The sequence below is a fragment of the Microbacterium sp. ZW T6_19 genome (genome assembly GCF_044987465.1).
Classification (GTDB): domain Bacteria; phylum Actinomycetota; class Actinomycetes; order Actinomycetales; family Microbacteriaceae; genus Microbacterium; species Microbacterium natoriense_A.
This window is the reverse complement of record NZ_JBJDRH010000014.1, coordinates 1-57,671: the sequence shown is the minus strand read 5'-3', so window position 1 is coordinate 57,671 and position 57,671 is coordinate 1. Positions and strand designations below refer to the sequence as shown.

General features: G+C 68.1%; 46 protein-coding genes and 1 pseudogene (1 of these 47 running past the window's edge). 18 read left to right on the top strand and 29 right to left on the bottom strand.

The annotated features are described in order from the left end of the window. The 3 genes in view from ACI3KT_RS17195 to ACI3KT_RS17185 are tightly spaced (at most 44 nt apart) and all read left to right on the top strand, a layout consistent with a single transcriptional unit that may run on beyond the window. Positions 1-1,094, top strand: the 3' portion of a protein-coding gene (locus ACI3KT_RS17195; protein ID WP_307294351.1) for a sugar transferase. Its footprint begins 439 nt before the window's first position; 1,094 of the gene's 1,533 nt are visible here — the last part of the coding sequence; its start codon lies beyond the left edge, outside the window; the stop codon is at positions 1,092-1,094. 5 nt (positions 1,095-1,099) lie between these two features. Then, the gene (locus tag ACI3KT_RS17190) at positions 1,100-2,266 is read left to right on the top strand and encodes a glycosyltransferase (RefSeq protein ID WP_404905700.1); all 1,167 of its coding nucleotides are present in this window, start codon (positions 1,100-1,102) and stop codon (positions 2,264-2,266) included. Positions 2,267-2,310: 44 nt separating this feature from the next. Then, positions 2,311-3,417: a glycosyltransferase family 4 protein gene (locus ACI3KT_RS17185; RefSeq protein WP_404905699.1), complete on the top strand. Its 1,107-nt coding sequence runs from the start codon at positions 2,311-2,313 to the stop codon at positions 3,415-3,417. Between the two features lie 50 nt (positions 3,418-3,467). Here the strand turns inward: ACI3KT_RS17185 and ACI3KT_RS17180 are convergent, their stop codons facing one another. Further along, entirely contained in the window at positions 3,468-4,088 is a 621-nt protein-coding gene (locus tag ACI3KT_RS17180) for a hypothetical protein (protein WP_404905698.1), read from the bottom strand. 74 nt (positions 4,089-4,162) lie between these two features. Here ACI3KT_RS17180 and ACI3KT_RS17175 point away from each other — a divergent pair, with 74 nt between their 5' ends. The 4 genes from ACI3KT_RS17175 (at position 4,163) to ACI3KT_RS17160 (ending at position 10,638) form a co-directional block, all read left to right on the top strand. After that, positions 4,163-5,578, top strand: a complete 1,416-nt coding sequence (locus ACI3KT_RS17175) for a polysaccharide biosynthesis tyrosine autokinase (RefSeq protein ID WP_404905697.1) — start codon at positions 4,163-4,165, stop codon at positions 5,576-5,578. A gap of 121 nt (positions 5,579-5,699) precedes the next feature. Beyond that, entirely contained in the window at positions 5,700-8,183 is a 2,484-nt protein-coding gene (locus ACI3KT_RS17170) for a right-handed parallel beta-helix repeat-containing protein (protein ID WP_404905696.1), read from the top strand. Positions 8,184-8,311: 128 nt separating this feature from the next. Continuing rightward, positions 8,312-9,628: a hypothetical protein gene (locus ACI3KT_RS17165; protein WP_404905695.1), complete on the top strand. Its 1,317-nt coding sequence runs from the start codon at positions 8,312-8,314 to the stop codon at positions 9,626-9,628. Then, positions 9,625-10,638, top strand: a complete 1,014-nt coding sequence (locus ACI3KT_RS17160; RefSeq protein WP_404905694.1) for an acyltransferase family protein — start codon at positions 9,625-9,627, stop codon at positions 10,636-10,638. Before ACI3KT_RS17165 ends, ACI3KT_RS17160 begins: the two co-directional genes overlap by 4 nt. A gap of 35 nt (positions 10,639-10,673) precedes the next feature. Here ACI3KT_RS17160 and ACI3KT_RS17155 read toward each other — a convergent pair whose 3' ends face one another. The 7 genes from ACI3KT_RS17155 to ACI3KT_RS17125 all read right to left on the bottom strand — a co-directional run bounded on the left by ACI3KT_RS17155 (position 10,674) and on the right by ACI3KT_RS17125 (position 20,330). Then, positions 10,674-12,026 carry a lipopolysaccharide biosynthesis protein gene (locus ACI3KT_RS17155; protein ID WP_404905693.1) on the bottom strand — a complete coding sequence of 451 codons (1,353 nt, stop codon included), beginning with the start codon at positions 12,024-12,026 and terminating at the stop codon, positions 10,674-10,676. Then, complete coding sequence (locus tag ACI3KT_RS17150) at positions 11,996-13,066, bottom strand: glycosyltransferase (protein ID WP_404905692.1); 1,071 nt, start codon at positions 13,064-13,066, stop codon at positions 11,996-11,998. Before ACI3KT_RS17150 ends, ACI3KT_RS17155 begins: the two co-directional genes overlap by 31 nt. 44 nt (positions 13,067-13,110) lie before the next feature. Continuing rightward, positions 13,111-16,770: a PKD domain-containing protein gene (locus tag ACI3KT_RS17145; protein WP_404905691.1), complete on the bottom strand. Its 3,660-nt coding sequence runs from the start codon at positions 16,768-16,770 to the stop codon at positions 13,111-13,113. Positions 16,771-16,921: 151 nt separating this feature from the next. Then, positions 16,922-17,575, bottom strand: a complete 654-nt coding sequence (locus tag ACI3KT_RS17140; protein ID WP_404905690.1) for a hypothetical protein — start codon at positions 17,573-17,575, stop codon at positions 16,922-16,924. Next, on the bottom strand, positions 17,572-18,561 hold the full coding sequence (locus tag ACI3KT_RS17135; protein ID WP_404905689.1) for a glycosyltransferase family 2 protein: 990 nt from the start codon (positions 18,559-18,561) through the stop codon (positions 17,572-17,574). The genes ACI3KT_RS17140 and ACI3KT_RS17135 overlap by 4 nt, the downstream gene beginning before the upstream one ends. Positions 18,562-18,563: 2 nt before the next feature. Further along, a complete protein-coding gene (locus tag ACI3KT_RS17130; protein ID WP_404905721.1) occupies positions 18,564-19,292 on the bottom strand; it encodes a CDP-alcohol phosphatidyltransferase family protein in 729 nt (242 codons plus the stop codon). Between the two features lie 60 nt (positions 19,293-19,352). Beyond that, entirely contained in the window at positions 19,353-20,330 is a 978-nt protein-coding gene (locus ACI3KT_RS17125; RefSeq protein WP_404905688.1) for a glycosyltransferase family 2 protein, read from the bottom strand. A 134-nt stretch (positions 20,331-20,464) separates the two neighbouring features. Here ACI3KT_RS17125 and ACI3KT_RS17120 point away from each other — a divergent pair, with 134 nt between their 5' ends. The 3 genes from ACI3KT_RS17120 to ACI3KT_RS17110 are packed head-to-tail and all read left to right on the top strand — an operon-like array spanning position 20,465 to position 24,086. Continuing rightward, the gene (locus tag ACI3KT_RS17120) at positions 20,465-21,676 is read left to right on the top strand and encodes a glycosyltransferase (protein WP_404905687.1); all 1,212 of its coding nucleotides are present in this window, start codon (positions 20,465-20,467) and stop codon (positions 21,674-21,676) included. Further along, on the top strand, positions 21,676-22,725 hold the full coding sequence (locus ACI3KT_RS17115) for a glycosyltransferase (RefSeq protein WP_404905686.1): 1,050 nt from the start codon (positions 21,676-21,678) through the stop codon (positions 22,723-22,725). The genes ACI3KT_RS17120 and ACI3KT_RS17115 overlap by 1 nt, the downstream gene beginning before the upstream one ends. A 50-nt stretch (positions 22,726-22,775) precedes the next feature. Beyond that, complete coding sequence (locus ACI3KT_RS17110; RefSeq protein ID WP_404905685.1) at positions 22,776-24,086, top strand: UDP-glucose dehydrogenase family protein; 1,311 nt, start codon at positions 22,776-22,778, stop codon at positions 24,084-24,086. A gap of 4 nt (positions 24,087-24,090) precedes the next feature. On the opposite strand, the gene ACI3KT_RS17105 is transcribed toward ACI3KT_RS17110, so the two are convergent. Beyond that, positions 24,091-25,257, bottom strand: a complete 1,167-nt coding sequence (locus ACI3KT_RS17105; RefSeq protein WP_292907949.1) for a glycosyltransferase — start codon at positions 25,255-25,257, stop codon at positions 24,091-24,093. A 208-nt stretch (positions 25,258-25,465) separates the two neighbouring features. Here ACI3KT_RS17105 and ACI3KT_RS17100 point away from each other — a divergent pair, with 208 nt between their 5' ends. From ACI3KT_RS17100 to ACI3KT_RS17085, 4 genes are all read left to right on the top strand, one after another. After that, the gene (locus ACI3KT_RS17100) at positions 25,466-25,918 is read left to right on the top strand and encodes an adenylyltransferase/cytidyltransferase family protein (protein ID WP_292907951.1); all 453 of its coding nucleotides are present in this window, start codon (positions 25,466-25,468) and stop codon (positions 25,916-25,918) included. 142 nt (positions 25,919-26,060) lie between these two features. Then, complete coding sequence (locus ACI3KT_RS17095; protein WP_404905684.1) at positions 26,061-26,324, top strand: glutaredoxin family protein; 264 nt, start codon at positions 26,061-26,063, stop codon at positions 26,322-26,324. Positions 26,325-26,352: 28 nt separating this feature from the next. Then, on the top strand, positions 26,353-27,729 hold the full coding sequence (locus tag ACI3KT_RS17090; RefSeq protein ID WP_404905683.1) for an MFS transporter: 1,377 nt from the start codon (positions 26,353-26,355) through the stop codon (positions 27,727-27,729). 83 nt (positions 27,730-27,812) lie between these two features. Then, on the top strand, positions 27,813-29,582 hold the full coding sequence (locus ACI3KT_RS17085; protein WP_404905682.1) for an aldehyde dehydrogenase family protein: 1,770 nt from the start codon (positions 27,813-27,815) through the stop codon (positions 29,580-29,582). A 236-nt stretch (positions 29,583-29,818) separates the two neighbouring features. Here the strand turns inward: ACI3KT_RS17085 and pip are convergent, their stop codons facing one another. Both pip and ACI3KT_RS17075 read right to left on the bottom strand, forming a co-directional pair. Continuing rightward, positions 29,819-30,790 (bottom strand): prolyl aminopeptidase, encoded by a 972-nt coding sequence (gene pip / locus ACI3KT_RS17080; protein ID WP_307294315.1) that lies wholly within the window; start codon positions 30,788-30,790, stop codon positions 29,819-29,821. Between the two features lie 33 nt (positions 30,791-30,823). Beyond that, positions 30,824-31,726: a neutral zinc metallopeptidase gene (locus ACI3KT_RS17075; protein WP_404905681.1), complete on the bottom strand. Its 903-nt coding sequence runs from the start codon at positions 31,724-31,726 to the stop codon at positions 30,824-30,826. 44 nt (positions 31,727-31,770) lie between these two features. Here ACI3KT_RS17075 and ACI3KT_RS17070 point away from each other — a divergent pair, with 44 nt between their 5' ends. Together ACI3KT_RS17070 and ACI3KT_RS17065 are read left to right on the top strand one after the other, a co-directional pair. Next, positions 31,771-32,760 carry a malate dehydrogenase gene (locus ACI3KT_RS17070; RefSeq protein WP_307294313.1) on the top strand — a complete coding sequence of 330 codons (990 nt, stop codon included), beginning with the start codon at positions 31,771-31,773 and terminating at the stop codon, positions 32,758-32,760. An 80-nt stretch (positions 32,761-32,840) separates the two neighbouring features. After that, positions 32,841-33,311, top strand: coding sequence for a recombinase family protein (locus ACI3KT_RS17065; protein WP_292907965.1), 471 nt, complete (start codon positions 32,841-32,843; stop codon positions 33,309-33,311). 88 nt (positions 33,312-33,399) lie between these two features. On the opposite strand, the gene ACI3KT_RS17060 is transcribed toward ACI3KT_RS17065, so the two are convergent. The 3 genes from ACI3KT_RS17060 to eccCa all read right to left on the bottom strand — a co-directional run bounded on the left by ACI3KT_RS17060 (position 33,400) and on the right by eccCa (position 38,172). Continuing rightward, a complete protein-coding gene (locus ACI3KT_RS17060; protein WP_292907967.1) occupies positions 33,400-33,690 on the bottom strand; it encodes a WXG100 family type VII secretion target in 291 nt (96 codons plus the stop codon). 20 nt (positions 33,691-33,710) lie between these two features. Continuing rightward, the gene (locus ACI3KT_RS17055) at positions 33,711-34,022 is read right to left on the bottom strand and encodes a WXG100 family type VII secretion target (RefSeq protein WP_292907969.1); all 312 of its coding nucleotides are present in this window, start codon (positions 34,020-34,022) and stop codon (positions 33,711-33,713) included. 157 nt (positions 34,023-34,179) lie between these two features. After that, positions 34,180-38,172, bottom strand: coding sequence for a type VII secretion protein EccCa (gene eccCa, locus ACI3KT_RS17050; protein WP_404905680.1), 3,993 nt, complete (start codon positions 38,170-38,172; stop codon positions 34,180-34,182). An 85-nt stretch (positions 38,173-38,257) separates the two neighbouring features. Between eccCa and ACI3KT_RS17045 the strand changes: the two genes are divergently transcribed. Both ACI3KT_RS17045 and ACI3KT_RS17040 read left to right on the top strand, forming a co-directional pair. Continuing rightward, the gene (locus ACI3KT_RS17045; RefSeq protein WP_404905679.1) at positions 38,258-39,586 is read left to right on the top strand and encodes a hypothetical protein; all 1,329 of its coding nucleotides are present in this window, start codon (positions 38,258-38,260) and stop codon (positions 39,584-39,586) included. Then, complete coding sequence (locus ACI3KT_RS17040; protein ID WP_404905678.1) at positions 39,583-41,085, top strand: FHA domain-containing protein; 1,503 nt, start codon at positions 39,583-39,585, stop codon at positions 41,083-41,085. The genes ACI3KT_RS17045 and ACI3KT_RS17040 overlap by 4 nt, the downstream gene beginning before the upstream one ends. Positions 41,086-41,172: 87 nt before the next feature. On the opposite strand, the gene ACI3KT_RS17035 is transcribed toward ACI3KT_RS17040, so the two are convergent. From ACI3KT_RS17035 to ACI3KT_RS16965, 15 genes and pseudogenes are all read right to left on the bottom strand, one after another. Continuing rightward, positions 41,173-42,465: a hypothetical protein gene (locus ACI3KT_RS17035; RefSeq protein ID WP_404905677.1), complete on the bottom strand. Its 1,293-nt coding sequence runs from the start codon at positions 42,463-42,465 to the stop codon at positions 41,173-41,175. 10 nt (positions 42,466-42,475) lie between these two features. Next, positions 42,476-42,838, bottom strand: a complete 363-nt coding sequence (locus tag ACI3KT_RS17030; RefSeq protein ID WP_292907979.1) for a hypothetical protein — start codon at positions 42,836-42,838, stop codon at positions 42,476-42,478. Positions 42,839-42,951: 113 nt separating this feature from the next. Beyond that, on the bottom strand, positions 42,952-43,662 hold the full coding sequence (locus tag ACI3KT_RS17025; protein ID WP_404905676.1) for a DUF2510 domain-containing protein: 711 nt from the start codon (positions 43,660-43,662) through the stop codon (positions 42,952-42,954). Positions 43,663-43,762: 100 nt separating this feature from the next. Continuing rightward, a complete protein-coding gene (locus tag ACI3KT_RS17020; RefSeq protein WP_292907983.1) occupies positions 43,763-44,545 on the bottom strand; it encodes a hypothetical protein in 783 nt (260 codons plus the stop codon). After that, positions 44,521-45,342: a hypothetical protein gene (locus tag ACI3KT_RS17015; protein WP_307294292.1), complete on the bottom strand. Its 822-nt coding sequence runs from the start codon at positions 45,340-45,342 to the stop codon at positions 44,521-44,523. Before ACI3KT_RS17015 ends, ACI3KT_RS17020 begins: the two co-directional genes overlap by 25 nt. A gap of 33 nt (positions 45,343-45,375) precedes the next feature. Next, positions 45,376-47,043 (bottom strand): hypothetical protein, encoded by a 1,668-nt coding sequence (locus ACI3KT_RS17010; RefSeq protein ID WP_404905675.1) that lies wholly within the window; start codon positions 47,041-47,043, stop codon positions 45,376-45,378. A gap of 16 nt (positions 47,044-47,059) precedes the next feature. Next, on the bottom strand, positions 47,060-47,806 hold the full coding sequence (locus ACI3KT_RS17005; protein WP_292907988.1) for a hypothetical protein: 747 nt from the start codon (positions 47,804-47,806) through the stop codon (positions 47,060-47,062). Positions 47,807-47,889: 83 nt separating this feature from the next. Continuing rightward, the gene (locus ACI3KT_RS17000; protein ID WP_404905674.1) at positions 47,890-49,173 is read right to left on the bottom strand and encodes a S8 family serine peptidase; all 1,284 of its coding nucleotides are present in this window, start codon (positions 49,171-49,173) and stop codon (positions 47,890-47,892) included. Then, on the bottom strand, positions 49,173-50,489 hold the full coding sequence (locus ACI3KT_RS16995; RefSeq protein ID WP_292907992.1) for a type VII secretion protein EccB: 1,317 nt from the start codon (positions 50,487-50,489) through the stop codon (positions 49,173-49,175). The genes ACI3KT_RS17000 and ACI3KT_RS16995 overlap by 1 nt, the downstream gene beginning before the upstream one ends. A gap of 3 nt (positions 50,490-50,492) precedes the next feature. After that, positions 50,493-51,845 (bottom strand): type VII secretion integral membrane protein EccD, encoded by a 1,353-nt coding sequence (gene eccD, locus ACI3KT_RS16990; protein ID WP_292907994.1) that lies wholly within the window; start codon positions 51,843-51,845, stop codon positions 50,493-50,495. 81 nt (positions 51,846-51,926) lie between these two features. Further along, entirely contained in the window at positions 51,927-52,646 is a 720-nt protein-coding gene (locus ACI3KT_RS16985) for a hypothetical protein (protein WP_292908006.1), read from the bottom strand. Continuing rightward, the gene (locus ACI3KT_RS16980) at positions 52,643-54,265 is read right to left on the bottom strand and encodes a serine/threonine-protein kinase (RefSeq protein WP_292907996.1); all 1,623 of its coding nucleotides are present in this window, start codon (positions 54,263-54,265) and stop codon (positions 52,643-52,645) included. The genes ACI3KT_RS16985 and ACI3KT_RS16980 overlap by 4 nt, the downstream gene beginning before the upstream one ends. Further along, the gene (locus ACI3KT_RS16975; protein ID WP_404905673.1) at positions 54,262-55,947 is read right to left on the bottom strand and encodes an FHA domain-containing protein; all 1,686 of its coding nucleotides are present in this window, start codon (positions 55,945-55,947) and stop codon (positions 54,262-54,264) included. Before ACI3KT_RS16975 ends, ACI3KT_RS16980 begins: the two co-directional genes overlap by 4 nt. Further along, positions 55,947-56,756, bottom strand: a complete 810-nt coding sequence (locus tag ACI3KT_RS16970; RefSeq protein WP_292908000.1) for a PP2C family serine/threonine-protein phosphatase — start codon at positions 56,754-56,756, stop codon at positions 55,947-55,949. Before ACI3KT_RS16970 ends, ACI3KT_RS16975 begins: the two co-directional genes overlap by 1 nt. Beyond that, a pseudogene (locus ACI3KT_RS16965) lies at positions 56,753-57,671 on the bottom strand (hypothetical protein); the annotation flags it as partial. The gene ACI3KT_RS16970 and the pseudogene ACI3KT_RS16965, both read right to left, overlap by 4 nt.

Sequence of the window (57,671 nt, the reverse complement as noted above, 5' to 3'; positions counted from 1 at the left end):
TGCTGCTCGTCGGCATGCCCGTCGGCCTGCTCGCGCTGCTGATCACGCGGTGGGCGTGGCGCAACTGGCTGGGTGCGCAGCGCGTGCACGGTCGATTCACGTCGCGCACGCTCGTCGTCGGCAACCGCGACGACGTCGAGTACGTGGTCCGCACGCTGCACCCGATCGGCGCCTCGGGCTACCAGGTCGTCGGCGCCACGCTCCTCGACGGGAACGCCCGTGACGTCGAGATCGACGGCACGCACTTCCCCGTGCTGGGCAACGTCAACACGGTCGCCGCGATCGCCGCCGAGCGGGGGGCCGACACGATCATCGTGGCGAGCCGGCCCGACGGCGATCCGGAGTTCATCAAGAAGCTGAGCTGGCAGCTGGAGGGCACGGCATCCGAGCTCGTGCTCTCCAGTCGCCTGACCGACGTCGCGGGTCCCCGGATCTCCTTCGCCCCGGTCGAGGGCCTGCCCCTGATCCAGGTGCAGATTCCGACTTACGAAGGCGGTCGTCACGTGCTCAAGCGGGCTCTCGACGTCGTCGTGGCGACGATCGCGCTGATCCCGATCGCCCTGGCGACGCCGTTCATCGCTCTGTTCGTGAAGCTCGACTCGCCGGGCCCGCTGTTCTTCTTCCAGGAGCGGGTCGGCCGCGACGGTCGTACGTTCAAGATGGTGAAGTTCCGCTCCATGAAGACGGATGCCGAGCAGCAGCTGTCTGCACTCAAGGCGCAGAACGAGGGCGCCGGACTCCTGTTCAAGATGAAGGACGACCCCCGGGTCACGCGTGTCGGCAGGATCCTGCGCAAGCTCTCGCTCGACGAGCTGCCGCAGTTCTGGAACGTGCTGACGGGTGACATGAGCGTGGTCGGTCCCCGCCCGCCGCTGCCCAGCGAGGTCACGGCCTACGACGGAACCGTGTTCCGTCGCTTGTACATCAAACCCGGCATCACCGGCCTCTGGCAGGTCTCCGGACGCAGCGACCTGTCGTGGGACGAGAGCGTCCGCCTCGACCTCCGTTACGTCGAGAACTGGTCTGTCATGAACGATCTGCAGATCATGTGGCGCACCGCCAAGGTCATGGTGCAGCCGAGCGGGGCATACTGAGACGCATGAGCAAGGGGAACGTCCTCACCATCGCGATGGTGGGGACCCGAGGGGTGCCTGCGGCATACGGCGGATTCGAGACGGCAGTCGAAGAGGTGGGCAAGCGCTTGGCCGAGCGCGGCCATGACGTCGTCGTGTACACACGCGGTTCCGAGAGCCGTGACAAGGAGTATCTCGGGATGCGGGTGGTGCATCTGCCCGCCATGCCCGTGAAGCAGATCGAGACCCTCAGCCACACCGGCCTCTCGGCGCTGCATCTGATGGCCCGACGTCGCCCGGATGCCGCGTTCGTCTTCAACGCGGCGAACTCGCCGTTCCTGCCATTGCTGCGCGCCCGCGGCATTCCGACCGCACTGCACATGGACGGCCTCGAGTGGAGGCGCTCCAAGTGGGGGCCGCGGGGAAAGGCGTACTACCGCTGGGCGGAGCAGTTCGGCGTCCGCACCGGCGACGCGCTGATCGCCGACGCACCCGGCATCGCCGACTACTACGCGCATCAGTTCCAGGTTCCCACCGAGATGATCCGCTACGGGGCCCCGATCCTCGACGAGGTCGACGAGGGACGCATCGACGAGCTCGGTCTCACCGCCGAGGGGTATCACCTCGTCGTCGCCCGTTTCGAACCCGAGAACCACGTGCTCGAGATCGTCGACGGCTACAGACGCAGCACCGCCGCTCTTCCGCTCGTGGTCGCGGGCTCCGCTCCCTACAGCAGCGAGTACACCCAGCGGATCCAGCAGGCCGCAGCCGGAGACGAGCGCATCCGCCTGGTCGGCGGCGTCTACGATCAGGCGCTGCTCGACGCCCTCTACTTCCACGCCCTCACGTACGATCACGGCCACTCCGTCGGAGGCACGAACCCGTCCCTGCTGCGGGCGATGGGCGCCGGCGCCGCCGTGATCGCCTTCGACGTGCCGTTCAACCGGGAGGTGCTCGACGGCGACGGGTGGTTCTTCACGCGTCCCGACGACGTTGCGACCGCCTTCGAAGCGGCCGAGGCGGATGCCGCGGTCACGCGGGCGAGGGGCGAACGCGCGAAGGATCGCGCTCGGGCGGCGTTCCGCTGGAACGACGTCACCGACGCGTATGAGAATCTGGCCAGACGCCTGGCCGCGGGCGAAAGCGTGCATCGCGTCGCGCGGAAGGCACGGCGACAGGCTGCCGAATGGTGATGCCTCGACAGCGAACCGTACTGGTCGCACACCCGGGTGCGGAGATGTTCGGTTCCGACCGCATGCTGCTGGAGAGCGTGATCGGCTTCATCGAATCGGGCGCCCGCACAGTCGTCGCTCTGCCCGGCCGCGGGCTTCTCGACATCGCGCTGCGCGAGGCAGGTGCGGAAGTGGTCATCATCCCGATGCTCGTGCTGCGCAAAGTGCTGCTGACCCCGGAGGGACTTCCCCATCTCTTCCGGGACATGTTCCGGGGATTGGGCGCCGCATGGCGTCTCATCCGGCGGCTCCGCCCCGACGCCGTGTACGTGTCGACGATCATCATCCCGCAGTGGCCGGTCATCGCTCGCCTGCACCGTATCCGGACGGTAAGTCATGTGCACGAGGCGGAGGCTTCCGGCAACCGCCTCGTCAACCGCGTGCTCTACCTTCCGCACCTTGCTTCGACGCGGACGCTTGTCAACAGCAGGTTCAGCCTTGAGACCATAAGAGCCGCGCTGCCGAGCCTCGCACGACGCGCCGAGGTGGTGTACAACGGCGTCAGCTCGCCGGCCCGGCCGGAGCCGGCCCGTCCGACGCTCGACGGTCCACTGCGCGTGCTCTACATCGGCAGGCTGTCGCCCCGAAAGGGCCCGGACCTCGTCGTCGACGCGGCATCCGTGTTGAAGAGCCGCGGGGTGGAGGTATCCGTCACCCTGCTCGGCGCGGTGTTCGAGGGTTACGAGTGGTACGAGCAGCAGTTGCGCGACCAGGCGGAGACCGCAGGACTCGACGTCGAGTTCGCCGGTTTCCATCCAGACGTATGGCCGTTCCTGGCGTCCGCTGACGTTCTCATCGTGCCGTCGCGCGTCGACGAGCCCTTCGGCAACACGGCCGTCGAAGGCATCCTGGCGCTGCGGCCGGTCATCGCCAGCGACAGCAGCGGACTGCGGGAGGCGGCAGGCGGCTATGCCACGGCTCGGCTGGTCACCGCCGACCGAGCGGATTCGATCGCGTCGGCGCTCGAAGACCTGACCTCCAATTGGGGGTCAGCGGTCGTGGACGTGCATGGCAGTCGCGCGGAAGCTCTCCGTCGGCATGCTCCGGCGATCTATCGAGCAGAGATCGCCGCCGCGGTGATCGAGCCCCGCCCGGCACCGCAGGTCACCTGACCCAGCGTCTGCGCGATTCTCCGGCTACCCGAGTCCTCCGCGGCGTCTGATCAGTCTGTCGCGTCGAGTGCGAGTCGCGCCCCCGCCCACGCGCCGACGAAGATGTCGACGGCGTCGGACACCGCACGGTAGACGTCTTCGTGCTTGCGCGTGTCGCCGATGTGGGCGTCCGGGACCGCGATGCCGAAACTCGGACGGAAGGGCGAGAACCAGCGACGGGTTCGGGCCTGAGGAAGGTCTACGATGCCGCGCTGAGAGTGCATCCTGGCAGCCAATTCGCTCAGAGTAAGTTCTGGCGGGATCGGTGCGAGTTCTCGAGCGCTGAATGCCGCTTCGACGAGCGTGAAGGTCTTCGGCCGGGATGCCGGGGCGAGCGTCGCGACGGCCGAACGCTCAGCCTCGGATGCTGTGAGGATCAGGTCTGCGCGGTCGATGCTCTCCGCATCCAGTCGCGTCGAGACGTGGCTGTTCGTGAACTCCGCACCACCGGGAAGCTCATCGATCCGCTCTTTCGTGAAGCGGCACAGCGGATCACCCGCGCGGGCCGTGACGCCCACGCTCGCGACGTCGATATCAGGCAGCGCCCGCCCCAGGAGGAACGCCGCGAAAGGCGATCGACAGACGTTGGCCGCGCAGACGACCAGCAGACTGCCCCGAACTCCTTCAGACACAGCGTGAACTCCAACTCGGCTAGACTCTCGACAGGGGACAAGGGGCCATCTTAGTAGCCCGTTTGGGAGGGGACATGACGATAGGCGACTACGCGCGAGCCATCCTTCGAAGTTGGCTCGTCGTCGTCATTCTCGCCGCCGTCGGCACCGCAGGCGGTTACGGCCTGGCGAAGCTCACCCCCGACACCTATCGTTCGACCGGAGCGCTCCTCGTCACGAGCGATCGTGGTGACAGCACGTCCGAACTCGTGCAGGGCAGCACCTATGTTCAGAACCTTGTTGCCACGTACGTGCTGCTCGCCCGATCCGAGCTGGTGCTGCAGCCCGTGATCGACGAGCTCGACTTGAACACGACACCCCGCGCCCTCGCGTCCACGATCACGGCCTCAGCGCCACTCAACTCGGTCGTCATCGAGATCAGCGCGACGAGTCGTTCGCCTCGCCTGGCGCAGAAGATCACCGAAGCTGTGATGAAGAGTCTCGCGACAGTCGTCTCCCGAGACGTCGCCCCTCAGGCCGACGGGCAGCCGACCGTCCGGCTCACCGTGATCCAGAACGCCGACGAACCGAGATTCCCGTTCGCGCCGAGCACGCGGAACTACGTGATGCTCGGTTTGCTCGGGGGCCTCGCGATCGGCGTCGCATTCAGCGTGCTGCGTGCCTTCGCCTGGCAGACGGTCCGCACCCGCGCCGATATCAAGCGACTCACAGGCATCCCGGTGCTCGGCGAAGTGGTCGAGACGCGCCGGGGCACCCGACTGCCTGCCGCCGTACTGAAGGACCGTCTCGGCATCGAAGCCGAATCTGTGCGCGCCGTCGCGGCCAATCTCAACTTCCTCAAAGTCGACGGCGGACTCAAGTCGCTCGTCGTGACCTCGGCCGCCTCCGGCGAGGCGAAGAGCTCGCTCGTGATAGCCCTGGGCGTCATGATCGCGGAGTCGTCGCGACGTGTGCTCCTCATAGACGCCGACCTGCGCAGCCCGTCTCTCGCCGAGTACACGCAACTCGACGGCGGCGTCGGGCTGACAAACGTCCTGATCGGCGAAGCCACGTTCGCCGACGCCATTCAGGACTGGGGTGCCGAAGGACTCTGCGTTCTCACAAGCGGCGCCGAAGCCCCGAACCCGAGCCAACTGCTGACGAGCCAGCGAATGACGGACCTGCTCGAGGAGGCTCGTGCCGAGTTCGACTTCGTCGTGATCGACTGCGCGCCTCTGCTCGCCGTGACCGACGCCACGTGGCTGGGAAATCAGGCTGATGGCGCACTCCTCGCGGTCCTCTACGACAAGACCCGCACGCACAGCCTCGAGAAGGTCGTCAGCGCCGCCGCCTTCGGCGGGCTGAACGTCCTCGGGGCGGTGCTGACGCGGGTTCCACGACGCGGAGTCAGCCGCTACGGTGTGGGCAGTTACGGCACGAGGGCGCCAGCGGACGGCGGGCAACGCCGGAGGAAGATCAGCCTGCGGGAGCGTTCTCGACGCAATCGCTGACTTCTTCGGATTCAGGGGACGCCCAGGCTTTGCAGAGGTTACGTTCAGGTAACGATCACGGCGGGGGTGCTATCTTCGGCGATGGCAGGGGGACTCCGATACGGAACTGCTCAGGACGTACATGAATATCGCCACCCCTTCGAAACGCTCCACCCGACGCATCACCCAGCTCTCCACCGCCATTGCCGCGGCCTTCGCTCTCACGCTCCTCGGAGCCATGGCTCCGATCGCATCTGCTGCTGCCGACACCGGCCTCCTCGCCCAGGACCAGTTCGATCGGTCGACAGATGGCGGTTGGGGATCCGCGGCCGTCGGCGGCGTCTGGTCGAGCAACAACTCGACCGTCCTCGAGGCGGCGGAGGGCACCGGCGTCTTCCGCCTGAAGCCATCGACATTCGCCGTCAACACACTCGCCGGAGGAATAGATCTCGACTCTTCCGTCACGTTCACTTTCTGGCCGTCCGAGCTCCCGGAGAGCGGCAACGGTGCGACGACGTCCGCGATCCTTCGTGCAGCTGACGGGCACTCTTATCAGGCGCGAGCCCGAATCACCGCTTCCGAGCGCGTCTCGATGACGATCAGCCGCTACGACGGCAGCGTCGCGAAAGAGGTCGTGCTCGTCAGCGACACCGTCCTGCTCCGCAACACCGCAGCAGAGGATCGATACACCATCGAGTTCGCCGCCACAGGCGACTCCGCGGTGGCGCTCGCCGCGCGTGTCTGGAGGGTCGGCACGACCGCGCCGGATTGGCAGCTGTCATACACGGACCGCTCCGTCCAGCGGATCTCTCACGCCGGCGCAATCGGCGTCGGCGCGTACCTTTCGTCCGGCACTCCCGCACTCGATCTCATGGTGGATGACTTCTCTGCGCGTCACGCGACCATGCCCGAACCGACACCCACACCCACACCCACGCCCACGCAGCCGGAAGAACCTGTACCGACCGAACCCACGGAACCGGAGACGCCGACTGCGCCTCCGGCGATGACCGGGTCCGCAGCGGTCGGCTCGACCGCATACGCGGTTCCCTCCGGCGCCGTCTACGTCAGGGCGGGTGGAGCATCTTCTGGCAGCGGTACTCCTCAGTCGCCGTACGGCAGCCTGGCGTACGCGGTGGCGAAGGCCCCGTCCGGGGCCACGCTGGTGCTGCGCGGAGGCACGTACCACGAGACGGTCACGATCCCGATCGGCAAGAAGCTGACCATCCAGTCCTACCCCGGTGAGGCCGTGTGGCTGGATGGACGCTCGAAGGTGACCGGCTGGCAGCAGTCCGGTTCCGCCTGGGCAGTCAGCGGTTGGAGCTACGACTTCGACCGTCGCGTGTCGTTCAGCAAGAGCTCCGACGAGACCTCGCGGTGGACGGACGCAACCAATCCGTACGCCGGATACCCCGATCAGGTGTGGGTCGATGGCGTCGCTCAGCGTCAGGTCGGCAGTGCAACGCAACTGACATCAGGGACCTTCTTCGTCGACACCGCTCAGAAGAAGCTGGTCCTCGGCTCCGATCCCACCGGCAAGACCGTCCAGGCGAGCACACTCCAGAAGGCCCTGACCATCGCCGGCTCCGGGTCCACCGTGCGTGGTCTCGGCGTGCGCGGTTACGCCACGACGGTGAACCAGATGGGCGCGATCACGGTCGAGGTGCCGAAGATCACCCTCGAGAACCTGGTCATCACTCAGAACGCGACGATCGGGCTCTACGCTTGGGCCGCCGATCATCAGTTCCGCAACCTGACCGTCACCCAGAACGGCTTGATGGGTATCGGCGCGAACAAGGCCGATCGCCTGTCGATCAAGAACTCGCAGGTCGACGGCAACAACGTCGAGCGGTTCAAGCCCGCTCCGGTGTCTGGCGGTATGAAGATCACTGCTTCGAGTGATGTGGTCATCCAAGACAGCACGTTCTCCGACAACGTCTCGTCGGGCCTGTGGTTCGACATGTCGGCGTACAACGCCACCATCGTGGGCAACACGATCTCCGGAAATGGTCGCTACGGTCTGCTCTACGAAGCGAGCGAGAAGGCCCTGATCGCGGACAACACGTTCGCGAACGCCGGTCACACCGCCCTGATGATCTACAACGCGGGAGGTGTCCAGATCTGGAACAACACGTTCGCGTCCAATGCCCGCTCGTTCTGGTTCATGCAGGATGAGCGTCGTCAGACCGATGCCGCGCTGGCGTCGAAGATCCCGTGGGTCGTCAAGAACATCACGGTGAAGAACAACGTCGTCTCCTTCGGTACCGGGGCATGTCCGATCCTCACTCAGGACACCACGCGTCGGTGGTACGGAAACGAGTTCAAGATCACGATGGACTCCAATCTCTATCACCGCGCGAGCGCGACGGCCCCCGGCAACTTCGCGTGCTGGGCGAACGGACCCGCAGGTACCCGCAGCTTCAAGACGCTCGCGGAATTCCAGGCGCACACGGGAGGCGATCAGAAGTCGAGGCTCCTCGAAGGCACCTCCCCCTTGACGCCGTCCTATGCGCTCACCTCCGCTGCGGCCAGTCTCGTCTCAGGCATCGTTACGCCTCTGCCGTCGAACATCGCGACGCGGATCGGAGCGACGAGCGGTCTTCTGCTCGGTCAGATCATCGACTGACCGTGCGACGACGTAGCGTGGACGCACTCGGCTCTGCGTCCACGCTACGTGCTCCCCGACCTCCATTGGTAGGCTTCAACTGCTACGCAGGCCGCGTGGTGCTGCTGGGGCGGTGGGAGGTGGTGCCGGTGCCTTCTGCACCCGTCTCTCCCCTGCCCGTTGCGTTCGTCCCTCGGAACGAGAGCCGCTCACCCGCCGCTCAGGCGGTCGCCCTGGGCGTGACCGTTCTCATCGCGCTGCGCATCGACATGCAGTTCGCTCTGACTGCCGGCGGCGCTGCGGCAGTTCTACTGTCGCCGCTGTGGTTCGGGACAGCCCTGCGGATGCGGTGGCCGCGGATGCTCTGCATCGCAGCGATCCTCGCGACGGCGTCCGGCGCGATCCTCACGATGTTCCACTCGGTTGATCACACGCAGCTCAGCTACGACTTGGCTGCACGGGCTGTCGCCCTACTGCAGCTGGCAGCGGTGGTGGGATTCCTCATCTGGGCGCACCGGGTCACATCCCTGGCGAAGACCTCTCTCGCTTTCGCGGCAGGACTAGCGGCATCAATCCCTCTCCATGTCAGCGATGATCCCAACTTCTGGCGATTCACGCTCTCCGTCCCGGTCGGAGTGTTCGTCCTGGCGCTGTGCTCCATGACCGATCGTCTCGTGTTGACGCTCAGCGCCATCGGCGGGCTCTCGATCATCGGGCTGATGAACGACTCGCGATCGAACTCCGCGTTCCTGCTGCTCACGGGCGTGGTGCTCATCTGGCAGCGTCTCTCCGCCACCGGCTCGCCCCGGTCTCGCGGGTGGGGAGGTGTGCTCTCGCTCGCGGCCGTCGGCGGACTGATCGCCATGATGCTCCAGGGAGCGATCCTCGAGGGATACTTCGGCGAGGTCACCCAGGCGCGCACCGCCGAGCAGATCGCCCGCGGCGGCAGTGTCGTCGTCGGCGGCCGCCCGGAAATCGCCGCGAGCATCGCTCTCATCACCCGCTATCCCTGGGGGCTCGGCTCGGGAATCAAGGCGACGTACGACGACGTCCAGGCCGCAAAGTCGTCGATGGCGGGTATCGGCTATGATCCGAACAACGGATACGTCGAGCGTTTCATGTTCGGCACGGGCATCGAAGTCCATTCGGTATTGGGCGACTTCTGGATCTGGTACGGATTGCCGGGTGTCGCGATGATCGTCGCGATCCTGATCCTGCTCGCCATGGCGATCAAGCGAGGATACGTCGCCGGAGCGCTGACACCATTGCTTGTCTACCTCGCGATCCGAGCGCTCTGGGACATCCTGTTCAGTCCGTTCGACTCTGCGCTGCGCCTATGGCCGCTGGTGCTCTCACTCGCCATCGGCTATGCGTCATACACGTTCACCGGCCCGCGGGCCGATCTGCACTCTCTCTCACCGGTACCGATCCTTCGCACGCGCTCTCGCCCTAAGGGGGCCGTGTGAGCAAACCCGTCACGCAGCGGATCGAATGGGTCGATGCAGGCCGTGGCCTGGCGATCGCGCTCGTCGTGCTGTTCCATTCCACCAACTGGCTCGGCGAGGCGGGGTTCGGCATCGAGGGCTGGGACTTCTTCGATGAGACCATAGCCTCGATACGGCTCCCCCTGTTCTTCACGATGTCCGGACTCTTCGCGGTGAAGTGGATGCGGGCGAGCTGGCGGGACCTTTGGGGCTTCAAGATCTCACTGTTCGTCTGGGTGTTCGCCCTATGGAGCGTCATCGCCACCTTCTCGTTCATGCTGGGGCTGAACGTACAGGGCGCCGAGGGGAACTATCTCGGTCAGCTCAAGGATCTGCTGTGGGCGCCGTTCCTGCCGAGGTTTGAACTCTGGTTCATCTGGGCGCTCGCACTCTTCTTCGCGGTCGCCAAGCTGATGCACAAGCTCCCCATCGTGGCGCAACTCGGCGCGAGCGGCTTACTGTCTATCGTTGCGCTGTCGAACCTCTTCGTCGGCAACACTGGCTGGGTCGGAAGCGCGAAGTACTTCTTCTTCTTCCTCTGCGGAATCCTGCTGCGGGACCGGATCATCCGCTGGAGCAATTCAGCCCGCCCGATAGTCCTCGTTGCGGTCTTCCTCCTGTGGGCGGGGATCGCGCTCGCAGGGACCTCGCTCGACTTCCGTTCGTTCCCGGGATACTACTTCGTCTGCTGCGTAGTCGGTGTCTTTGCCGGCGTGGCCCTCAGCCAGGCACTTGCCCGCGTGCCAGGTCCGCAGTACCTCGGTACACGCACACTGCCCGTGTATCTGACCCATACGACCGTCATCCTGATCATCGTCTGGTTGCTCAGTCGTACGGTTCCACTCCCCGATCTGGCTGTGCTGGGTTCGGTGCTGCCGCCTGTCCTCGCCGCCGTCGCCATCGCGGTCTCACTCCTGCTGAGCCGAGCGTTCGCGAGGAACCGGGTGCTGCGGTACGTGTACGAGCAGCCACGCTGGTTCGCGCGGCGCTGATGCGGATCCGTGTCCTTGCCCCGCTCGAGAGCGTCTCACTCCGCGACTGCAGGCTCCAGGGCCGCTTCACGACGTCGGCGCCGAACATCCGATCGCACGTAGATCAGGTTCGGAAGCACCTGGCACACGGCCACGGCGAACGACACGGCGATCAGGTTCCCCGCTGCGCCCAGTAGCGGAATGAGCAGCCATGAGCCGCCCAGCGCGATCGGAATCATGACGATCGTGGGCAGAACCTGAAAGCGCAGACCCGCGAGGTCGGTCATGTACATGCCGACCGGGTACTTCGCCGCTTGCAGTGCCACGAAGACGACGAATGCGACAATCAGCTGCCATGAGAGAGCCAGGGCGCCGTCAGAGATGATCGTGGCGAGCCAGGGCGAGATCGCAGCCATGCCGCCCGCGATCACGAGTCCTCCGCCGAGGAACCAGAAGGTGGGCACCCACGGGCTCTCGACGCGGCCAGCCGCGCGAGCTCGCGCAAAGATCGGCCACAGCGCGACTCCCGCGGCCGAGATCGTCTGCAGAGCGATCCCGAAGATCTGATAGCCCAGGTTGTACTCGGCGAGTTGTTCCACCCCGCCGACGTGGCTGACCAGGATGCGACCGGTCTGCATCGCGACCGGCAAGGCGAGCAGCTGCACGAGCATGGGCCAGGCCATGTTCACAACCGGAACACCCGGCGCCTTCCGCACTTGGAAGACCTCGCGGGAGAGCAGACCCATCTGCGGTGATATCAACCGCGCGGCGATGCTCAATGCGATCACAGACACGACGGTCGACGCCAGGTATGCAGCCACCGCGATGTACTGGTCTGCCCGAACGCCGAACACCACGCAAGCCCCGATCAGGGCGAAGATCAACGGGGCCGTGATCACCTGAGTCGCGATCTGCATCGTGTTGCGACCGAGTCCGATAAGAATCCGGGGGCCGAGCGTCAACGGGAGTGTCAGACCGAACAAGGCAAGGCACACGCCTGCCACGACGTTCCCCTCCGGCATGAGACCGTCACCCAGGATCCGCGGCCACGCGTCGAGCAGAGTGAGAAGGAAGGCGACCGCGACGATCACCGCGCTGGCCAGCAGGAGCAGACGCACGGTGCTGACGAGAGCCCTGCGCATCTTCGCATCCTTGCGCGGATCGCCGGATTCGGCTACTGCGTTGATGACGACAGCGGCGAGGCCCAAGTCTGCGAACGGCAGCAGCGTCGGCAGGCTCGCTAGCAGTCCGTACTGCGCGTATGCCTCCACGCCGAAGCTCTGGATGATCATGCGACTCGTGACGAGGCCGATGAGTCCGGTGACTCCCATCACCGCGACCTTCACGACCGCGGCGGAACCGACGTTGCGCCACATGCTCATGCTGCGCTCGAATTCGCGACGATCCATCGTTCGGCCTCGGCGCGACCATCCTTGGAAGGAAGGTCGGCAAGTACATCCGCTGCCGTGCGATCGCTCTTCAACGAGGCTATGAGCGCGGCGGCGAGACTCCTCGCATCATCCGGATCTGCAACGACGCCATGACCGTGCTCGGCGAGCCATGCGGCAAGCCCTGTCTCAGCAGTGGTGACGATGAGACAGCCCCTCTCGAGAGCTTCGACGATCGGCAGACCGACCTGCTCTCGCCAGCGCGGCCGTGGCTGCGATGGGAGCGCAAGCACCTTGGACTGCGCAAGGAGCTCGAAGATGAGGCTACGCGGAGGGTCGATCTCGACCCTCACCGCGCCATCGTCGCGGGCGAGCAGAAGCGCCTCGTCGGCGCCCGCGCCTTTACCCATCAGCACGAGTCGGGCGTCTGGATGCGCGGCCTTCACAATCGGCCAAGCCCGCAGCAGCAGCGGGAAGCCCTTGCGTTCCGAGAACTCCCCGAGGAAGGTGACGATCGGCTGGCGGATGCCGGTCTCCCGCACCGCGCCGTCGGCCACCGGCAGAGCAGGGATCAGACGGCACGTGGCGTGGCTGCGTCCGAGCAGTCGATCGTAGAGGTCCTGAGCCTGCGACGTGCCGAACGCGACGCGATCGAGCGAGCGCCAGACGCGGCGGACGAACATCCTCTGTACTCGCAGCTTCAGTCGAGCTCTCAATGGCAGAGTCGAGAAGCCGTCCTTCGGGTCCTTGTTCTCGATCGCATAAGCGACGACCACGACGCGCTGTCGACGGATGCCGGCACGGATGCGTGCCCCGACGATCGCTGAGAGCGATCGCGGAGCCGCCCTCACAAGGAGCGGCTCCGCGATCTCGAGCACATCGATGTCGTTGCGCAATGCGTACCAGAACGCACCGAACGTACCGGCCCTGCGAGCCCCGACTCTGGCAGCCAGATCGGCGTCGAAGTCGTACCGCCGCTGCGAGTACAGCACCGTCGTGCAGACGTCCGATCGAAGTATCCGTTCGAAGTGGGCCGTTCGAGCCACGTCGTACAGTTGCACGTGTATGACGGGACGCATGGCCTGCTCTTGACGTCCTTCCTTGATCATTGCGCTGCGGTCGGGTCCTTGACGGTGATCGAATCGAACGATACCCCACCACCGGTGGGCGTGTTCGGGAGGTAAGTGAACACCGACACCGCACCCGGCACCTGAAGGGCCGCGAGAGCATTCGTCCCTTCACGCTGCCACGTCGTAGGTTCCGTCTCCGACTGCTTCCACACCTTCGCCTTGACGGTGGTGGGATTGGTGCCGGTGACCTCCATGCTCAGCACATACTTCTCGCCGGGCACGATCGTGATCGGCACCTGGAGAGCCGGAGCGATCGCGGTGGAACCGTCCTGCAGAAGGTAGAGCTTGACACCGCCGTCGGCCTGGAGCCGCAGGCGAGCGATGTAGTTCGTCGACCCGACCCGACGACCCACCAGTGCGACGTACTGACCCTCGACGAGGGTGTCGACGCTGAAGACCGCATCGATCCTCGTGTTCGCGCTGGACACGGCGTTCAGGTCCGCGTACAGGGTGTTGGCAGCGGACGCCGGCAATGCGATCTTCCCGAGACCGCCAGCGACAGAGAATCGGCTCGCTGTTCCTCGCAGCGACCAGGAGCCTCCCAGATCCGCTGTGCCCCACCCATTCGCCACAGTCCGGTCGAAGGCGTCAGCGGCGATGAGTCCGATGACCGCTTCCGCGACCGTCACCTGCGCGGTCTTCGAGGAAGTCGCACCATCGTCGTCCGTGACCGTGAGCGTGACCGTGTAGGTGCCCGCCGCCGCGTATGCGTGCGCGGCTGTCGCGGTCGAGGCTGTCCCGCCGTCGCCGAAGTCCCAGGCGTAGCCGACGACGGTGCCGTCGGGATCTGTGGACGTCGTGCCGTTGACCGAGACAGAAAGCGCATCAGTCACCGGGGTCGCGAACTGGGCCGTCGGGGCCTGGTTGGGGATCGGCGCGACCGTCACCGTGGTGGTGGCTTGCCCCGTCGCGCCGTCATCATCCGTGACCGTGAGGGTCACGGTATAGGTTCCCGCCGCCGCATAGGTCTTCGCGGCTGCAGCGCCAGTGCCGGTGGTTCCGTCTCCGAAGTTCCAGCTGTAGGAGGCGATTGTTCCGTCGCTGTCAGTGCCGCCGCCGTTGAACCCCACGTCCAGCCCGTTGATCACAGGCGCGCCGATCGCCGCCGTCGGTGCAACGTTGGGCATCGTCCCGGTCTTACCGACGTTGTAATGCGAGCTGACCCGCTGCGCCGACAGCGCCTCGTTGTAGACGGCGATCTCGTCGAGAGACCCCTCGAACTGTGCGCTCGACGGGGCCCCGGGCCATCCGCTCAAGCCGTCGTTGCCGACTCGCCAGTAGCCCTGGTAGGACTGACCGCTCGTAGTATCGGAGCGCTCGGCCTTGAGGTCGCCGTCGACGTACAGCTTCATACCGGTGGAGCCGAGGGTCGCGACCACGTGATGCCATGCACCGTCGCGATAGGACTGCGTCGTGTTGATCGAGCGCACTTCGCCCGGATACACGCCGAAGTAGATCTGACCGGAGTTGCTCATGTAGATCTGACGGTCGTAGGAGCCGGACGTGCCCGTCTGCGCGCTGCCGAACCCGATGATCTTGCCGCCGCTCGTGGACGTCGTGCGGAACCAGCTCTCGGCCGTGAACGTGTCGGGTCCCTGCTCACGCACAGTGGAGTAGCCGTTGCCGTTGTTCTGACTGGAGATGATGCTGGTGTTGAACGCGATCGCCTTGTCTACGTCATTCGTGAGGGCACCGGTCTGCCCGCGGGTCATACGACCTGCGAGGTTCAGCGCAGACCCCCCGATCAGATCTGCCGAGGCACCGCTGGCCTCGCCCAGCCGCCACAGGTGCGCAATATCGTCTGTCGCGACGTTCTGCAGGTACGGCGACGCGGAGCCACCCGCCACGGTCGCGCTGGTCCAATCGGACTTGAACGTGTTGCCGTAAGGGTCGCTGACGACCGCTCGCAACTGGTGGGTCGAATCCGCAGCGAGCCCGATTATGCTTGCCGTCAGCGTCTTGTACTGCCAGAACGGCGTATCAAGCTTGAACTCCTTGACGAGACCGGCCGCGTTCTCGGTGTCGAGATACAGGCGGTACGTGAGGTCGGTGTCATCACGGTCGAAGACCGTCGGGAACGACACACGCAGCGCACCGGGAATCGCGGTGCTCACCTTCGGCGCCCACCAGGCGCTGAACGTCTGGTCGGCGTCGTGCGCCGCGCGCTCCTGCTCCTGCGAGGGACGTGGCCCCTGCTTGTTCGGAGCGTTCGACTTGACGGTGTATCGGACGAGTCCCTGCTGGGCTCCGCCGTTCACCGAGGTGAATTCGCCACCGTACACGACATACTGCGCGTTGCCATCGACGGTCCAGACTGCCTGATTCTTGCCGGTGTAGGTTCCGGACGGCGTGTACGGGAACCAATAGGTCAGCTGCGGGTGCGCGATGCCGGGGTGATCCGGATAGCCGTACGGGTCAGCGGTGTTCACTCCCGAGATCTCCTTGGTCCACGCGGTGGAATGGTAGAACGTCCATCCACCGGTGTCGACCTGCGAGAAGCCGCCCGAGTTGCCGCAGTAGTGGTGGTGCGAGGCCGAGTAGAGCAGGTCGCCGACCGACGCGATGTCGTAGTTGTCACCGTGGCAGTCTTCGATCCAGTTCACGTCGCCACTGGACCAGTCGATCGAGAATGCGCCCTCGATGGTGCCGGAGCCACCCCAGTGACCACCGGTGCCGTAAGCGTAGTTGCTGTCCGAGGTGAGTGAGAAGATCCAGGCGTTTCCGCCGGCGTTGCGCACCTCGCTGTTCGCGTTCAACGTGACCGCGCGTGAACCGTCCGCTGTGTCGAACATCGCGATGCCGTAGCCCTGCGAGTTGCCGTCCCGGCCGTTGGCGACGCTGTATGCGGTGCCGGTCCCGTTGGCGAACGCCGCGCGGGTGAAGTTGCCCGCCGCCATCAGCTTGGTGCCGTCCGCGTTCACCGTCAGCGCCAGCACCTGGTTGTCGGGAAGCGTCGGCTGCCGAACGCCGTCGGCGTCGTTGAAACGCGTACGGAACGCCGCGACGATGTTGCCGTTCGTGAGACGGATCGCGCCGAGACGCGCGCTGCTCTCACCGTTGACGGCGCTGAAATACCCCCCGACATAGGCCACCGTGTTGGTCACGGCGACCGAACTTGCCGGGCCGTTGAGCTCCGGCGTCTTCGTCAGGGGAGCGAGCTGGCCCGTCGCGAGGTCGAAGACCGCGATGCGGTTGCGAACCTGGCCGTTAACCTGCGTGAAGTTGCCGACCACGACTAGCTTGGTGCCGTCAGGAGTGACGGCAGCATCCTTGACAGCTGCGTTGAATGAGGGAGCGAACGGGAGCAGCTCACCCGTTGCGACGTTGAACGCCAAGAAATTGTTGCGCGCGACCTCGTTGACACCGGGCTCGGCGCCGGCGGGCCGAGCAGTGCTGAACTCGCCGACCGCGTAGGCGGTGTTTCCCGCGACCTCCACGCCCCAGATCACGCCATTGCCGATCTGGACGGTGGGAAGCGCATCGGCGGAGACAGGTTCGGGCCAGTCTTCTCGTGGGAGCTGATCCTCCCACGCGGCGGCGTTCGCTGCCACCGGAACCACTGCGAGCAGTGCTCCGATCACGGTTGCGATGACGACCGATGCCAGTGACTTCCGAAACGGCTTGTACGTGCGCATGGACGTGTCCCCAATTGCCATGAGGCCGCTGAGCGGCCAATCCCCAGTAAGAAGCACACCATTCCCCAATGGTGTAGCTACTTGACTCTAGAGCCCCGAGCATCGAAAGTAAAGCGCGAATATACTGGTGCTCGCGACACCGGCGAACGTGCTACGAGACAGGACCCTCGAACAGCACGACCGGAAGGTCCACGGAGAGATCGACCTCGACCAGGATCTGACCCCGCGCGGCCTCCGGCACAGTGAATGCGTAGACGCCCTGTGCGGCCTCGCCGGGCGCGATCGACAGTGGGAGGTCCTGGCGGGGCTGGACCAGGATGTTGGCCGGTGTGCGGTCCGTGCCGTAGTAGACGTTCACGATGAGCGTGTCTGTGAGTGCGTCGCTGTCGTTCGCGTTCTCGACGTTGACGGTCACCTGCAACGCAGGCCCTGCGACCTCGCCGGGCACCGATGCCTGGCCGGAGATCGCCGTGATCGATGCGAGACTGACTCGAACGCCGGACGCCGGCTCTGCGACCTGGTCCAGAGGTACGGGCGCTGACGTCTCTCGCGGTGCGACCGTGGCGGGTGTGTCACCGTCGGGATCTGCTCCCGTGGTGGTCGATGGTGATGGTGAGGAATGGTCGGAGTCGCCCGGCACGGACGACGCCGACGGGCCGCCGGACGATGTCGATGAGCCGCGCCCCCACCCGGTCGCCATCCCGATGACGAGCACCAGGATGATGACGACCGCGGCAGCGGCAGCGATGATCCACCATCTGCGCGCGCGTGCCGACGTCTCAGAACCACTCTCTTCAGTCGTCACGACTCTCCCTGTCCCCCGCTTGTCTCCTCGCACTGTACCCCCGGCGCGCCGCTCTGCGTGGCAGGTCGCGCAGTGAACGCCCGCGACGATCGCCTCGAGATCCGACGTCCATCACGCACGCCCCTGAACGCGGCGCCGAGAGGTATCCACGGCTTCGAAAGGAACTGACGACGACCACCGCGGAGGAGGACCTCGCGAGCGGACGCCCACGCCCCACGCCTCCACCGATGCACATCCTCGTCGTCGAGATGCTTCGCCGCGAACATGAGCCGATTGCGGATGTTGTAGTAGTAGTACCCCTCGGATTTCGCCCGATCGGAGGGATCCCGACCTTGAGTCCCACCCTCGTCATGGACCGCGATCGCCTCGGAGACCACGACGAGATCTCCACCCACATCGATCACGCGTCGGGAGAAGTCGACATCCTCCCAGTACAGGAAGTAGTCGTGATCGAACCCGCCTGTCGCACGCCACAGCATGTCGGGGATCAGCAGACACGCCCCCGACAACCATTCCCACCGCGCCTCATCCTGACGGCTTGAGCGCCGACGCACGCCCATCGTCCGACCATCGGAGAGGTAAACGTCTGCTCCGTCGAACCAGATCTTCCCTGCTCCGTCCAGAATCGTGGGGGCGAACGCGGTCATCCTGGATGATGTGGCCCGCCGCTGCAGCGCGCGCACCGCCTCCGCGGAGATCGTGGCATCCGGGTTGAGCAGCAGCAGGTCCTGCGCACCGAGACTCAGCGCACGTTCGGCACCCGCGTTGACGCCGCCGCCGAAACCGAGGTTCGTCTCGGCCTCCACGATCTCCCATCCGTGCTCCGCGGCGAGCGCGCGCACCGCGATCCGCTCAGACCACGAAGAGAGGTTGTCCACCACCACCACGAGCGCCGGTTCGACCTCACGCACCGTCTCGGAGAGATTCGCCCGCAGGAGCGCGGACGACGCGTAGTTGACGACGACGACTCCGAGAGCGGCATCCATGGTCAGAGGCTCTTCATCTCACGGAACCAGCGGACGGAAGCGAGCGCCAGGAACGCGAGGGCTGCGGCCGCGAGCAGCGTGTACAGGACGACGAACGCTTCGGTCCATCCCCAGAATGCGAAGACGAGGCACACGATGCCGAAATCGGTTGGAAGCAGGATCGTCGACCGCAGAAACGTACCGCCGCCGCGCGAATGGGTGGATCCGACGTTGCGAGACGCCTTCAGCAGGTCGTTGAGCAGCATCCCGAAGAACGTCACTGTGGAGATCGCGGAGAATGCGAGCGGCACGATGAGCCACGCGGTGTCACGCAGCGGTGTGTGCAGCCAGAGCCCCACGAGAACAGCGAGATGCAGCAACGACAGCTTGGCCGCGTCTACGAAGTGATCGAGCCACTCACCGGCGGCGCTGCCGCCTCCCTGCAGTCGCGCGACCTGTCCGTCGGCGGAGTCCCAGGCGTATCCAGAGGCGAGCAGCACGGCGATCAGCAGACCCGACCACCATGTCGGCGGCAGCGCGACGATCAGGGCGATCCCGGCGAACGTATGGACGGCGCTGACAGCCGTCACCTGATTGGGCGTCCATCCCTGCGTATGCGCGAAAGCGGCGAACACCCGTCCGATCTTCCGATTCACGTAGACCGAATACGCGGGCGCTCCCCGGGCATGGCCCTTCTGTGCCGCCTTCAGGCTCGCGAAAGCCTCTCTGAAACTCGTCGACTGCCCCAGCATCCGCCCCACGCTCCCTCATCGGAGGACCCATCCCGTCCTCGCATCCGCACCGATCTCGGCTTATCGGACCCCGCCACCACCGTATAGGTCGCGAGAGCGATTGCCCGCACCCGCAATGCTGCCCCGCCCTCTGGCACGTTCCTTCGCCCCGACTGCGACCAGCCGCTCGGATCCCAGGACAGCCCCGGCGATTCCGCGCGACGCTCCGCCGATCCAGTGAACGACACCGCTCGCGACCGACCTCAGCCGCACGGCGATCCGCCGAGGCCGCGTGCCCGCGAGGGCGAGGGCGACTCGCGCCCCCGCGTTCGCCATGCCCGCGGTACGTTCCAGTGCGTGCGCCCGGGTCTGACGTTCGACGGGCAGGTGATCGAGGACGACCGCCTCTGCGCACCAGACCATACGCACCCCGTGGGCATGCAGTTGAGAGGTGAAGAGCGAATCCTCGCCACCCGTGCGCCCGAATCTGGGGTCGAACCGGACGCCGCTGCGCTCGACGAGGGACAGATCCAGTAAGAGGTTGTTGGTCGCCGCCCGAGTGAGGGGAGATCCGGTCCCGAGCCCGCTGCGGTGCGCTCGGGCGAAGAATCCGCCAGCGACGACCCATGGGTCGAGGGGTCCCTCCGTCACCGTCCGTACCGGTCCTGCGACGAGCCCGGCCCCGAAGTCCTCACGCGCCCGCAGCATGAGCGAAAGCCATCCCACGTCCGCCGGGGTCTCGTCATCGTCGATGAACACCATCAGCGCGGAGCCCGCCGCCTCGTCCAGAGCACGGTTGCGCACCGCGACGACTCCGCGCTCGAGCTCGACGACGTAGCGCACCGGCAGGGGAGCTTCGGATGCGATCGCCCGAGCGCTCTCCGCCTCATCGTTGTCGATCACGATGACGACGAAGTCGCCCAGCAGACCGGCTCCCCGCGCTGCCTCGATGGTCTTCGGCAGGGCCGCCAGGAGACGGGTCAGATCCGCAGGTCTGCGGAACGTCGGGATGCAGATCGCGACCGAAGGTTCGGACGCATGCTCTTCCGCTGACGCCATGCCGTTCCCCCTTTCTGTACCGAGCGACGAAACAGAAGCTCTGATCCGGAAGCCGGTATGACTTAGTATTCAACAGGTTCATGCACCTGGGGAGGCCATGGGCCGGTGCGAACCGATGAGGTAGGGGGACTTGTATGGATTCGGGGCTTCATTCAGCCGGAGAACGACGCCCGCGCGTGCTCGTGAGCGGTTACGCCTGCGGCCCGGTCTCCGAACCCGAGGCGCGCGCCGGATGGGAATTCGCACGTGCGGCGACCAGGGATCACGATGTCTGGGTCATCACCAGGCACCGGTTTCGCGAGTCGATCGACGCCGCCCTCTCTGCGGACCCGGCTCTTGCTGAGCGACTGCACGTGAACTACCTCGACCTGTCGCCGCGCCTAATGCGGTTGAAGCGTCGCTCATGGGACCTCTACTGGTACTACGCAGCCTGGCAGCGCGCGCTCGGCCGCCGCGCCCGCGAACTGCACTCCACATACGACTTCGATGTGGCCCATCATGTCTCTTTCGCGAACGATTGGATGCCGTGCGGCCTGGTCGCTCTGCACGATGTGCCTCTCATCTGGGGGCCGATCGGAGGCGCCAGCACACCGCCGGTGCTGAAGCTGTCGCGCTGGCTGGGCGTTCGCGGTACTCTCACCGAGATCGTCCGCGGCACGTTCACGGCCCTCATCCGCCGGTTCGTGGGCGACAGGGTCGCTCGCCGTGCCTCCGTCGTCATCGCGCAGAACCAGCAGGTCGCGGAGCACTTCTCCACTCGCGCAGGCACCGTCGTGGTCGAGCCGAACGCGACTCTCGATGACCTGCCGCCCCGGGCGGCACGCGTCGATGCCCGGCACGCGGTGTTCGCGGGCAGGTTGATCGCGTTGAAGGGCGCCGCGATGGCTGTCGATGCGATCGCGCGCACGGACACCTGGACCCTCGACCTGTACGGGGAGGGATACGAGGAGCAGCGGCTCCGCGCACGAGTCCGCCGCCTCGGCATCGAAGACCGCGTCCGGTTCCTCGGTCATCAGCCGCGCGATCGCGTGCTGGACGCGATCGCACGTGCCGAGGTCTTCCTCTTCCCGTCGATGCGCGACCAGGCGGGGTGGGTCGTGGCCGAAGCGAGCACGATCGGGTGCCCCGTCGTCTGCCTGCCGCTCGGCGGCCCGCCCGCCCTCGCCGGTTCGAATGGCCACGTCGCGTCACTGGACGGAGACATCGTCGCCGATCTCGTCGTCAAGCTCGAGGAGGCGGCCTCCGAGGGCGGTCGCGCCACTGACCGATGGTCGGTCTCGCGGCTGCCCGGTCTGGTCTCGGAATGGTACGCGCACGCGATCGCCGAGAAGGCAGGTGCCCGGTGATGGCACAGGAAGGCCGCAGGATCCGGGTGCTGGAGTCGTTCCGTCGCCCGAAGAGCACGACGAATCCGTACATCACGCAGCTGTTCGATGCGCTGAGCGAAGTGGCCGACGTCACGCCGTACCGCCCGATGGCAGCATTGTTCGGCCGCTACGACATCGTGCATCTTCACTGGCCCGAGCTGCTGGTCGGCGGTCACAACTGGCGCGGCCGCACGGTACGCCGCATGGTGACCTCGTTGCTCCTGCTCCGATGGCGCCTCACGCGAGTGCCGATCGTCCGCACTGTGCACAACATAGAACGACCGACGAACATCAACGCGTTCGATCACCGCGTACTCGATCGGATAGACCGCCTCACCACCCTCGACATCAGACTCAACGACCGGACTCCTCCGCGGCCCGGCATACCCGCAGTCACCGTCGAGCACGGCCACTACCGGGACTGGTTCGCTCCGCATATGGGCGGGGAGGCTGTGCCGGGCCGGTTCGGTTACGTGGGGCTCATCCGCCGTTACAAGGGAGTCGAGGACCTCGTGGCGGCGTTCGTCGGCATCGACGATCCTTCGCTGTCACTGGGAATCGCGGGCAAGCCATCGTCGACAGACCTCGTCGACGCGCTGCGCCAGGCGGCGGGCGGCGATCCGAGGGTGACCATCGATCCGCGATTCCTCGACGACGAAGAGCTCGTACGCGCGATCACCGCATCCGAGCTCGTCGTGCTGCCGTACCGCCACATGCACAACAGCGGCACGGCACTCGCTGCGCTCTCCGCCGATCGCCCGGTCCTGGTACCGGACAACCACGTCAACCGTGATCTCGCCGCCGAGGTGGGCGAAGGCTGGGTGACCCTGTTCGACGGCGCTCTGACGCCGGAGATCCTGACCGACGCTCTGGCGTGTTCTCGTGGACGATCCGCTCACCCTGACCTGTCGGCGCGCGAATGGTCGGTGTCTCGCGACAGGACTCTCGCGGCGTTCCGCCGAGCCCTGGCGCTCGCTCGCGGTCTCGAGCTCGACACCGGCAGCACGCGCACTGACCGGCATCTCTGAAGACACCACCATCACCACCGGCATCCGGTGGTCTCACCTCAAGGAGCACCGTGAAGATTTCTGTCATCGGCTGCGGATACCTCGGCGCGGTTCACGCTGCCGCCATGGCCTCAATCGGCCACGACGTCGTCGGCATCGACCTCGACCCAGACAAGATCGCGTCGCTCTCGGCTGGCGAAGCGCCGTTCTTCGAGCCAGGGCTGCCCGAGATACTGAAGCAAGGAGTGGCCTCGGGCCGACTGCGCTTCACGACCGACATGTCCGAAGCCCGGGGCGCGGCAGTGCACTTCGTCGGCGTCGGCACGCCCCAGAAGAAGGACGGATACGCCGCCGATCTCACCTACGTGAACGCCGCCTTCGCGGAACTTGCGCCGTATCTGTCGTCCGGCGACATCGTCGCGGGCAAGTCGACCGTGCCTGTCGGCACCGCAGCGACGCTGACTCCGATCGTCGAGAGCGCGGGGGCCACGCTCGTCTGGAATCCTGAGTTCCTGCGTGAGGGATTCGCGGTCAAAGACACCATCGATCCGGACCGACTGGTGGTGGGGGTGCCTGCGGGCGACGCGGGCGAGACAGCCGCGGACGTCCTGCGAGAGGTGTACGCGCCCGCGGTGGCGAAGGGCACACCGTTCCTCGTGACCGATCTCGCCACATCAGAGCTGGTGAAGGTGGCGGCCAACGCGTTCCTCGCGACAAAGATCTCCTTCATCAACGCGATGGCCGAAATAGCCGAGGCGACGGGCGCCGACGTCACCCAGCTCGCCGAGGCGATCGGCCACGACGTCCGAATCGGCCGGCGCTTCCTCGGCGCCGGCATCGGCTTCGGCGGCGGATGCCTCCCTAAGGACATCCGCGCATTCGCCGCCCGCGCCGAAGAGCTCGGCCGCGGAGAATCCGTCGGCTTCCTCCGCGAAGTCGACGCCATCAATCTCCGCCGACGCGAGCGCGCCGTCACACTGGTGCTCGACGCCCTCGACCGCGACGTCGTCGGCAAGCGGATCACGGTCCTCGGCGCCGCCTTCAAACCGCACAGCGACGACATCCGCGACTCCCCCGCCCTCGACGTCGCCGTCCGCCTGCGCGGGCTCGGCGCCGACGTCGTCGTGACAGACCCGCAAGCCATCGAGAACGCCCGCCGCCAGCACCCGCAGCTCACCTACGTGGAAGACCGTGATGAGGCCCTCCGCGGTGCCGACGCCGTCATCCTCGTCACCGAATGGGACGAGTACCGCCGCGATCTCTCACCGGAGCACGCATCATCGCTGACCGTCGGGCGCGTGATCGTCGACGGACGCAACGGGCTCGACGCCGCCGCATGGCGCGCGGCTGGATGGACCTACGTCGGCATGGGGCGTCCCTGAGGATTCACAGTTCCCCCGGCCGAACGGCCTCGGCGTCGATGGCCTTGATGACGCGGATCGCGGCGGTGTCCGGCTTCGGCTCGACGCCATCCGCCCGCCTCCGGCTCGGCGCGTACACGACGAGCGAGTGGAACAGGAACCGCGCGAAGAACGCGACGATGAGCGACAGCCCGGTCGCGAGCACGCTGGAGATGTGCCAGGTCTCGACCATGAGGGCCATCACCGGGATGCGCAGCGCCGCTTCGGCGTTGTTGAACGCGAAGGAGGTGAGGAAGCGGATGCCGATTCCTCGAGCATCCGTCCGCATGTCGGCGAAGACGAAGCGCTCCTGCAGCAGGAAGTTCCCGACGATCGTGGCCTCGGCGCCGATGATCGCCGCCCACACATAGGGGATTCCCGCTTCGACGAGCAGCCACATGATGCCGAGGTTGACGACCGCGCCGATCACGCCGATCAGTGCGAACAGCGACATCTTGCCGAAGCGCAACCTGGCGAGATGCGCGACGAACGTGGCGCCCTGACGCATGCTCGCCTTGGAGGTGCCGTGGCGCCTCTCGGCGAACTCCATCGGAACCTCGGCGATGCGCAGATCGGTGCGGGCGAGGATCTCGAGGAGGATCTTGAACCCCTGCGGCTTGAGCGTGGCGAGGTCGAGCCGGGAGCGATCGACGAGGAAGAAGCCGGTCATCGGGTCGGTGCTGCGCGCCAGGCGAATCGGGAACATCGCCTTGGTGAGCCAGGTGGCCGCTCGCGAGACGCCGAAGCGCACGGCGGTTCCGAGTCCGCTCGTGTCTCCGCCGCCGATGTAACGCGAGGCGGCGACGACGTCCGCGTCGCCTTCGTCGTGTCGGTCGAGAAGAGCGGGGAGCAGCTCAGGCGGATGCTGGAGGTCGCCGTCCATGACGATGCAGATGTCGGATGCGGCCGCCTTGAGCCCTGCCACGACGGCCCCGCCCAGTCCGCCGGTGTTGTCATCTCGGTGGATCACCCGGACGGGGAGGGGAGCGTCGGCGGCGACCCTTCCGACCTCGAGTGCCGTGTCGTCGGTGCTGTCGTCGACGAAGAGGATCTCGGCGTCTCGTCCGGCCAATGCGGCGGCGGCGCGCGCGACGAGCTCGGCGACGTTGTCGCGCTCGTTGTATGTCGGCACGATGACCGTGACCTGTGCCACCACCTGCTCCCCCTCTTCGGCTTCGCACCTATCGTTTCACGCCTTGCTATGCGTTGAGAACCCGTCCCGACGATTTCGTAAAGATTCTTTCCTTGCTGGCGGTCTGCTGACATCGACGTCATCGTTCTGCTAGTCTGATCCGACGCGGCTGTGGGAGTCGCTGAGCGGATGGGGATCCGCTTCTGGGGAATACTGATCTGGGGAGATCATGGGGACGCGCATCGGCTATGCCGTTGGTGCCTTCGACCTGTTTCACGTCGGGCATCTGAACCTTCTTCGTCACGCCAAGCAGCACTGCGACATTCTGATCGCGGGCGTCGTCAGCGACGAGATGCTGCGCCAGGTGAAGGGCATCGAGCCCGTCATCCCTACGGCGGAACGTGCGGAGATCGTTCGACACATCTCGTTCGTCGACGAGGTCTACGTCGAGACCAGTCCATCCAAGATGGACTCGTGGCGCGACGTGCAGTTCACCCACTTCTTCAAGGGTGACGACTGGCGAGGCACCGAGAAGGGCCTGCGCCTCGAGCGCGAGTTCGCCGAGGTCGGGGTGGAGGTCGTGTACTTCCCGTACACCGCTCATACCTCGAGCTCATCGCTGCGTCGAGCGCTCGACGCGATCACCGCCGGCGCGACGCCGGTTGCGGCGGCCGGCCACTGACCCCCGCCCGTACCGCCTGTCTGCACCGCATGGCTGGGGGCCGGAATCTGGGGTTCCGGCATCCGTGCGTCGCTGCCGCAGGCGGTACGGAGTCGGGAACACGCCCGGCCCTCTCCCATCGCCGCCGCCGTAGGCTTGATGCATGACCACTCCTGCAGCATCCGAGATCACGATGTTCGGCGCCGACTGGTGCCGCGACTGCATCCGCACGAAGAAGCAGCTCGACGAGCTCGGCATCGAATACACCTATGTCGACCTGGTCGCCGACCCCGCCGCGGCAGACGTCGCCAAGGAGATCTCGGGCCGCACCAACATCCCCGTCGTCGTGTATCCCGATTCCTCGCATCACGTCGAGCCCTCGAACGCCGACGTCGAGGCGAAGCTCCGCGAGCTCGCCCTGATCTGACGACTCATCGCGCCGCTACACTGGCGCGATGAGCACCGAGGCTCGACCCGAGCGAGCATCCGCCGCACGCCTCCCTGCGCGCACGATCGCGCTGTACGCGATCGGCTCGCTGGGAACCGGCGGCTATGCCACGCTGCCCGGGCTCGTGCTGACGTACTTCCTCACCGACAACCTCGGGGTCGCCGCCCTCGCGGCCGGCCTGATCGTCACCTCGGCCAAGATCTGGGACGTGGTGATCGACCCGCTCATCGGCGCCGCGTCCGATCGACAGCTGGCGCGCACAGGATCGCGGCGCGGGTTCATGATCACCGGAGCGATGACGCTGCCACTGTTCTTCGCTCTCACCTTCGCCGTGCCTCCGTCATGGGGGCCGACGGCCGGAGCGATCTGCGTACTGCTCGCCTTCCTCGCGACGGCGACCTCGTTCAGCCTGTTCCAGGTGCCCTACGTCGCGCTCCCCGCCGAGCTGACCGGCAGTTACGACGAGCGCACTCGTCTGCTCGGCTGGCGCGTGATCGTGCTCACCGCAGCCATCCTGCTGTTCGGCGCGGGCGGGCCCGAACTGCGCAGAGCGGGCCCGGATCAGGTGATCGGATACCTGCTGATGGGCATCGCGGCGGGTCTGGTGATCGGCATCGGCATGTACGTGGCGTCGAAGACGGCGGATGCGGCGGCGAGCCGCGTCGCGCCCGCCTCCCCCACGGAGCATCCGCCGAGCGTGAGGGAGCAGTACGCCTCGGGATTCCGCGCCCTGCGCCGCAGCCAGCCGTTCCGCGCTCTGCTCACGACCTTCCTGCTTCAGGCGCTCGCGACGGGAACCATGCTCGCCGGCGCGCAGTACGTGGCCACTTGGGTGCTGCGATCGGAGGACGCCGTGACGCTGGTGTTCCTCGCACTCGTCGGGCCCGCGCTGCTCGCGACACCGGGTTGGACCTCGATCGCACGCCGCATCGGCAAGGAACGCGCGTTCCGCATCGCCAGCGCCGGGTTCACGATCGCCGCCGCCTCCATCACGGCGGCCGTCTGGGCTCCCGGTGCGTGGATCTATGCATCCGTCGCCGTCGCCGGCATCGCCTACGCCGGTCTGCAGTCCCTGCCGATGGCGATGCTGCCCGACGTCATCTCGCACGACGAACGCACGAACGCGCCCGGGCAGGCCGGAACCTTCACCGGATTCTGGACCGCAGGCGAGACCGTCGGCTTCGCCCTCGGTGCGACCTTCGTCTCGCTCACGCTCGCCGCGACCGGCTACGTGTCGACCGTCGCAGGCGCGACAGCGCAGCAGCCTGATGCCGCCGTCACCGGCATCGTGCTGAGCTTCAGCATCCTGCCCGCCGTGCTCATGGCCGCGAGCATCGTGGCTCTCTCTCGCTACCGTCTGCGCCGGAGCGACATCGAGGCCTGAGCCCGCAGCGGGACGAAACGCCTCTTCCGCACCCCGACCTCGTCCTCCGGCATAAGCTGGGATCCCGCTTTAAGGAGACGCCGATGACTTCTGCGACAACGCCCGCCACGAAGACGGATGCCGCCCCGCCTGTGATCGCCGAACTGAGTGATGGTCAGCGCGCGGATCTCGACACGGCGATCGGCGAGCTGCAGACCGGCGCCTCGATCTGGTCGGCGCTGACGATCGCACAGCGTGTCACCCTGCTTCGAGCGGTGCGCACGAGCGTCGCATCCGCTGCCGAAGACTGGGCGAACACGGCGTCGGCCTCCAAGGGCCTCGACGCCCGGCATCCGCTCCGCGGCGAGGAGTGGCTGAGCGGCCCGTACAGCGTGCTCGGCGCACTCGACGCGTACATCGAGACGCTGTCCCGACTCGCGAACGGCACCAACCCTCTCGACGGCATCAAGATCGACCGCGCGCCGGGCGGGCGCACGCGGGTCCACACCTTTCCGCTGACCGGCATCGATCGATTCCTGTTGTCGGGTTTCACCGGCGAGGTATGGCTCGAGCCCGGCACCACGCCGAATCAGGCGCGTGCCGCCGCCGGGCTCGCCCAGCGCACGCCGACCGAATCCGGCGGAGTCGGCCTGGTGCTCGGCGCAGGCAACATCACCTCGATTCCCGTGCTCGACGTGCTGTACGAGCTGCTCGCGCACAACCGCACCGCTCTGCTCAAGGTCAATCCCACGCAGGACGCTCTGGTGCCGGTCTACAAGCGCGCATTCGCGCCGCTCATCGAACCGGGGCTCCTCAGGATCGTCCGCGGCGGCCCCGCGGTCGGCGCATACCTGACCGGGCACCCCGATCTCGTCCACGTGCACATCACGGGATCGGCGGCGACCTTCGACGCGATCGTCTGGGGCACGGGCGCGGCCGCCACACGCCGCCGACGCGAGAACCGCCCGCAGCTGAAGAAGCCGATCACCGCCGAGCTCGGCGGGGTGTCGCCGATCATCGTCGTCCCAGGCGACTGGACCGCCGCAGACCTCACGTACCAGGCTGAGCACATCGCCACGATGCGCCTGCAGAACAGCGGTCACAACTGCATCGCCGGCCAGGTCGTCATCCTGTCGAGCGACTGGGCGCAGGCCGACCAGTTCCGTGCCGAGCTCCGCCGCGCCTACGCGAACGCCCCCGAGCGACCGATCTGGTACCCCGGGGCGCCCTCTCGAATGGGGCTTGCGGCAGACGCCTACCCTGACGCGCTCGTGCTCGGCGATCGGGTGCTGGTCGAGATCGGCGACGGCGACGATTCCACCGCCCTGCGCAGCACCGAGTACTTCGCTCCCGTGCTCGGCGTCGTCACCGTGCCCGGTTCCGGACAGGCCTTCCTCGACGCGGCCGTCGCCTACGCGAACGATGAGCTGCAGGGCACGCTGGGCGCGAACCTGCTGATCGACCCCGCGACCGAGAAGTCGCTCGGCACGGGATTCGAGAGGGCGATCGCCGACCTGCGCTACGGCTCGATCGCGATCAACGGCTGGACCGCGTTCGGGTTCATCACTCCGACGCTCACGTGGGGCGCCTTCCCGGGCAGCACGATCGCCCACGTCGGCAGCGGGATCGGTGTCGTGCACAACGCCCTGCTGCTCGACGCAGTGGAGCGTTCGGTGATCCGCGGACCGTTCCGGCCGTTCCCGCGATCACTGCCCGGAGCCAACGGCGGCGGGCGGCTGACGATTCTGCCGAAGCCGCCCTGGTTCGTGTCGGCTCGCACCGGCGCCGACGTCAGCGAGGGGCTCACGAGGTTCCGGGCGAACGGCGGCGCGGCCCTGCTCGTGAAGACTCTGCTGAAGGCACTGCGCGCGTAGCCCGCCGAACCTGCGACCGGCTACACCAACTGGTCACGCAAACGGCGACCCAGCCCCGGCCAGCCCGCCGAACCTGCGACCGAACACGCCACTGGTCACACCAACGGTGACCCGGCCCGGCCCAGCCCGCCACACCTGCGACCGACTACACCAACTGGTCACACCAACGGCGACATGAGCGCGTCGTCGCGAGCGACGCTCACCGGGGCCATCGCCCAGCGCACCGGGGCGAGCGGTCAGCGCGCCGCGAAGCGATCGGTCGCCGCGCGGAGGGCGCGCTGGATGCCGGGCTCCGCGGCTGAGTGCCCGGCGTCGTCGACGACCACGAACTCCGCTTCGGGCCAGGCCCGGTGCAGATCCCACGCGGTCATCATCGGCGTGCACACGTCGTGCCGCCCCTGCACGATCACGGCGGGGATGTGCCGGATGCCGTCGACCCCCGCGATCAGCTGCCCTTCCTCCCACCAGCCGCGATGGACGAAGAAGTGGTTCTCGATGCGTGCGAACGCGATGGCTCTGTGCGCATCCGACATCGAGGCGATCTGCTCGGCGTCCGGCACGAGCGTCACGGTCGAGGCCTCCCACGTCGTCCAGGCGACCGCGGCGGGTTCGTGCACGGCCGGATCGGGATCGAACAGCCGCCGATGGTATGCCTCGATCATGCGGGTGCGCTCGAGCACGGGGATGGGCGCGACGTACGCCTCCCACAGGTCGGGGTAGAGAGCTGCGGCACCGCCCTCGTAGAACCACTCGAGCTCCTCGCGTCGCAGCGTGAAGATGCCGCGGAGGACGAGCTCGGTGACGGCATCCGGGTGCGCCTGCGCGTAGGCGAGCGCGAGCGCGCTCCCCCACGAGCCGCCGAACACCTGCCAGGCGGCGATGCCGAGGTTCTTGCGCAGCAGCTCGATGTCGGCGATCAGATGCGCCGTGGTGACGTAGCGCAGGTCGGCGCCGGGATCGCTCGCGTGCGGCGTGCTGCGTCCGCAGCCGCGCTGATCGAGCAGCACGATGCGATACGACTCGGGGTCGAAGAACCGCCGCTGCCAGGGTGAGGTGCCGCTGCCCGGTCCACCGTGCAGGAAGACGACCGGCTTGCCCTCGGGGTTGCCGCTGACCTCCCAGTACATGCGGTGGCCGTCGCCCACGAGCAGTTCGCCCGTCTCATACGGCTCGATCGGCGGATACAGCGCATCCAGATTCATCGTCATCGATCCTCCAGATCACAGACCTACCCCTGAACGCTACTGGGGTCCGAGCCGATCCCCTGGGAGCGTGAACGTCGCGGCGCACACATCGAGACCGTTCGCGTACCCGTTCGCGAACCAGAACTGCCGTTCCTCGCTGGTGCCGTGCGTGAAGCTCTCGGGGTTCACGAAGCCGCCGGACTGCTCCTGGATGTGGTCATCGCCGACCACGAGGGCGGCGTTGAGCGCATCGCGGCGCTGCTCCTCGGTGGACGGCTGCAGATAGGGGACGCCATCGGCGTCCTTCTCCTCGGACATGCGCGCGATCCACGCTCCCGCATAGCAGTCGGCCTGCAGCTCGGTGCGCACGCTGTTGCTGTCTGGTCCGGTGCCGTTGTTCGGATACTTGTCCATCGTGCCGGTGATGTACTGGATGTGGTGCCCCCACTCGTGCCCGACGATGTAGAGCTGCGCGAGCTCGTTGGCGGATGCTCCGAACTGCTGCTGCATGAGCTGGAAGAACGTCGGGTCGATGTAGACCGTCTGATCCGGCGGGCAGTAGAAGGGGCCCACCGCGTTGGATGCCGTGCCGCATGCGGTCGTGGCCGACCCGTCCACGACGACCATTCCCGGCTTCACGTAGCCCGTGACGTTGTCCTCCCAGAACGCGTTCAGTGCGACTTCGGCTCCCGCCATGCGGCAGTCGACCTTCTCATTCGCGTCCTGACCGGTCTTGCACTCCGTGAGACTCGACTCCTCGGGCGAACCCGCACCCCCACCGCCTCCGCCGCTGCCGTCGCCGGACGGGATCAGTCCCGTCAGGTCGATGCCCAGCAAAGGCCCCGCGATCAGCGCGATGATTCCGAGCAGACCGATGCCACCGGCGCCGGCGACGACGGCTCCCCGCCCGCGCCGACGTGTCGTGTTGGTCGAGATGTCGGCATCCGGATTGAACGTCATGGATCGAGGGTACTCCGGGGCGGCTGCCGTCGTAGGCTCTGAATATGACCACGACCATCACGATCACCGGTGCCGGCGGACAGATCGGCTACGCACTGCTGTTCCGCATCGCCGCAGGAGATCTCCTCGGTCCGGATGAGAAGGTGCGGCTGCGGCTGCTCGAGATCCCGCAGGGCCTCGGAGCCGCCGAAGGCGCGGCCCTCGAATTGCAGGACGGCGCGTTCGGGCTGCTGGAGGACGTGGAGGTGACGGATGCCGCGGCCACCGGTTTCGACGGCTGCGATCTCGCTCTGCTGGTGGGGGCGCGGCCCCGCGGGCCCGGTATGGAACGCGGCGATCTGCTCGCGGCCAACGGTGGGATCTTCGGGCCGCAGGGCCGCGCGATCGCCGAGAACGCGGCGCCCGGAGTACGCGTGACGGTCGTGGGCAATCCGGCCAACACCAACGCGCTGATCGCCGCCGCATCGGCCGAGGGGGTTCCGGCCGAACGCTTCAGCGCGCTCACCCGGCTCGACGAGAACCGCGCACGGGCGCAGCTCGCGCAGACCCTGGGCATGCCGGTCGACACGGTGCGGCGAGTGCCGATCTGGGGCAACCACTCCGCCAGCCAGTTCCCCGACATCTCTCACGCCACGGTCGCGGGCCTTCCTGCATCCGAGGCGCTGGCGAAGATCGTCGGCGACGTGCCGACGTGGCTGGAGCAGACCTTCATCCCGCGCGTCGCGAAGCGCGGCGCCGAGATCATCCAGGTGCGCGGATCGTCATCCGTCGCGTCCGCGGCGAGCGCGACCATCGACCACGTGCGCGACTGGGCGCTCGGAACCGACGACTGGACCTCCGCTGCCGTGGTGTCGCACGGCGAGTACGGCGTTCCTGAGGGCCTCATCTCCTCGTTCCCCGTGCGGTCGATCGACGGCGAGTGGCACGTCGTCGAGGGGCTCGAGATCGACGACTGGGCCCGAACGCGCATCGACGCCTCGGTGGCCGAACTCGTCGAGGAACGGGACGCGGTCCGGGCCCTCGGGCTCCTCTGATCCCGCTGCACCTCCGGCACGTCGAGACGGCGTATCCCGAGGCGCTCCGAGCAGGGCAGAATGGATGCCGGAGGTGCGCGATGAGCGAGACGAACGAGACGGCGAAGTCCACGGCATCCGTCGACGAAGCCCTGACCAGCCCTTTGCACCTGCCGCACGCCGCGGCCGAGTGCCCCAAGTGCTTCACCGAGCTGCAGCAGAACCGCGACTTCTGGTCGGCGCGCCCTGACGGGTCGCGTCTGGTCGGCCTCGTCGTGTCGCGCGAGGGGATGCCGTCGGTCGTCGAGCAGCGTGAAGACCTGACGCGCTTCGGAGTGCCGATCGAAGGGTTCCGGCATCCCGCCCCCGACATCCTCGAGAGCTGGAGCGACCGCATCGCCCGGCTGATCGCGACCCTGCGCACGGGCGACGTGCTGGTCGTGGCGAACATCAACGCCCTCGGCCGCGATGCGGAAGAAGGCAACCGCGCCGTGGCGGAACTGCGCCGCCACGGAATCATGGTGAAGGTGCTCAACCACAACGCGCGACACCTCGCCGACGCCTCCCGCTGAGCCGCAGACCGCGAGCATGCGAAAGCCGGCTGCCACCCGAGAGGGTGACAGCCGGCTCAGACGCTGACCGCGTCAGTGACTCACAGTGTCACCAACGGTTGCGGTTGCGGTTCTCCGTGGACTGCGCGTCGGACGAGTCCTGCGAGACCTGACGTCCGATGTCGTTCAGCAGAACCTTCATCTCGGTGAGAGCCGAGTTCCACTGCGCCTTCGCCTGGACGTAAGCCTCGGAGGCCTCACCGGTCCAGTCCGCCTGGAGGGGCTTGAGCGCGTTCTCCATGTCGTTGAGCTTGTTCTCGATCTTTCCTGCGCCTGCGACGAGGTCGGAACCCGCCGTGTCGACGGCGCCGAACTGCATCTTGTAGCCGTTACCACCCATGATGTCTAATCCCTCCGGTCTCAGCCGAGACGGCCCATGAACTTGTTCTGCGCCTGCGCAGAGTCGTCGTCGGTCTGCGTGTACGTCGACTGCGAGTCGCGAAGGTTCTGTTCGAACCCGTCGAGCGCGCTGGTGATCTTGCGTGACTTCTCCTGCCACGCCTGGAAGGTCTGCTGGAAGGCGGCAGCCCCCGAGCCGGCCCACGATGCGCTGATGCCGGACAGCTGGTTCTGAATCGCGTTCAGTTCACCGATGATGTCCGTCTTCGAGCTGTTGACGATACTGGCACCCCGCTGCAGGGCACCATCCGCTGCGGAAACTTCTCCGGCCACGGTCACCTCCTGGTCATAAGGGCCTGTTCGCCCCGATTGGTTCAGCCCCTGGAAGGGCCGTGACGCCGATGCCCGGCGACAAATAACACCTTACGGCGCTCGGGCGGGGATGCCCATGGGTAGCTCTGCCCACCTTCGCTCCATCTGCCCCGAAGGCCTAGAGGTGCGATGACGGCGCGTACGCGAGCTGCATCGTCTGCACTCCGCGCTCCCGCGTGATCACCTTCGCCCGCCCGGGAACGGCCGGCGTCGCCTTCACGTTGCCGATCAGCGGCCCCTCGTCGGGGCTTCCCGACAGCAGGATGCCGGGCACAGCGAGGTCGCGGAGCGTCTGCATGACCGGCTCGAACGTCGCGCGCGACGCCCCTCCGGAACGGCGTGCGAGCACGAGGTGCAGGCCGACGTCCGTCGCCTGGGCGAGCAGAGGCTGCAGCACGGCGATGGGGTTGCCAGACTGCGTGTTGACGAGGTCGTAGTCGTCGACCAGCACGTAGACCTCGGCACCCGACCACCACGAGCGGTCGCGCAGCTGCTGCGGCGTGATGTCGGGGCCCGGCAGTCGGCTGCGCAGGTACTCCGCGAGTCCGGCCAGCTCCTCCGATACCTGCTGTGCGGTGGTGTAGTAGCCGGCGAGGTACTCCTCGGGGATCTCCGAGAGCAGCGCGCGCCGGTAGTCGACCACGAAGATCTGCGCGGACTTCGGGGTGGTCGTGCGCATGACTTCGCGCGCGAACGTCCGCAGGAAGCTCGACTTGCCGGACTGGCTGTCGCCGAACACGTACAGGTGCGGGTTGCGGCGCACGTCGAAGGCGCTGGGAGCCAGCGCGGCCTCGTCGACACCCAGCAGAACCTGGTTCTGCAGGGGCGTGCCCGCCGCGAGCTGCTGCAGCTGCGAGAGCTCGAGCATCTCGGGCAGCAGACGCAGCTTGGGCCCGCGCGGGCCCTTCCACGCGGAGTTCACCCTCTCGATCAGGTGCTCCACGCCCTCGCTGAGCGTGTCGGGGTCACCGGAGCCGTCCACGCGCGGCAGGGCGGTGAGCATGTGGTGCTTCGACGGCGCGAGTCCGCGCCCGGGGCGTCCGATCGGGACGTTCGCGGCCACCTTGCGGTCGATCTCGGAGTCGCTGGTGTCGCCGAGTCGGAGTTCCAGCTTCGATCCGAAGGTGTCGCGGATCGCGGTGCGGAAGTCCATCCAGCGCGTCGTCGTCGCGATCAGGTGCACGCCGAACGTGAGCGCCCGACCCGCCAGCGCCTGGATCTCGAACTCCATGTCGTCGAACTCGGCGCGGATCGTGGGCCAGCCGTCGATCACCAGGAAGACATCGCCGTAGCCGTCATCCGCCCGTCCCTGAGCGCGCAAGCGCCGGTACGTCTCGATCGAATCGATGGCGTTCGCCGTGAAGTACCGCTCGCGGGCGTTGACGATGCCCACGACCTCCTGGAACATGCGCCGGAGCACGTCCGGCTGGTTCCTGCCTGCGACGCCGGCCACGTGCGCCATCTTCGAGAACGGCACGAAAGTGCCGCCGCCGAAGTCCATGACGTAGAACTGAACCTCCTGCGGCGTGTGGGTCAGTGCGATTCCGGTCACCACGCTGCGCGCCAGCGTGCTCTTGCCGCTGCGTGCGCCGCCGACGATCGCGAGGTGGCCCCCCGCGCCGGTCAGGCTCATCACGAGGCTGTCGCGACGCTGCTCGAGAGGGCGGTCGACGATGCCCAGCGGAATCGTCAGCGGACCCGCCTGACGCCAGCGGGGCGAGATCAGACCCAGCTGCGGATCCTCGATCAGATCGCCGAGCATCTCGTCGAAGGTGGCAGGCACGTCGAGAGGAGGCAGCCACACCTGATGGGCGGGCATGCTCCGGCCCTTCATGAGCGAGACGGCGATGTCGAAGGTGACGCGCTTCTCGGGCGCCTCCGGCCCTGCGAAGCCCTGCGCGGGCGTCTGCTCGTCGGTCGTCTCCTGCGCGAGGACGGGAGCCGCGGTGAACGCCCTGGCTTCGATCGCGCGGACCGGCTGCCCGCTGTCGGCGGACTCGGGTGCCGAGCCGGGCTTGCGTCGTCGCGTCTTCGGCGGTGCGGAGACGTAGGCGGCCCGGAACTGGGTGAGCGTCTCGGCATCGGACTTCAGGATGCCGTGGCCGCCGCCACCGGGAAGCGTGAACGCGTCGGGCACGCCGATGACCGCACGTGAGTCGGCGCCCGAGAAGGTCTTCAGACCGATCCGGTACGACAGGTGCGAGTCGAGGCCTCGGAGCTTGCCCTCTTCGAGACGCTGGGTCGACAGGAGCAGATGCACCTGCAGGGATCGACCGAGGCGGCCGATCGCGACGAACAGCTCGGTGAAGTCGGGTTTCGCCGAGAGCAACTCGGAGAACTCGTCTGCGACGATGAGCAGCGCGGGCAGCGGTTTGAGGTCGGTGCGTCCGCCCTTGCGCGCGGTCTCGTAGTCAGTCACATTGGCGAAGTTGCCCGCATCGCGCAGCAGCTCCTGCCTGCGCGTCATCTCTCCCTGAATCGCGTCCTGCATGCGATCGACGAGCGTGAGGTCGTCGCCGAGGTTCGTGATGACGGCTGACACGTGCGGCATGTCGGCCATGCCGGCGAAGGTCGCGCCGCCCTTGAAGTCGATCAGCACGAAGTTCAGCGCCTCTGACGAATGGGTCATCGCGAGCGACAGCACGAGCGTGCGGAGCACCTCGGACTTTCCCGAGCCGGTGGCGCCGATCAGCATGCCGTGCGGCCCCATGCCCTGCTGCGCGGACTCCTTGAGGTCGAGGACCATGGGCTGCCCGGTGGCGGTCAGTCCGATCGGCACCCGCAGCCGATCTCGCGCCGAACGCGGCTTCCACGCCAGCTCCGGATCGAAGTCGCGCACATCGGGCAGCGCCAGAAGGTCGGTCAGCTCTGCGCTGATCGTGCGGCTGCCGCCGGCGGCATCCTCGTCCTGCGCGCTCTCGCCCAGACCGGTGAGCCGTCGTGCGACGGCCTCGGCCGAGGCGATGCCGAGGAAGTCGGCGGATGCGGAGACGGTGCCGACTCCGCGTCGGGCGACGGTGAGCTTCGAGCCCTCCTCGCCTTCGAGGATGAGCCGGATCGTGAGCGGGTCTGCGAGCTGGTCCCACTCGCGGGCGATGTCGATGACGGTCACGCCGTCGACTCCGCCTTCTTCGGTCAGGAGGTTCCCCGGCGGCAGGTCGACGCCGTCGGTGATGACCACGACGTGGGGCACGGCTCCGCCACCACGTCCGCTCACCGGGCCGCGTGAGCGGATGTCGGCGATCAGGGACTCGACCTCAGCCCACGAGGAGCCGATGCGGCGCGCACCTCCGACGGCATCCGTCCTGCTGTCCGACTGCGCGTGCGGCAGCCATTTGATCCATTCCCAGTACGGCAGTTCGACGCCGGAGGCGACGACGGCGATCTGCAGGTCCTCCGGAGCGGCGAAGGTCACCAGGTGCGCGATCATCGCCCGGGTCAGGCCGCGGGCACGGGTCACGTCTCCGACCAGCTCGATGCGCGCGCAGGTGCCGATGTTGAGCCCGAACGGCAGGTCGGGAACCTGATCGTGCGTGAGGACGAAGCGGTGCGCTGCGGAGGCGCTGACGGGATCGAGCTGAGCGAGCGGCGGGATGGGCGCCTCGTCGAGGGTCATGGCGAGCGGCTGGGTCGCCGTGCCCACTCGCGTCACCAGGAACTGCGGGTCTCCGACGGGTCGCTCCCAGACGCGAGAACCCTCCTCGACGATGAACGGCAGCGTCTCGGGTGCGGGGAGGATCCACTCCTCGTACCGACGCTGTCGCGATGCGACCTCACGCACCGCGTCGCGCGTCTCGGCGAGGTAGGCGAGGTACTCGCGGCGGGTGTTCTCGACGTTCGTGGAGTGCTGCGACTTCTGCCGCCACATCTGGCCGCCCACCATCGACAGCGCCATGAAGAGGAACAGACCGCCCATGATGTAGGTCCGGGTCGCGTCCCCGCCCTGGGTGAGGGAGAGCACCGCCACCGATCCGAGGCTGCCGACCATCGGCAGGGCCATCATGAGCGTGTTCGACGCGCCTTCGGGCTTCGGGAGTTCCGGTGCCTGCTGCAGAGTGAGTTGGCCGCCGGCCGGGGGTTTCGGCGCACGGCGATTACTGGTGATGCTCACGACTGGCCCTCCTCGAGTCGCTTACTATTGTGTCAGGATGCCGAGATGAACCGGTATGGGAGCTGCGGAACTTCGAGGGGCGGGGATGTCAGCGAAGACGATTCGCCTCACCGTCGCCGACGCGAACGGGCGACACGATCTGGTCGTCGCCGCTGACTCGACCGTGTCGGAGCTGCTCGCAGTAGGCGGAGTCGACCTGCGGCGATACGTCGGGATCACCACATCCGGCGCGGCGATCGATCTCGACAGCGAGGTGTCCGTCAGTCCTGGCGACGGCGGGGTGATCTGGCTGTTCGACCGCACCCAGACCGCGACGCGCACGGATCCGACGTCGAAGAGCGGCTCTCCTGTCGCCCGTCAGCACCACCCGCTGCTGCTCGCCCTGCTTCTGGTGGTCACCGCCGTCCTCGTCCTGTGCGCCGTGATCGCGCCGACGCCGCTGATCGTGTCGGCGGGCGCGGTGCTGCTGCTCGCGGGCGCCGTGGCCCTCCTCGCCCAACCGGTGGCGGACTCGACGATCTACGTCGCCTTCGTCGCTCCTCTGCTCGGCTGCGCCGCCGGCGCCGTGGCGCTCGCACCGTTCCGAGACGCCGGCGGCATGATCGCGGCTGGGGCCGTGGCGGGCGCTGCGCTCGCGTGCATGCGTCACGCCCAGGCGCGGGTGAGCGGGCCCGTGCCCATGGCGACGACGGCCGTCATCGCCATGCTGTGGTCGGTCCTCGCCGTCGTCGACACCGCGGCGTTCCTCGCAGGCGTTCCCGCGGCGACGATCACGGCTGTGCAGCTGGCCTGCGCCGTGCCGGTCTTCCACTACATCCGCGCCGCCGCGCTCGACGTCGACGCACACGACCTGATCGATACGCCGTTCGTCATCCGCGACGCGCAGGGAATCCGGTTCGAGACTCCGGTCGAGCCGTCTCCTGTGCACGCCGACGAGGCCGCCAGGCAGTTCCTGCTCGCCCGTCGCCGCTCGGAGGCGGGGATCATCTCGGCCTGCGCGCTCGCCCTGCTGTCGGCGCTGTACACCGTTCCGGCTGCGGTCGGCCCCTCCATCGAGACGTGGTGCGTGCTGGGCGGGGCTCTGGGAGCCGGCTGCTACTTCCTGCTCACCTCGCGCATGCTGCGAAACGGTCTCGCGCGCGCTGCCGCGCTCGCCACGGGCACCGTCATCGCCGCGCTCGCGGCGGGCGCCCTGGTCATCACGTTGCAGCTCAGCGCCCTGCTGGTCGCACTGATCCTTGTGCTCGCAGGAGCCGTCGTGGGATGCCTGACGGTGCCCCTCGCTCGCGACTGGCGCTCCTTGGGCTGGTCGCGCACCGGAGACATCATCGAAGGCGTGCTCCTCGCCCTGGCTCCGGCGGCGCTGCTGTACGGTTCCGGGATCGCCGGACAGATTCTGGAGGTCTTCTCGTGACCATCTCTCCACCGGCAGCACCGCTGCGGTCGCAGGCACGGTCGGCGGCTCCCCGCGCGGTGACAGCGGCGGGGGTGCGTGCCACGGCGGGACAGCGCGCCGGCGCGTACCTGATCGACGTCGCGATCATCGCGCTCATCGGCACCCTGGTGGGACTCGCCACGGGTTCGCTCCTGCTGGTCGCCGTCGCCGTGATCGAACTGTGGGCGATCGGCTGGATCTGGGAGGGCCACACCGGCGCGACACCGGGGAACCTGATCTGCGGCATCCGAACGGTGCAGAAGAACGCGGATGTCAGCGTCGGCGCTCGTGGCCTCTTCTTCCGCAGCCTCGTGCTCGGCGTCTCGCACGTCGTACCGGTGCTGCTGCCAGTGGGTCTCACCGCCTCAGGGCTGCTCGACGGCCTCGCCGGGGCGCGCGTGATCGACGTGCGCAAGACCCGCCAGTCGGCGGCGAGCGGAGTGGGCCGTGACCTCGACCTCGAAGCGCGGGTGACCGGCGGCGGTTCCTCGACGAGTGTCATCGCAGCTCAGCCGGGAGTCATCACGCAGACTCCTCTCACACCGCCACCCGCGCCGGGCGTCATCACGCACGCCCCCGGCACGCCGGCGCCCGCTGCTCCGACGTCTGCCGGCCAGGCGCCGATCGCACAGCCGCCGGCACCCGCGTCGGCGCCGCTCGTCGACGTCGGGGGCGTCCCGGTGTTCCAACTCGTCGACGGCACTGTGATCCAGGCGACGGGCTTCGGGTTCATCGGTCGAGCGCCGCGCGCTCCCGAGTCGATCCCCGACCCGATCCTCATCCGGGTGCCCGACGGCACGAGGTCGCTGTCACGGACCCACGCGGCGTTCGGCATCGAAGACGAACAGGTCTGGGTGCAGGATCTCGGTTCGGCCAACGGCGCGTCGGTGCGTCATCTCGGCGGCAGCGTCACCGAGCTCTCGCCGCACGTGCCCAGCTTCCTCGTGCCCGGCGACGTTCTCGTGCTCGGAGGTGACGCCGAACTGGCCTTCCAGCGTGTGGCCGCGCGCGGGGCCCGGCCCGCGGCTGCGTCGTCGGCCGCAGTCCCTGCACCCGCCACACCTGCTTCTCCCCAGGAGAACGCGCCCCCCGCACCGCCGGTTCCGGAACCGGCACCCGCACCTGCACCTGCACCTGCACCCGCACCGGTGATCGCCATGCAGTTCCCGGACGGGACGACCGTGCCCATCCGGGGCCTGGGCTACATCGGGCGCGCTCCGCGCCTGCCCGAGGGGGAGCACCCGGATGCCGCGCTGGTCGCCGTTCCCGGCGGCGACCGCTCGGTCTCGCGGACGCACGGACGTTTCGGCATCGTCGACGGGCAGACCTGGTTCGAGGACCTCGGTTCGGGCAACGGCTCGTCGCTGCGCACGCCCGACGGCCGTTCCGGTCCGATGACCCCCCACCAGCGCTTCGGTCTGCTTCCCGGCATGGTGCTGCAGATCGGCGACTGCGTCATCCGCGTCGTCACCGTCTGAGCCCGGCCGGAGGAGCAGCTCCCACGGGGCGAAAGCCGCTCCCCCGCCTGGGCGGGGGAGCGGCTTTCTCGTATGGGGAGCGAAGGGCTACCAGCCGAGCTCTTCACGTCCTTCGGACGTCGAACGCCCCGCGGCGCCGGCGGCTCCGATGTCGGGCACGGCCTCATCATCGGCTTCGACCTCGAAAGCCATCAGATCCTGGCCACGTCGACGCTTGCGCTTGTCACCACGTCCTCCGGCGCCAGCGCCGCCGGCGGCGCCTCCCGCCATGACTCCGCCGCGGCCGCCGTTCGCCGCACCGGACTGCGCGACGACTCCGGATGCCCCGGCGCCGCCCGCACCGCCCACGCCACCTGGTGCGCCGACCCCGCCCACCAGGCCTGCGCCGCCGCTCAGGCGGTTCGCGAGACCGGCGCCGCCGGCGAGACTCGCCCCTCCGGAGAGGCCGCTCAGGCCACCGCCGACCGATGCAGAGCCGCCTCCGCCAGTGCTTCCGCCGGGAAAGCCTCCGTTGCCGCCAGGTCCCACACCGGGCACTTCGCCCCCGATGTTGCCGTCGATGCGCGGATCGTCGGGGTTGTTCGGGTCGGGGAATCGCGGGTCGTCGATACGAGGAGGATCCACGACATGCGGAGGATCCACGACATGCGGCGGATCGTAGATGATCGGCGGGCGCCTGATGGTTCCGTCGCCGTCGCCGTTTCCACCGGTGACTCCCGATCCGGTGCCGCCGCCCGTGACGCCTCCACCTGTTCCGCCGCCGGTCGTTCCGGAGCCGCCGACCTGCCCGTTTCCACCTGTCTCGTCGTCGTCTGAAGGATCCGGCTGGGGCTCCGGCTCGTCGTACTCGGTCGTCGGCATCCCGTCGATGATCTCCTGGAGGCGCGCGTCGAGAGCGGCGGCCATCTTCGCCGCCTGCTCCTCCTGTGCAGCAGCCGCCTGGTCCAGGTAGTACTGCTGAGCCTCGGATGCCGTCATCGTGACGCCGGGCGACACCTGCACGGGGCTGTCGGTCTTGGCCGCCATGTCGACGGTGCTCTGCTGCGCGGGGGTGAGTCCGGAATCGGGCAATCCCGCCGTGCCGCTCGCGGTGGCCGCGAGGGCTTGGTTCGCCTGCTCGAACGCCGCGCTCACCGCGCTCTGATAGTCCACGAACTTGTCCAGGTCGGCGCGGATCAGCGACAGCGCCTCGGCGACCGTCACGCCGTAGTCGCCTCCGAAGCCTTCCGTTCGTGCAGCCTTCTGGACGCTGGTCGTCGCCTCAGTCGTGGCCGTCTGCGCGGCGGCCTGCATCATCGCCTGTCCGGATTGGACACCGAGCACTGCGATGCTCGTTCGGTTGGCCTTCAGCCTTCCCAACCGCTCAAGGTTCTTTCCCATGTTCGCCCCCTCAGGCCTCGATCGTACGGGTGCCGAGAATCTTCTCGAGCTGTGCGGAGTACCCGTCCTTCTGGGACTCGTTCAGCTGGGTCGTCTCCTTGATGGCGAGAGCGATGTTCTCGGCTGCCGCTCTCAGGTTCGCCTCGATCGCATCCAGCCACTTGAGCGCAGAGGCGTACCTCGTCGTCAGCGCTGCGGCGAGTGCGACGGAGTTGCCGTCCGCGGTCCACAACGAGGTGGTCTGGCCTTCGGCGAGATTCGCCAATGTCGTCCGCGAGGAGACGATCGAATCGTACGCGTTCACCACCAGATCGACCTGGGTCTCGGCGGTTTCCAGATCCATCTCCAAGAACCGCTGCATCTTGATCACCATTGCGTTTCCCTCCGACGTTGCGCACGACGATACTAGTCCGCGCACGCGGTACGTCTCCATGGGTAGCAGTCCCCATTGAGGAGCCCGTTCGGAGACGGCTTCGGGTCTGCGAACTACTGCGTGCTGCAGGACACCGTCGCTTCCGCGCTGACGCTTCCCATCAGCTCCCGTTCCTCCCCCTGAACGTCCATGGTGGTGACGTACTCCTGGAGAGCCTCGTCCGACAGGTCCGAGTCGTACACGTACTGCCCCCAGCAGGCGACCCACTCCGGGTCGTCATCGTATTGGTGCATGCCGGAACGCTGAAGGTCGGCAAGGATCGTCTCCCCCAGCTGATCCGGCGAGGGCCGGGCATCGCTCGCGTCCGTCGTGGGCGAGTCCGACGGTTGCGTCGTCGAGGTCGACGACGTGCCGGTCGGCGCGGGGCCCACCGGATCAGTCGCGTTCGCGAGCAGCGACGCGATCAGCACGATGGCGCCGATCGCCCCGCCCACGACGGACAGGATCATCCCGATGATCGACGGCCACTTCGGCGCCCCCTTCCGGAACAACCCGATCAGCGACACCACGAAGGCCGCGACCAGCACGAACGCCCCGACACCGAACGTCGCCGGAATACACGCCAGCACCGTGCCCAGTACCGCGAGGCCGAGGCCGACGAAACCCAGAACCGGCGCCACCCGAGCAGCAGGCGCGGGCGTCACGGGGGCGGCCTGCGGGGCAGCCGCGGCGTGGGCGGGAGCGTAGTCATCCGTCCACCGCGCACCGTCCCACCAGCGCTGCCGCCCTGAACCATCGTCGTACCAACCCGCCGGCATGCTCATCCGTGCACCCTCCTCAACGCCTCAGCTTTCACCACGCGAACACTCATCCTACGACCGCGACCACTCGCGACGACGACGGGCATCGGGGCTGCGGGCGGACTCAGGATGCTGCGCCGACGAACGCGTCCCGCGCGAACGCCTCGAGAAGATCGAGATCCTCGGTCGTGACGATTCGCGCCCCGACCGCGTGCTCGACGAGGCGCGAGCGCGCGGAGTCGGGCAGCTCGCCCGCCCCGTTGCGCTCCAGACCGCGGACGCCGTGCCGGCCGAACTTGTCGATCAGACTGCCGAGACGACGCTCGAGCTTCTCCTGCGACCAACCCAGACGGCCGGCGACCTCGTCCAGCGGAGGCAGCCGCACCGACCCCGGCGCGTTCAGCCGCAGCATCGGCTCGGCCAGCGCGGTCAGCACGATCCGCTGCATCGGCGAGAGCAGCCCTGAGACGCCGTCGTCGGCAGACGTCGTCCACGGAGTGGACACCTGGTAGAACGGCGTCTCGGCGATGAGGGTCAGCTCGTAGGTCGTCTCGCCCGCGGTGAACATCACCACGGTCGAGTCGAACACGAGCGGCATCGACCCGCCGGGGGCGAGCCACGACTGCGCCATCCCGTCAGCCGAGGCGACCGAGGCCGTCAGCCGCGAACCGACATTCGCCAGCCGCCAGATCCCCTCGTGCTGCGCGATCTCGAGAAAGCGCCGATGCACGTACTGGTTGTCGTCGATGGACAGATCGGCGCCTCGGCCGATCACGAACGTCGTCCCCGCAGGGATGCGTTCGCGTCGACCGTCGAAGTCGAGGACGATCGCGCCGCCCGACGCCGCTCCGGCGCCGTCGACCCGTCCGATCTCCGCCGTCGTCATGCTGCCGTGTGGCGCGGCCATGCTCCGCCGGGGAAGGCGCTGGCGGCGCTGAGCTCACTGGTCACGGTGGTCATGAAGTCGGCGGCAGCCTGGTTGGCCGTCATGATGATGTCAACCAGGCTCACCACGTCGGCGATCATCGCGACGATCTCGGCGATGATCGTGACGACGCCGGCCGGTGCGCCCCACACCGACACGATCTCGGCGATGCCGAGGCCGACGCCGATCGCGGTCATGAGGACTGCGAGCGAGAAGTTCACCCAGAAGTCGACGATCGCGTCCGCGAACGTGTTCAGCTGCTCGTCGACCATCTCGCACTTCGCGTAGACGCTCTCGGATGCCGGGTTCTGCAGCTCCACTCGCGCGGCGTAGGCGTCGTGCGATGCGCCCGTCCAGTGCCCCGTGCTGGGCAGCGCGGTCAGGACGACGGTCGACGTGGCCACCGTGGCCGGGGTGCCGACAGTCTGCACCCAGCTCGTGCCGGTCTGGCGGAGCAGCGCCGGGTTGCCGACGAAGGCGAAGATCTGCGTCGTCTTCTGGATGGCCTCGTTGACCTTCTCGAACATCCTGCCGATCAGATCGTTGAGCTTGTCGATCAGATCGCCGATCAGCGGGATGTGGCTTGCGAGCTCGAGGACGCCGTTGATGATGTCGACGACCGAATTCGTCTTGTCGAGGATCTCGTCGAACTTGGACGTCGAGCGGGCGACATCGCCCGCGTTGTCGCCGCCGCCGTGCGATCCGCTGCCGCTTCCGTGCGAACCGTTGCTGCCGCCCCTGCCGGCACCCGAACCCGGACCTCTGCGAGTACTAACCATGATGACGTCTTCCTTCAGTCGTGAGTTCTGCGATCAGCTGTTCAGTCGGGTCTGCCAGGCCGGAGCCGCGACCGGCTGGGCCGGCATCGGCTGACCGAAAGCGTCGAGCGGGGGGTGCAGACGGATCGCCTCGTCGCCCTCGCCCTCGGGGGTCTGAGTCGGCTGCCCGTCCGTGGTCGCCTCGTCGTCGCGCGGCTGCTCGGAGACGTCGCCATCTGCATCGGACTCGGATGCCGGCGCATCGTCTGCGTCGCCTGTGCCACCGGTCTCATCCGTGCCACCGGTCTCATCCGTGCCACCGGTCTCACCTGTGCCGCCGGTCTCATCCGTGCCGCCGGTCTCACCTGTGCCGCCGGTCTCGCCCGTGCCGCCGGTCTCGCCCGTGCCGCCGGTCTCGCCCGTGCCACCGTCGACGTCGCCGTCGATGTTCGCGTCGTCGACGATCTCAGCTTCTCCGCCATGGTCGAGGCCGGTGGCTTCGTGGTGAAGCTCAGCGGCCTGGTCGCGCAGTTCGGCAGCCTTGTCACGGAGCTCCGCGGCGTCTTCCCGAGCATCCGTCATCTCTTCGATGGCGTCGTCGCGGCTCTCTTCGAGCTTCGCGATCTGCTCGCGGATCTCCGCGGCTTCGGCGCGCTGCGCGGACGCATCGGCGCGCAGCGCTGCGGACTCCGTCCGCGTCTGCAGGGCGCCGGACTGGTCTCCCGCCGCTTCCTGCTGCTCGGCCTTCAGATCGAGCTCGGTGGCCCGGTACTCGGTCTCGGTCGCACTGCTGTCGAGCTCTGCGGCGCGCTCCTCGAGCTCGTCGATCTGCGCGTCGAGAGCCTCCGCCTGCTCCTGAGCCTTGTCGGCGTGCTGATCGGCCTGATCCGCCTGCTTGTCGAGCGCATCGGCGCGAGCGTCGAGCTGGTCGGCCTTCGCGTCGGCTTCGGCGCGCGCCTCCTCGTCACCCGTCTCGCCCTCGAGGGAGCCGTCCACCCGGGGGTCGTCGACCTGCGCCGATCCGCCGCCGGTCCCGCCACCACCGGTTCCGCCGCCGGTGCCACCGCCGCCTGTTCCGCCACCGCCTGTTCCGCCACCGGTGTCGCCGGTGCCGCCGACGTCCTTCTTCTCGTTCTTCTCCTCAGCGGCCTCCTGGTCGTCATACGCCTTGGCGGTCAGCCGGAGCGAGTCTGCGAAGCCGGTGTGCGCTTCCGGCGCCGTGCCGAGGACCGCGACCATGGTCGCCTGGAAGTTGTTGTAGGCCGCCGATGCCTGTCCGCCGATGAACGAGAAGGCCGCGGCATCGATCGTGAGAGCCTGGGCAGCGGATTCGATCGACGCATACGATTCCGATGCCGCCTCGAACTTGCCCGCGTCCTCGTACAGCGTGTTGGTGTCGACCTCGACACCCTTCTCGCTTCCCGAGGTGAAGGACGATGCTGCCGGCTGCGCCGGCGGAGTGGGCAGAACCGACTGGCCCTGCGTGCTCGGCAGCGGCGTGGCCGTGGGCGTCTGCAGGCTCGGGCTGCTCATACCGCCGCCTCCGCCGGAGAAGAGATTCGTGCCCGCGCTCACCACCTCGTCGAGCGGGGTGGCCGCATCGAGCACGTTGCCGAACGCACCGAGGACATCGCCCTCCATGACGTTCTGACCGAAGTCGACGATCTCGTCGACCGGGTTGACCGCGTCGACGACATCGCCGACGGCATCCAGAATTCCCATTGCTGTGCTCCCTGCCTCAGCGGATCGCGCCCATGCGGCGCATCAGCTCGTGGGGGTTGTGCGCGATCTTCGCCAACTGCTCGATCGCGGGGAAACCCTCGTACTTGTTCTCTCGTTCCCGCGCGGACATCGCCATCACGTTGTTCATGGCGCGGACGATCTCTTTCTCGATCACTTCGTCGTTCGTGTTGCGCACCCAGCGCTCGTCGAACTTCACGGCCGAGATGGTGTCACCCTCGCGCGTGACGGTGATGGTCTTGGCCGCGTTCACGCCGTCGCGCGGCTGACGGGCGCGCTGCGCCCGGTACGCGAGGAAGTCCTGCTGCTCGGCGTCGGCCGCCGCGTACATCTCGCGCAGCTTCTCACGGCCCTCGATGCCCCATGAAGAGCTCGGGTCTCCCAGCTGAACCGGCTCCGGCGCGGGGAGAGGCGTCGCTTCGCCCTTGTCATCGGCGTTCTCGGAGTACGCCTTCATCCACTCACCGGCGCGCTGGCCGACAGCATCCTGGTAGCACGCGCTGATCACGACGCCGAGCGACTCTTCACCGATCGTGTCGCGCCAGTCCTCATCGAGCACCAGCGACTGAACGGCGCCGTTCGCGGCGAGAGTGAGGGCGACGGCTCCCCGCTCGTCCTTCACGGTGATCGGAGTCAGCCGTTCCGAAGCCGTGGCGAGCGCACGCAGTTCGCGCTGCAGCTCGCCGGCCGTCTGCTGCAGTTCCGCCATCAGACGGTTGGCGTCCGCCATATCCAAGCTGACCATGGGCTCCTCTTCCGTAGACCGTTGAGGCAATCCTACGAAGCGGTGCGCGATGACCATAGGGGGAGAAGTCCCCATGCCCGCGTTCAGCGCTGCGCGCGGCGCGCCCGCCCTCGTGCGAGCAGCAGCGTGATGACCGAGATCGTCGCGGCCGCGCCGAAGCCCCACCCGACGATCTCCCGCGCGGGATCGAGTGGGTCGGCGTCGGGCTCGATCGAGATGGTCCTGGTCGGCTCCGGCGTCGGCTCGGCTGCCGGGTACGCCGGAGACTGCGGGCCGGGAAGCGACCCGTCGTCGACCAGGGAGAGCGCCTCCGCCGGGCGCACCTCGCCCCACCCGACCGTGTCGCTGCGCTCGGCCGGAGAGACGCGCATCGCCGACTGCGTCAACCGGAACGCCCACTGGTCGGGGGTCTCGGCCGGGTAGCGTGCGGCGACGAGCGCCGCCGCACCCGAGACCACGGCCGTCGCGTAGCTCGACGACGCCGAGTCTCCGTTGAACACGCAGTCGCCACCCGAGATGTAGGCCGAGGGCATCGACTGACCCGGGGCGGCGACGTCGACATGCGCCCCCGCGTAGGAGGAATCCGCATTCCACGTGCCGTCCGTCAGCACCGCCGAGACGGCAAGGGCGCCGGGCAGCTCTCCGGGGTAGAAATGCGCGGGGTCCGGGCTGTTGGCGTTCGCCGTGTTGCGGTTTCCCGCGCTCGCGACCACGAGCGAACCGCGCGCGTGCGCATAGGCCACCGCGTCGGCGTAGAGGTCGGCCGACTGGTCGTCGGACAGCGAGACGTTGATGATCTGCGCGCCGTGATCGGCGGCCCAGCGGATGCCGGCCACCACCGACGCCGCGGTCGGCCCCACGAGATCGCGCGAGGATTGCCCGTCCTCCGGCGCGGACTGGAAAGCCCGCACCGGCATGATCTTCGCCTCGGGTGCGATGCCCACGACCCCCGAGCCGTCGGCCGGCCGGGCCGCGATCAGACCGGCCACGGCCGTGCCGTGGCCGAACAGGTCGTCGTCGGCGGGGGCGGAACCGTCGCCGAAGGTGCTGACCCCGGGAACGAGGGCATCGGCGAAGTGCACGTTGCCCGCCTCGACACCGGAGTCCACGACCGCGACGGTGACCCCGCTTCCGCGGCTGAGCGTCCACGCGTCCTCGAGTCCCAGCCGCTCGACGAGATAGCTCGACCCCGAGACCAGCACCTGCGACCCGGGGGTGCACTGCTGTCCTGCGTCGATCACTGGAACCGACCGGGCATCCGCATCCGCATCCGCATCCGCGATGAGCGAACCGGTCGCTCCCGCGGTTCCCAGCATCGCGATGATGCCGATGATCGCCGCTGCGCCTCTCAGAGTGCGCGTGCGCATCAGCCCCCCTGCCCCGGCGCCGTCCTCTGCGCGATGGCCCGGCTGAGCGTCGGTCCCTGTTCGAGCAGCTGTGTCCACGAGGCGGGCACCGTCACCGAGTCCTTCGTCGAGTACCCCAGCAGCGCCAGATCGTCTGCCGTCTCGACGGGGAAGTACACGCCTGCTTCCGAGACGAAGCCGTAGGTCGCTCCCTCGCCCTTCGAGCGCGAGGTGATCGCCGCTCCCGCTCCGGGCATCACCCGCGTTCCCGGTTCGAGATCCTGCGGGCTGGTCGCCACCGACACGACGGGTCCGTCTGCCGTGGGCGTCATCTGCAGGCAGGCCGTCGATCCGTCGCCCGACGGAGCGGGAGCGTTCTCGGGCCAGTCCTCGGGAACAGCATCCGAGTTGACGTCGGCGAGGTCGGTCGCCTCGGCCACGGTCATGACGACGGGATCCACCCCGACGTACGCCGTCAGCAGCTGGCGCGCGAAAGGCGTGGCCGGCACGAGTCGTCCGTCCCCGTCGGCGATGTACTCGTTGACGACTTTGCCATCGGCCTGCGTCTGCACGGCTTGACCGACGACGAGGCCGGCGGCTCCTGCATCCTCACCCAGCTCGCTGCCCAGGTCGACGGCGAGGGGCGATCCCGGTGAGACGAGGTTGAGCCACAGGGCCGAGACGGTGGGCACCGACTTCACGTCGTCGATGCCGAGGAACACGCTCGCGACTACAGCGACGTTGTCCTCCGCCACGGCGTATCGCCGAGAGCCCTCGACGAACCAGTACCTGTCGCGGTCGTCCTTCACGAGGGCGCCCTGATCGAGCGAGCCGACCCGATCCCCGAGGAGCCGCGTCGACATCTCCAGCGGGCGATCGGCGGCGACGCAGCTGAGCCAGGCGTCGGTGTACTGCCTGTCGGGGGCCGGGAGGTAGTCGGGGGCGTCGTCGATCCCGACCGGAGACGGGTCGCGGCTGATCCCGTCGAGCTTGTCGGCCGGCACCGAGGTGATCTTCACGGAACCGACCAGAAGTCGGGCGCTGGCGAGATTCTTGACCGGATAGAGAGTGCCGTCGAGAGCCACGTAGCGGGAGCCCTCGCCCTGCACCACGATGATCGCGCCGTCCCGCCAGTCCTTCGGCAGCGTGCCGGAGAACGTGCCGATCAGCAGCGAGACGATCACGGTCAGGATGCCGAGGGCGACGCTGACCACGACGCCGCGCAGCGGCTTTCCGGGAGGCAGCTCGCGCCCGCCGGGGGCGCCGCTGACGAATGCGCGCTGGAGACGTCGACGGTTGAAGGCCTGTGCCTGCAGCAGCTCGGATTTGGATGCCATGGCTCAGAACCAGCCTCCGGCGATGATGGCCAGCGGCAGCAGCAGCGCGATCGTCGCCCACTCGGCGAAGTCGGCGAAGCGGGTCAGCGCCAGTCTCGTCTTCGGGTTCAGCAGAACGACCACGATGATGCAGACGGCCACCGCGGCGAGCCCGACGACGAGGCCCCCGATCCAGGAGGGGTGGGCGATGACGGCTGTCACGACTCCCATGGCCACGCCGGTGAGGACACCGGCGGCCACGGCCACGATGTCGAAACGCGAGTACACCTGTCGTGTTCCCAGGAACATGCCGATGTACGTCACCGCGCACAGGAGGAGCCCCCAGAATCCCGATGCGACGACCGGCACGGTCGCCACCAGGACGATCACGCAGAGCGAGATCCGCAGCGACACCTGATACCGGTGCGCACGGCTGTAGAGCTTCGCCACCTCGGCAGGAGAGATGTGCGTCGGAGCGTCGTACACCTCGGACTCGTCTCGCGCCGACACGACGCGCAGCGGCACCGAGGCCAGCGCCACCCAGGGGGCGCCGAGTCCGGCGATGCCTGCGATCGCCATCGCCGCCGCGAGCGTCCCCGCGACCGGTGCGTCGAGCCAGGTGATGACCGCGCCGATGACGAGGAGCACACCGCCGACCGCGATGGGGATGAGTCCGTACTCGCGCAGCTTCTTCAGCGCGAGCAGCGCGATCACGCCGAACACGAGCATCGCGGCGCCGCCGACGACGAGAGGCAGCCCCCAGGGGTCCGCGTCCGGAAGCAGCGTGTATCCGGCCGCCCCCGCGTAGACCGACGAGACAAGAGCCAGCGACATGGTCGCCTGCTGCGGGGCGCCGGTGCGCGCCATCACGAGTGCGCAGATCAGAAGCACCACCGCTGCGGCCCCCGCCCCGGCGGCCGTGATGATCGTGCCAGTGTCGACCCATGCCCACACGGCGGGCACCAGTCCGAGCAGCAGAAGCACGGAGGCGACCACGGTGGCGGTCGTCACAGAGTTCTGCAGCGACCAGGCCGGTGCGTTGTGCTCGACGGCATCGGCGACGGCTTCGACCAGGTCGTCGTAGCGCTTGGCGAGCGCCGCTGATGCACCCTGCTCGAGAACGAGGAGGTCGCCGTCCTGCACGCCCTGAGCGGCAAGCGTCCGGTCGCCGTCGAGCGTCTGGCCGTCGGCCTGGACGAGCCGGAAGCCCGAGGACGCCGAGTGGCTGTCGAGCATGCGCAGACGCCGCGTCAGCGAGGGGAGCACTTCGGCGACGGGAACGCCGCCGGGGACGCCGACATCGATCCGCTCGGATTCCCACTGCACCGACAGGCGCATGAGCTGCGATGATGCGGCAGCTGTCGTCTGAGGCGACATCGATCCCCCTGCTTTTCTTTGAACACGCGCGTTTCACACTATCGCGCGTACGGTCGGCCTCCGGTGCGGCGATACCGGCTGCTACGAGTCCTCGTCGTCCTCGGCATCCGCGATGGGCGCGTCCAGCAGGGCCAGGTCGTCCTTGGTCACCAGCCTGCTCGAGACCGCGTACTCGACCAGCCGGGCCTTGCGGTTCATCGCGAGCCTGCCCTGGCCTCCGCGCATTCCCTGCACGCCGATGCGGTCGAACTTCTCGCACACGTTGTCGAGCTTGCGGTTGAACCGCGTGCTGGTCCACCCGAGCCGCTGAGCCGCCTGCGCAGAACTGGGGATCTCGCTGGCGCCGGTGCCCTCGCGCTTGAGCGCGGGTTCGGCGAGAGCGAGGATCAGCATCTTCTGACGCGTGGTCAGCGGCACGTGCCCGATCGTCGACTGGCCGCCGTCCGCGCCACCGCTCGAGTCGATGCGCAGCGTCGGGGCTTGGGAGTGGATCGTGAACTCGTACGTCACGGGCCCGGCGGTGAACACGACCGTGGTCTGCTCGAAGACGATCGGCAGGCGCGCCCCCGGTGCCAGCCACGCGTTGACCCCACCCGACGAATCGGTGACGGTCGCGGTCAGCCTGGCCCCGACGTTCGACAGCCACCAGAGGCCGTCGTTGTGCGAGATCTCGAGGAAATGACGATGCAGGAACAGATTGTCGTCATCGAGTTCCAGATCCCCCTGACGCCCGACGTAGAACGGCTCCTCCGGTTGCGGTGAGTAGTACTCCCCCGCGAACTCGACTGTGATCTCCATCAGCCCACGCACCCCCTGACGGGCTCGGGCGTGGAACGCCCGTCAGCCCTCTTGATGAGCACCTCGATGCAGGTGCGCCCCGTCCGCTCCCCCTCCAGGGTGGCGTTCGTCTGTTCCACGATATGCGGTTCGCCCGGACCATCGAGCGTGACTTCGTACCAGATGTACGTGTCGCCCTTCTCCGGTGCGGGGTTCGTCCAGGTGAATGCGACGACGCCGCCCTCGTTGCCGCCTGTGACGTCTTCCGGCGCGGGAACGACCCCCGCGAGCGGGTCCTGCGGCTGCGGCGCCTCCGTGGTCGGCGTCGGCGCCGGCACGAGCGCACCGGTGAGACTGCTCGCGAGCACGATGCCGCCGACGACCACCACCACGCCGATCACCGCGATGAGCCACCCCCACCACGGCATGCCGCTGCGGCGCCGCTGCGGACTCTCCTGCACACCAGTGGGCGCTGCCGGCGCCCAGGTGGCAGCCGACGGCGCCTGCATCTCGGGTGCGACGACCGCGGGTGGGCGCAGGGCGGTGGCGTCGTCGTCCGGCTGCAGCGCGGCGGGCGCACGGTGCTGGGTCGCCTCGAGCGCATCGGCCTGCGGCGGCCGATCGAACCGCGGCACCTCGACCGCGGCCCCGCCGGGCTGCTTGCGCAGGGTCGTGGCGGAGGGCCTGGTCGCCGTCGGGCTGTCAGGGTTGATGGAGCGGACATCGCGGACCCTGGTGAGCCCGTCGCCGTCGTCCTCGAGTTCCTCGGGCGCCGGATGCTCGTCGACGATGTCGATCGGCGTCACCGAGTGGGACAGCTCGATCTGCACCTTCTGCAGCGCGCGTGCGAAGGCGACGGCGCTGGGGAACCGGTCATCCGGGTTCTTGGCCATCGCACGCTCGAGCACGCGCTGCAGGCTCTCCGGCGAGTCGGGCCGCCCCAGCGGCGGAAGGGCCGCCCGCTCGATGCGCTCGATGAGGTCGGCGCTGGAGTTGCGCTCGCCCGGGCGCTCGAACGGCGAACGCCCCGCGAGCAGCGTGTACAGGGTGGCGCCGAGCGCCCACACGTCGGTGCGCGGCCCGCTCTGCGGCGGCTCGGCGAAGGACTCGGGTGGCGACCACGGGATCGACATTCCGGAGGATTCCCCCGTGGCCTCGGTCGTCGAGGCGATGCCGAAGTCGGTGAGAGCGGGCCTGTTGTACTCGGTGACGAGGATGTTCGCCGGCTTGATGTCGCGGTGCAGGACTCCCGCGCGGTGCGCGGTCTCGACGGCGCCGGCCACCTGGATGCCGACCCGAAGCGCCTCCGCCACCAGGAAGGTCTCTTTGCGCGCGCGGATCTGGAGGTTCGGCCGGGGGCAGTACTCCATCACGAGATACGGCCGGCCGTCGCCCGCGACGCCGGACTGGTAGATCGTCACGATCGCCGGATGCGTGGACAGCATGGCCATCACGTTCGCCTCGTCGGCGAACTCCTGCGCAGCCTGCGGAGACGGGCGATCGGCGAGAAGCACCTTCACCGCGACTCGGCGGCGCGGCATCTGCTGTTCGTAGAGGAAGACGTCGGCGAAGCCGCCCGTCCCGAGCGGTTCGAGGTAGGTGAAGCCGGGCAGCTGCGGCGGCGGCGACGGACGTCGACTCACGAAAGGCCCTCGAAGACGATGGTCACTCCATCTCCCAGATCCACGACATCGCCGGACAGGACGAGGGTCTGCTCGCCGGGGTGCAGACGGACGGGGTCGGCGCCAGGGCGCAGCAGCGTGGAGCCGTTGGTCGTGTGGAGGTCGATCACGACGACGGATCCCGCCTCGGGGCGCACCTCGAGGTGGTTGCGAGAGATGTCCTGCTGCGGGCTCTCGACGGCGACCAGGTGCGGCATGCTGTCCCCGCTCGCGCGAGTCGAGCGCGGGCGGCGTCCGATGATCACCGTGCGGTCGAGCTCGACGACCTGACCTGTCGAGACCGTGATGCGACCGGCCGAGCCGGGCACGACCGGAAGCACCTGAGTGGCTGTCTCGTCGGATGTCGCGCGCTGCTGGCGGAGCGCTGCGAGCTCGGATGTCGAGATCGTCGCGCCGTCGTGGTCACCAAGGTCGGCACCCGGCAGCGGCGGGATCACGGGCGGAACAGCGGGCCCGGCAGGCTGAGCGGATCCGGAATGCAGCGTCTCGCCGAAGAGCTGCTCGAACTCGTCGATGTCGCTGGCCGGAGCATCGCCGGCGGGAGCGAACGTCTGCTCCGGGGGCTCCCAGGTGTGCTCGTCGAGGCCGTTGTCGTCGAGCGAGGCGTCGTGCTCCGTCTCGTCGGGCGACGATGGCAGCGACTCCTCCCCTGCCTCGAGGTCGGACACGGACGTTTCGTCCCGCTCCCCTCGCTCGGCGACCAGGGAGTCCTCGTCCGCAGCTGCGACGGGCGGGAGGTCGAACGGAGCCGTCTCGACGGGCAGGACCGCCTCTTTCGGGGCCTCCGGCTCCGCTGCCACGGACTCGGACGCCGCCGACTCGTCGTCAGGCGTCGGTTCGGAGCTCTCTGCCCCGTCGTCGAGGCCTGCTGCGGGCGTCTCGTCTCGCGGGGACTCCTCCTGAGCGGTCTCCGACGAGTCGAGGTGTCGCTCGGCCGACGGAAGGTCGGCGGAGAGGAGCTCGGCCGACGGGAGGTCGGCGGACGGGATCACGACGGGCGCGACCACGACAGCAGGAAGCCCCCCGGGCGAGACGGCGAGCGGAGCATCGGGCACGTCGTCGACATGAGGCGCCGACGGCACTCCGAACAGAGCCAGCGCCGGCGCAGGGCCTCCTCCGAGAGCCGCGGCCGACGCGCCCGCCTCGATCTCGTCGATGCGGGGCGCAGGGCCCAGTACGGCGACGATCGGTGCGGCGTCGCTCGCCTCGAGCTCTGCGCTCACCGCGGCGGCACAGACGATGCCGCTCTGCACAGGCAGCGCGGAGGCGGCATCCGTCTCCTCCACCGTGATCTCGATGCGCGTGGCGCCGGCGATGAAACGCTCGCTCCACGTCGTCACCTCCGCACCGGAGAACTCGTACTCGGCATCCGTCCCGCTGCTGACGCGGGCGACGACGCCACCGCGCAGTGCGATGCGCACGTCGGTGCCCTCGGCCACGGCGGCGACGAACGGCGGCAGGGCGACGAACGAGCCCCCGGCCGCAGTCGTCAGCACGTCGACGACGCTCGCCAGCGTCTTCTCGGACGGAAGCCGGTCCCACAGCCGCGAGACGATGTCGCTGGGCACATCCGGCGGCAACGCGACCAGCGCGCCCGGAATCACGATCAGGTACCACTGTCCCGGTCGGTAGATCGTCTGCATCAGCGAACCCCTCCTGCTGCCTCACGTGGACGAGTGTCCATGTCGATGTCGTCGGTCTCGCGCGGAGCACCCGGCCGCGATGCCACCTGCACCGCATCCGCGATCACGACGGTGATGTTATCGCGCCCACCCGCGAGCAGCGCCTCGGCCACCAGCGCCTCGGCGGCCTGCTGCGGATCCGTGACACCGGTCAGGATCTCGCGGATGCGGTCGTCGCCGAGTTCCGACGTGAGTCCGTCAGAGCAGATCATCATCCGATCTCCCAGCTCGGCCGGGAACAGCCAGTAGTCGGCGTCTCCCGTGCTGCTCGCGCCGATGGCGCGCGTGATGATGTTGCGCCGGCGGTCGGTCGCCGCGGTCTCGGCCGTGAGCTCGCCCGCCTCGATCAGCTCCTGCACGACCGAGTGGTCGACCGTGATCTGCTCGAGCTCGCCGTCGGCGAGGCGGTAGGTGCGCGAGTCGCCGATGTTGATCGCCAGCCAGTACCCCATGCCGTCGACGGACGCGACGACGACCCCGCTCAGCGTGGTGCCTGCGCGTCCGTTGCCGGTGGTCGACAGGTGCTCGACCCCGTGACGGGCCCGTTCCAGGGCCACACGCACCTCGTCGAGCTCGAGCGATGCGCGCCCGAGGTACTTCGAGAACTCCTCGATCACGGTGGCGCTCGCGCGCTCGCCCGCTTCGTGCCCGCCCATGCCGTCGGCGACCACGAACACGGGAGCGTCGGCCAGGTAGGAGTCCTCGTTCAGGGCGCGGCGGAGGCCGGTGTGCGTCGCCGATCCTGTCGTGACGACCAGCCCCGGCGTCACGCGTAGCCGCCGATCACGACGATGCGGTCGCCGATCTCGATCGCGTCTCCCAGACGCACGGGCACCCGCTGCCCGGACGGGCAGGCGATGCGCTGCCCGTCGCGCACGATCGTCATGCCGTTGGTCGAGTGCCGATCGAGCACCCATCCCCCCGACACATCGGCGGCGGCCTCGAAATGGGTCTTCGACAACGACAGCGTCTCGTCGCGAACCGTCACCAGCACGGCGCCTGCCTCGGGCGCGGGGTTGCGGCCGAAGATCGTTCGACGGGTCACTGTCATGCGCGCGCCGTCGTCCCAGGTGAACACGAGGCCGTGCCCGGGAATGCTGATGCGTGTCGCCTCGATCTCGGCTTCGTGGGGATCGAGAGGGGCGTCGACCGGAGCCGCGGATGCGGGAAGCACCGGATGCGCTCCGGCATCCGGCCCCGAACGCACCCAGGAAGTCGCGGGCGCCACGGGAGCCGCGGGTTCGGGCTGTGCCGGCGCCGGTTTCTGGATGAGGGTCTCGTACAGCTCGGGATCGGTCTCCGAGTCGGCGGACTGCGGCGGGTGGACGATCGCGCCCGCGGGCGCGACCCCGGGCACGTATGCGATGGGCGAGTCGCCGCCCGCGGGTGCGGATGCGACCGGGGGCGTGTAGGCGGCAGGAGCCTGCGGAGTCGGGGGCGTGTAGGCCGGAGCTGCCGGAAGCACGGCAGGAGCCTGGTACGCCGGGGGCGTCGGAGCGCTCGGCGTCCCCGCGTCGTGAACCGGCGGCGCAGAGTACGGCTGCACGCCGGCGGACTGCGGCTGACCCAGTGCGGGCGGCGGAACCGGCCCCGGAGGAACGATCGGCACCGGCGGCACGCCGTGCGCGGGAGGAACCTGCGGCGCTACCGGAGCGGGAGGAGCGGGAGGCGCGACCGGGGCGGGA

Excerpts from the sequence above, each read along its gene's own strand:
- ACI3KT_RS17035 (WP_404905677.1), bottom strand. The coding sequence starts at position 42,465 with ATGGGAAAGAACCTTGAGCGGTTGGGAAGGCTGAAGGCCAACCGAACG.
- ACI3KT_RS17025 (WP_404905676.1), bottom strand. The coding sequence starts at position 43,662 with ATGAGCATGCCGGCGGGTTGGTACGACGATGGTTCAGGGCGGCAGCGC.
- ACI3KT_RS17070 (WP_307294313.1), top strand. The coding sequence starts at position 31,771 with ATGACCACGACCATCACGATCACCGGTGCCGGCGGACAGATCGGCTAC.
- ACI3KT_RS17170 (WP_404905696.1), top strand. The coding sequence starts at position 5,700 with ATGAATATCGCCACCCCTTCGAAACGCTCCACCCGACGCATCACCCAG.
- ACI3KT_RS17075 (WP_404905681.1), bottom strand. The coding sequence starts at position 31,726 with ATGACGTTCAATCCGGATGCCGACATCTCGACCAACACGACACGTCGG.
- ACI3KT_RS17145 (WP_404905691.1), bottom strand. The coding sequence starts at position 16,770 with ATGCGCACGTACAAGCCGTTTCGGAAGTCACTGGCATCGGTCGTCATC.
- ACI3KT_RS17000 (WP_404905674.1), bottom strand. The coding sequence starts at position 49,173 with ATGCGCACGCGCACTCTGAGAGGCGCAGCGGCGATCATCGGCATCATC.
- ACI3KT_RS17085 (WP_404905682.1), top strand. The coding sequence starts at position 27,813 with ATGACTTCTGCGACAACGCCCGCCACGAAGACGGATGCCGCCCCGCCT.
- ACI3KT_RS17090 (WP_404905683.1), top strand. The coding sequence starts at position 26,353 with ATGAGCACCGAGGCTCGACCCGAGCGAGCATCCGCCGCACGCCTCCCT.
- ACI3KT_RS17120 (WP_404905687.1), top strand. The coding sequence starts at position 20,465 with ATGGATTCGGGGCTTCATTCAGCCGGAGAACGACGCCCGCGCGTGCTC.
- ACI3KT_RS16975 (WP_404905673.1), bottom strand. The coding sequence starts at position 55,947 with ATGCAGACGATCTACCGACCGGGACAGTGGTACCTGATCGTGATTCCG.
- ACI3KT_RS17190 (WP_404905700.1), top strand. The coding sequence starts at position 1,100 with ATGAGCAAGGGGAACGTCCTCACCATCGCGATGGTGGGGACCCGAGGG.
- ACI3KT_RS17175 (WP_404905697.1), top strand. The coding sequence starts at position 4,163 with ATGACGATAGGCGACTACGCGCGAGCCATCCTTCGAAGTTGGCTCGTC.
- ACI3KT_RS17155 (WP_404905693.1), bottom strand. The coding sequence starts at position 12,026 with ATGGATCGTCGCGAATTCGAGCGCAGCATGAGCATGTGGCGCAACGTC.
- ACI3KT_RS17095 (WP_404905684.1), top strand. The coding sequence starts at position 26,061 with ATGACCACTCCTGCAGCATCCGAGATCACGATGTTCGGCGCCGACTGG.
- ACI3KT_RS17115 (WP_404905686.1), top strand. The coding sequence starts at position 21,676 with ATGGCACAGGAAGGCCGCAGGATCCGGGTGCTGGAGTCGTTCCGTCGC.
- ACI3KT_RS17060 (WP_292907967.1), bottom strand. The coding sequence starts at position 33,690 with ATGGGTGGTAACGGCTACAAGATGCAGTTCGGCGCCGTCGACACGGCG.
- ACI3KT_RS17010 (WP_404905675.1), bottom strand. The coding sequence starts at position 47,043 with ATGGGAATTCTGGATGCCGTCGGCGATGTCGTCGACGCGGTCAACCCG.
- ACI3KT_RS17015 (WP_307294292.1), bottom strand. The coding sequence starts at position 45,342 with ATGGTTAGTACTCGCAGAGGTCCGGGTTCGGGTGCCGGCAGGGGCGGC.
- ACI3KT_RS17045 (WP_404905679.1), top strand. The coding sequence starts at position 38,258 with ATGTCAGCGAAGACGATTCGCCTCACCGTCGCCGACGCGAACGGGCGA.
- pip (WP_307294315.1), bottom strand. The coding sequence starts at position 30,790 with ATGACGATGAATCTGGATGCGCTGTATCCGCCGATCGAGCCGTATGAG.
- ACI3KT_RS17100 (WP_292907951.1), top strand. The coding sequence starts at position 25,466 with ATGGGGACGCGCATCGGCTATGCCGTTGGTGCCTTCGACCTGTTTCAC.
- ACI3KT_RS17185 (WP_404905699.1), top strand. The coding sequence starts at position 2,311 with ATGTTCGGTTCCGACCGCATGCTGCTGGAGAGCGTGATCGGCTTCATC.
- ACI3KT_RS17135 (WP_404905689.1), bottom strand. The coding sequence starts at position 18,561 with ATGGATGCCGCTCTCGGAGTCGTCGTCGTCAACTACGCGTCGTCCGCG.
- ACI3KT_RS17065 (WP_292907965.1), top strand. The coding sequence starts at position 32,841 with ATGAGCGAGACGAACGAGACGGCGAAGTCCACGGCATCCGTCGACGAA.
- ACI3KT_RS17030 (WP_292907979.1), bottom strand. The coding sequence starts at position 42,838 with ATGGTGATCAAGATGCAGCGGTTCTTGGAGATGGATCTGGAAACCGCC.
- eccD (WP_292907994.1), bottom strand. The coding sequence starts at position 51,845 with ATGTCGCCTCAGACGACAGCTGCCGCATCATCGCAGCTCATGCGCCTG.
- ACI3KT_RS17005 (WP_292907988.1), bottom strand. The coding sequence starts at position 47,806 with ATGGTCAGCTTGGATATGGCGGACGCCAACCGTCTGATGGCGGAACTG.
- ACI3KT_RS17125 (WP_404905688.1), bottom strand. The coding sequence starts at position 20,330 with ATGGCGTCAGCGGAAGAGCATGCGTCCGAACCTTCGGTCGCGATCTGC.
- ACI3KT_RS17020 (WP_292907983.1), bottom strand. The coding sequence starts at position 44,545 with ATGGCCGCGCCACACGGCAGCATGACGACGGCGGAGATCGGACGGGTC.
- ACI3KT_RS17130 (WP_404905721.1), bottom strand. The coding sequence starts at position 19,292 with ATGCTGGGGCAGTCGACGAGTTTCAGAGAGGCTTTCGCGAGCCTGAAG.
- ACI3KT_RS16995 (WP_292907992.1), bottom strand. The coding sequence starts at position 50,489 with ATGGCATCCAAATCCGAGCTGCTGCAGGCACAGGCCTTCAACCGTCGA.